Origin of the sequence: Mitsuokella multacida DSM 20544 (assembly GCF_000155955.1) — a bacterium.
Classification (GTDB): Bacteria; Bacillota; Negativicutes; order Selenomonadales; family Selenomonadaceae; genus Mitsuokella; species Mitsuokella multacida.
Map to the genome: position 1 here is coordinate 554 of NZ_GG697143.2, position 55865 is coordinate 56418.

Annotated in this window: 58 protein-coding genes, 4 tRNA genes, 1 rRNA gene and 2 pseudogenes (1 of these 65 cut by a window edge); 52 read left to right on the forward strand and 13 right to left on the reverse strand. The window is 58.4% G+C overall.

Annotated features, from left to right (window positions below; translation table 11 throughout):
* Positions 1-423: 423 nt before the first annotated feature.
* From rrf to MITSMUL_RS10720, 22 genes are all read left to right on the forward strand, one after another.
* Positions 424-540 (forward strand): 5S ribosomal RNA (gene rrf, locus MITSMUL_RS10620).
* Positions 541-545: 5 nt separating this feature from the next.
* Positions 546-621, forward strand: a tRNA-His gene (locus MITSMUL_RS10625).
* Positions 622-630: 9 nt separating this feature from the next.
* Positions 631-706 (forward strand) — tRNA-Trp (locus MITSMUL_RS10630).
* A gap of 5 nt (positions 707-711) precedes the next feature.
* Positions 712-802: transfer RNA gene (locus MITSMUL_RS10635), tRNA-Ser, on the forward strand.
* 164 nt (positions 803-966) lie between these two features.
* A complete protein-coding gene (locus MITSMUL_RS10640) occupies positions 967-2298 on the forward strand; it encodes an NCS2 family permease (protein ID WP_040636400.1) in 1332 nt (443 codons plus the stop codon).
* Positions 2299-2519: 221 nt separating this feature from the next.
* A complete protein-coding gene (rplU, locus tag MITSMUL_RS10645; protein WP_005842586.1) occupies positions 2520-2831 on the forward strand; it encodes a 50S ribosomal protein L21 in 312 nt (103 codons plus the stop codon).
* Positions 2832-2837: 6 nt separating this feature from the next.
* Entirely contained in the window at positions 2838-3149 is a 312-nt protein-coding gene (locus tag MITSMUL_RS10650) for a ribosomal-processing cysteine protease Prp (protein ID WP_005842588.1), read from the forward strand.
* Positions 3150-3163: 14 nt separating this feature from the next.
* Positions 3164-3454 (forward strand): 50S ribosomal protein L27, encoded by a 291-nt coding sequence (rpmA, locus tag MITSMUL_RS10655; protein ID WP_036375921.1) that lies wholly within the window; start codon positions 3164-3166, stop codon positions 3452-3454.
* Positions 3455-3651: 197 nt separating this feature from the next.
* A complete protein-coding gene (gene obgE / locus MITSMUL_RS10660) occupies positions 3652-4932 on the forward strand; it encodes a GTPase ObgE (protein ID WP_040636401.1) in 1281 nt (426 codons plus the stop codon).
* Between the two features lie 37 nt (positions 4933-4969).
* Entirely contained in the window at positions 4970-5272 is a 303-nt protein-coding gene (yhbY, locus tag MITSMUL_RS10665; protein ID WP_040636402.1) for a ribosome assembly RNA-binding protein YhbY, read from the forward strand.
* 16 nt (positions 5273-5288) lie between these two features.
* Positions 5289-6413: a glutamate 5-kinase gene (gene proB / locus MITSMUL_RS10670; RefSeq protein WP_005842596.1), complete on the forward strand. Its 1125-nt coding sequence runs from the start codon at positions 5289-5291 to the stop codon at positions 6411-6413.
* Positions 6414-6426: 13 nt separating this feature from the next.
* Positions 6427-7683 (forward strand): glutamate-5-semialdehyde dehydrogenase, encoded by a 1257-nt coding sequence (locus MITSMUL_RS10675; RefSeq protein ID WP_005842598.1) that lies wholly within the window; start codon positions 6427-6429, stop codon positions 7681-7683.
* The gene (locus tag MITSMUL_RS12790) at positions 7680-7844 is read left to right on the forward strand and encodes a hypothetical protein (RefSeq protein ID WP_005842600.1); all 165 of its coding nucleotides are present in this window, start codon (positions 7680-7682) and stop codon (positions 7842-7844) included. Before MITSMUL_RS10675 ends, MITSMUL_RS12790 begins: the two co-directional genes overlap by 4 nt.
* A gap of 3 nt (positions 7845-7847) precedes the next feature.
* Entirely contained in the window at positions 7848-8462 is a 615-nt protein-coding gene (nadD, locus tag MITSMUL_RS10680) for a nicotinate-nucleotide adenylyltransferase (RefSeq protein ID WP_005842602.1), read from the forward strand.
* Positions 8459-9061, forward strand: coding sequence for a bis(5'-nucleosyl)-tetraphosphatase (symmetrical) YqeK (gene yqeK, locus MITSMUL_RS10685; protein ID WP_005842604.1), 603 nt, complete (start codon positions 8459-8461; stop codon positions 9059-9061). Before nadD ends, yqeK begins: the two co-directional genes overlap by 4 nt.
* Positions 9062-9064: 3 nt before the next feature.
* The gene (locus tag MITSMUL_RS10690; protein WP_005842606.1) at positions 9065-10090 is read left to right on the forward strand and encodes an LCP family protein; all 1026 of its coding nucleotides are present in this window, start codon (positions 9065-9067) and stop codon (positions 10088-10090) included.
* 51 nt (positions 10091-10141) lie between these two features.
* Positions 10142-10486, forward strand: a complete 345-nt coding sequence (gene rsfS, locus MITSMUL_RS10695) for a ribosome silencing factor (protein ID WP_005842608.1) — start codon at positions 10142-10144, stop codon at positions 10484-10486.
* 74 nt (positions 10487-10560) lie between these two features.
* The gene (locus MITSMUL_RS10700; RefSeq protein ID WP_050751702.1) at positions 10561-11511 is read left to right on the forward strand and encodes a CvfB family protein; all 951 of its coding nucleotides are present in this window, start codon (positions 10561-10563) and stop codon (positions 11509-11511) included.
* Between the two features lie 39 nt (positions 11512-11550).
* Positions 11551-12594, forward strand: coding sequence for an ABC transporter substrate-binding protein (locus MITSMUL_RS10705; RefSeq protein WP_005842612.1), 1044 nt, complete (start codon positions 11551-11553; stop codon positions 12592-12594).
* Between the two features lie 116 nt (positions 12595-12710).
* Positions 12711-14078 (forward strand): 30S ribosomal protein S12 methylthiotransferase RimO, encoded by a 1368-nt coding sequence (gene rimO, locus MITSMUL_RS10710; protein WP_005842614.1) that lies wholly within the window; start codon positions 12711-12713, stop codon positions 14076-14078.
* Positions 14075-14593, forward strand: a complete 519-nt coding sequence (locus MITSMUL_RS10715; RefSeq protein WP_005842616.1) for a CinA family protein — start codon at positions 14075-14077, stop codon at positions 14591-14593. Before rimO ends, MITSMUL_RS10715 begins: the two co-directional genes overlap by 4 nt.
* A gap of 4 nt (positions 14594-14597) precedes the next feature.
* A complete protein-coding gene (locus tag MITSMUL_RS10720; RefSeq protein ID WP_005842617.1) occupies positions 14598-15320 on the forward strand; it encodes a hypothetical protein in 723 nt (240 codons plus the stop codon).
* Between the two features lie 138 nt (positions 15321-15458).
* On the opposite strand, the gene MITSMUL_RS10725 is transcribed toward MITSMUL_RS10720, so the two are convergent.
* A tRNA-Gln gene (locus tag MITSMUL_RS10725) sits at positions 15459-15534 on the reverse strand.
* 178 nt (positions 15535-15712) lie between these two features.
* On the opposite strand from MITSMUL_RS10725, the pseudogene MITSMUL_RS10730 reads away from it, so the two are divergent.
* Positions 15713-17572 (forward strand): annotated as a pseudogene (locus MITSMUL_RS10730) (heavy metal translocating P-type ATPase); the annotation flags it as partial.
* Positions 17561-17932 (forward strand): cation transporter, encoded by a 372-nt coding sequence (locus MITSMUL_RS13210; protein WP_336507988.1) that lies wholly within the window; start codon positions 17561-17563, stop codon positions 17930-17932. The pseudogene MITSMUL_RS10730 and the gene MITSMUL_RS13210, both read left to right, overlap by 12 nt.
* Before the next feature lie 49 nt (positions 17933-17981).
* Here MITSMUL_RS13210 and MITSMUL_RS10735 read toward each other — a convergent pair whose 3' ends face one another.
* Positions 17982-19679 carry a DUF4127 family protein gene (locus MITSMUL_RS10735; protein ID WP_040636403.1) on the reverse strand — a complete coding sequence of 566 codons (1698 nt, stop codon included), beginning with the start codon at positions 19677-19679 and terminating at the stop codon, positions 17982-17984.
* Positions 19680-19804: 125 nt separating this feature from the next.
* Here MITSMUL_RS10735 and rsmD point away from each other — a divergent pair, with 125 nt between their 5' ends.
* The 20 genes from rsmD (at position 19805) to MITSMUL_RS10840 (ending at position 37464) form a co-directional block, all read left to right on the forward strand.
* Complete coding sequence (rsmD, locus tag MITSMUL_RS10740) at positions 19805-20377, forward strand: 16S rRNA (guanine(966)-N(2))-methyltransferase RsmD (RefSeq protein ID WP_005842625.1); 573 nt, start codon at positions 19805-19807, stop codon at positions 20375-20377.
* On the forward strand, positions 20374-20844 hold the full coding sequence (gene coaD, locus MITSMUL_RS10745; protein ID WP_005842627.1) for a pantetheine-phosphate adenylyltransferase: 471 nt from the start codon (positions 20374-20376) through the stop codon (positions 20842-20844). Before rsmD ends, coaD begins: the two co-directional genes overlap by 4 nt.
* 64 nt (positions 20845-20908) lie before the next feature.
* Complete coding sequence (locus MITSMUL_RS10750; RefSeq protein WP_005842629.1) at positions 20909-21526, forward strand: ATP synthase subunit B family protein; 618 nt, start codon at positions 20909-20911, stop codon at positions 21524-21526.
* 65 nt (positions 21527-21591) lie between these two features.
* Positions 21592-22344 (forward strand): nickel pincer cofactor biosynthesis protein LarB, encoded by a 753-nt coding sequence (gene larB, locus MITSMUL_RS10755; RefSeq protein ID WP_005842630.1) that lies wholly within the window; start codon positions 21592-21594, stop codon positions 22342-22344.
* 11 nt (positions 22345-22355) lie between these two features.
* Positions 22356-23588, forward strand: coding sequence for a nickel pincer cofactor biosynthesis protein LarC (gene larC / locus MITSMUL_RS10760; RefSeq protein ID WP_040636404.1), 1233 nt, complete (start codon positions 22356-22358; stop codon positions 23586-23588).
* Between the two features lie 206 nt (positions 23589-23794).
* On the forward strand, positions 23795-25963 hold the full coding sequence (locus MITSMUL_RS10770; RefSeq protein WP_040636406.1) for a PTS sugar transporter subunit IIABC: 2169 nt from the start codon (positions 23795-23797) through the stop codon (positions 25961-25963).
* A 106-nt stretch (positions 25964-26069) separates the two neighbouring features.
* Entirely contained in the window at positions 26070-26891 is an 822-nt protein-coding gene (locus MITSMUL_RS10775; RefSeq protein WP_005842635.1) for a PRD domain-containing protein, read from the forward strand.
* Between the two features lie 75 nt (positions 26892-26966).
* The gene (locus MITSMUL_RS10780; protein WP_040636407.1) at positions 26967-27476 is read left to right on the forward strand and encodes a YceD family protein; all 510 of its coding nucleotides are present in this window, start codon (positions 26967-26969) and stop codon (positions 27474-27476) included.
* 23 nt (positions 27477-27499) lie between these two features.
* Entirely contained in the window at positions 27500-27679 is a 180-nt protein-coding gene (gene rpmF, locus MITSMUL_RS10785) for a 50S ribosomal protein L32 (protein ID WP_005842638.1), read from the forward strand.
* Between the two features lie 188 nt (positions 27680-27867).
* Positions 27868-28428: a transcription factor FapR gene (gene fapR, locus MITSMUL_RS10790; RefSeq protein WP_005842640.1), complete on the forward strand. Its 561-nt coding sequence runs from the start codon at positions 27868-27870 to the stop codon at positions 28426-28428.
* Between the two features lie 15 nt (positions 28429-28443).
* The gene (plsX, locus tag MITSMUL_RS10795; protein WP_005842641.1) at positions 28444-29472 is read left to right on the forward strand and encodes a phosphate acyltransferase PlsX; all 1029 of its coding nucleotides are present in this window, start codon (positions 28444-28446) and stop codon (positions 29470-29472) included.
* Positions 29453-30457: a beta-ketoacyl-ACP synthase III gene (locus MITSMUL_RS10800; RefSeq protein WP_005842642.1), complete on the forward strand. Its 1005-nt coding sequence runs from the start codon at positions 29453-29455 to the stop codon at positions 30455-30457. Before plsX ends, MITSMUL_RS10800 begins: the two co-directional genes overlap by 20 nt.
* A gap of 4 nt (positions 30458-30461) precedes the next feature.
* Positions 30462-31409, forward strand: coding sequence for an enoyl-[acyl-carrier-protein] reductase FabK (fabK, locus tag MITSMUL_RS10805; protein ID WP_005842643.1), 948 nt, complete (start codon positions 30462-30464; stop codon positions 31407-31409).
* Between the two features lie 95 nt (positions 31410-31504).
* Positions 31505-32449 carry an ACP S-malonyltransferase gene (fabD, locus tag MITSMUL_RS10810; protein WP_005842644.1) on the forward strand — a complete coding sequence of 315 codons (945 nt, stop codon included), beginning with the start codon at positions 31505-31507 and terminating at the stop codon, positions 32447-32449.
* A gap of 1 nt (position 32450) precedes the next feature.
* The gene (gene fabG / locus MITSMUL_RS10815) at positions 32451-33194 is read left to right on the forward strand and encodes a 3-oxoacyl-[acyl-carrier-protein] reductase (RefSeq protein ID WP_005842645.1); all 744 of its coding nucleotides are present in this window, start codon (positions 32451-32453) and stop codon (positions 33192-33194) included.
* A gap of 41 nt (positions 33195-33235) precedes the next feature.
* Positions 33236-33472: an acyl carrier protein gene (locus MITSMUL_RS10820; RefSeq protein ID WP_005842646.1), complete on the forward strand. Its 237-nt coding sequence runs from the start codon at positions 33236-33238 to the stop codon at positions 33470-33472.
* A gap of 83 nt (positions 33473-33555) precedes the next feature.
* Positions 33556-34500, forward strand: coding sequence for an NAD(P)H-dependent flavin oxidoreductase (locus MITSMUL_RS10825; protein ID WP_036376000.1), 945 nt, complete (start codon positions 33556-33558; stop codon positions 34498-34500).
* A 63-nt stretch (positions 34501-34563) separates the two neighbouring features.
* On the forward strand, positions 34564-35808 hold the full coding sequence (gene fabF, locus MITSMUL_RS10830) for a beta-ketoacyl-ACP synthase II (RefSeq protein ID WP_005842648.1): 1245 nt from the start codon (positions 34564-34566) through the stop codon (positions 35806-35808).
* Positions 35808-36551, forward strand: coding sequence for a ribonuclease III (rnc, locus tag MITSMUL_RS10835; RefSeq protein ID WP_005842649.1), 744 nt, complete (start codon positions 35808-35810; stop codon positions 36549-36551). Before fabF ends, rnc begins: the two co-directional genes overlap by 1 nt.
* Positions 36552-36654: 103 nt before the next feature.
* Positions 36655-37464, forward strand: a complete 810-nt coding sequence (locus MITSMUL_RS10840; protein WP_040636408.1) for an MBL fold metallo-hydrolase — start codon at positions 36655-36657, stop codon at positions 37462-37464.
* A 10-nt stretch (positions 37465-37474) separates the two neighbouring features.
* On the opposite strand, the gene MITSMUL_RS10845 is transcribed toward MITSMUL_RS10840, so the two are convergent.
* A complete protein-coding gene (locus MITSMUL_RS10845; RefSeq protein WP_005842651.1) occupies positions 37475-37933 on the reverse strand; it encodes a MarR family winged helix-turn-helix transcriptional regulator in 459 nt (152 codons plus the stop codon).
* Between the two features lie 242 nt (positions 37934-38175).
* Between MITSMUL_RS10845 and MITSMUL_RS10850 the strand changes: the two genes are divergently transcribed.
* From MITSMUL_RS10850 to MITSMUL_RS10880, 7 genes are all read left to right on the forward strand, one after another.
* A complete protein-coding gene (locus tag MITSMUL_RS10850) occupies positions 38176-39396 on the forward strand; it encodes an efflux RND transporter periplasmic adaptor subunit (RefSeq protein ID WP_005842652.1) in 1221 nt (406 codons plus the stop codon).
* 13 nt (positions 39397-39409) lie between these two features.
* Positions 39410-42601, forward strand: a complete 3192-nt coding sequence (locus MITSMUL_RS10855; protein ID WP_005842653.1) for an efflux RND transporter permease subunit — start codon at positions 39410-39412, stop codon at positions 42599-42601.
* A gap of 171 nt (positions 42602-42772) precedes the next feature.
* Positions 42773-43867: a recombinase RecA gene (gene recA, locus MITSMUL_RS10860; RefSeq protein ID WP_040636409.1), complete on the forward strand. Its 1095-nt coding sequence runs from the start codon at positions 42773-42775 to the stop codon at positions 43865-43867.
* Positions 43864-44457: a regulatory protein RecX gene (locus MITSMUL_RS10865; RefSeq protein ID WP_005842657.1), complete on the forward strand. Its 594-nt coding sequence runs from the start codon at positions 43864-43866 to the stop codon at positions 44455-44457. The genes recA and MITSMUL_RS10865 overlap by 4 nt, the downstream gene beginning before the upstream one ends.
* Before the next feature lie 66 nt (positions 44458-44523).
* Positions 44524-44997, forward strand: a complete 474-nt coding sequence (locus MITSMUL_RS10870) for a DUF805 domain-containing protein (RefSeq protein WP_040636410.1) — start codon at positions 44524-44526, stop codon at positions 44995-44997.
* 118 nt (positions 44998-45115) lie between these two features.
* Complete coding sequence (guaA, locus tag MITSMUL_RS10875; protein WP_005842661.1) at positions 45116-46651, forward strand: glutamine-hydrolyzing GMP synthase; 1536 nt, start codon at positions 45116-45118, stop codon at positions 46649-46651.
* A 112-nt stretch (positions 46652-46763) separates the two neighbouring features.
* Positions 46764-48422 carry an AAA family ATPase gene (locus MITSMUL_RS10880; RefSeq protein WP_005842665.1) on the forward strand — a complete coding sequence of 553 codons (1659 nt, stop codon included), beginning with the start codon at positions 46764-46766 and terminating at the stop codon, positions 48420-48422.
* Between the two features lie 107 nt (positions 48423-48529).
* Here MITSMUL_RS10880 and MITSMUL_RS12425 read toward each other — a convergent pair whose 3' ends face one another.
* The 4 genes from MITSMUL_RS12425 to MITSMUL_RS12220 all read right to left on the reverse strand — a co-directional run bounded on the left by MITSMUL_RS12425 (position 48530) and on the right by MITSMUL_RS12220 (position 51566).
* Positions 48530-48802: an HNH endonuclease gene (locus tag MITSMUL_RS12425; RefSeq protein WP_005842667.1), complete on the reverse strand. Its 273-nt coding sequence runs from the start codon at positions 48800-48802 to the stop codon at positions 48530-48532.
* A gap of 154 nt (positions 48803-48956) precedes the next feature.
* A complete protein-coding gene (locus tag MITSMUL_RS10890) occupies positions 48957-49634 on the reverse strand; it encodes a hypothetical protein (protein WP_005842669.1) in 678 nt (225 codons plus the stop codon).
* Positions 49635-49691: 57 nt separating this feature from the next.
* Positions 49692-50474 carry a hypothetical protein gene (locus tag MITSMUL_RS10895; protein ID WP_040636411.1) on the reverse strand — a complete coding sequence of 261 codons (783 nt, stop codon included), beginning with the start codon at positions 50472-50474 and terminating at the stop codon, positions 49692-49694.
* 33 nt (positions 50475-50507) lie between these two features.
* Positions 50508-51566 (reverse strand): hypothetical protein, encoded by a 1059-nt coding sequence (locus MITSMUL_RS12220; protein WP_005842673.1) that lies wholly within the window; start codon positions 51564-51566, stop codon positions 50508-50510.
* A gap of 75 nt (positions 51567-51641) precedes the next feature.
* Here MITSMUL_RS12220 and MITSMUL_RS13215 point away from each other — a divergent pair.
* A pseudogene (locus MITSMUL_RS13215) lies at positions 51642-51785 on the forward strand (AAA family ATPase); the annotation flags it as partial.
* Between the two features lie 283 nt (positions 51786-52068).
* On the opposite strand, the gene MITSMUL_RS10910 reads toward MITSMUL_RS13215, so the two are convergent.
* From MITSMUL_RS10910 to gyrB, 6 genes are all read right to left on the reverse strand, one after another.
* Positions 52069-52677: a zinc ribbon domain-containing protein gene (locus MITSMUL_RS10910; protein WP_071599954.1), complete on the reverse strand. Its 609-nt coding sequence runs from the start codon at positions 52675-52677 to the stop codon at positions 52069-52071.
* A gap of 70 nt (positions 52678-52747) precedes the next feature.
* The gene (locus MITSMUL_RS12435) at positions 52748-53404 is read right to left on the reverse strand and encodes a DUF4234 domain-containing protein (RefSeq protein WP_005842678.1); all 657 of its coding nucleotides are present in this window, start codon (positions 53402-53404) and stop codon (positions 52748-52750) included.
* A gap of 28 nt (positions 53405-53432) precedes the next feature.
* On the reverse strand, positions 53433-53765 hold the full coding sequence (locus MITSMUL_RS12795; protein WP_147652952.1) for a hypothetical protein: 333 nt from the start codon (positions 53763-53765) through the stop codon (positions 53433-53435).
* Positions 53766-53949: 184 nt separating this feature from the next.
* Complete coding sequence (locus MITSMUL_RS10915) at positions 53950-55158, reverse strand: RNA-guided endonuclease InsQ/TnpB family protein (protein WP_084778622.1); 1209 nt, start codon at positions 55156-55158, stop codon at positions 53950-53952.
* Positions 55097-55387, reverse strand: coding sequence for a recombinase family protein (locus MITSMUL_RS10920; protein ID WP_439428114.1), 291 nt, complete (start codon positions 55385-55387; stop codon positions 55097-55099). The genes MITSMUL_RS10915 and MITSMUL_RS10920 overlap by 62 nt, the downstream gene beginning before the upstream one ends.
* A 280-nt stretch (positions 55388-55667) precedes the next feature.
* Positions 55668-55865: the 3' end of a DNA topoisomerase (ATP-hydrolyzing) subunit B gene (gyrB, locus tag MITSMUL_RS10925; RefSeq protein ID WP_005842686.1), read on the reverse strand. It continues 1869 nt past the right edge of the window; 198 of the gene's 2067 nt are visible here — the last part of the coding sequence; its start codon lies off the right edge, out of view; it ends in the stop codon at positions 55668-55670.

The window sequence follows — 55865 nt, forward strand, 5'->3', positions numbered from 1 at the left end:
ACGAGAGGACCGGAGTGGACGGACCGCCGGTGTACCAGTTGTTTCGCCAGAAGCACAGCTGGGTAGCTGCGTCCGGAAGGGATAAACGCTGAAAGCATCTAAGCGTGAAGCCCGTCCCGAGATGAAGTATCTCATAGCACAAGCTAGTAAGACACCTTGAAGAAGACAAGGTTGATAGGGTAGATGTGGGAGTGCCGCAAGGCATGAAGCTGACTACTACTAATATGTCGAGGGCTTAACTAGCGAGCCAAAGATGAAGGAACGAAGTGACGCGCAGATTTGTGCGAGTCAGTTACTCCGCGCGAAACGCAGTGGAGCAAGTGAGTATCCTTTAAAAAGAAAGTGGCTCGGTTATACTTTGACCACCTAAAATGTAATTCATTCTTCTGTATAGTTTTGAATGTGCAAGCATTCAATAGAATATCCGGTGATGATGCCTGAATGGTTCCACCTGTTCCCATACCGAACACAGTAGTTAAGCATTCAGAGGCCGAAAGTACTTGTCTGGAGACGGACTGGGAGGATAGGAAATTGCCGGTTTCATGGCGGCTTTGGTGAAGCGGTTAACACACTGGATTGTGGCTCCAGCATGCGTGGGTTCGATCCCCACAAGTCGCCCCATTTTTTTATAGGGGTATAGCTCAATTGGTAGAGCAACGGTCTCCAAAACCGTAGGTTGTGAGTTCAAGTCTTACTGCCCCTGCCATTATTGGAGTGGTACTCAAGAGGCTGAAGAGGACGGTTTGCTAAATCGTTAGGCTGGGTAACTGGTGCGGAGGTTCGAATCCTCTCCACTCCGCCACTTCGAAATGAAAGCTCTGACTTTTGTCAGGGCTTTTTTATTGCTTAAAACAAAACAAAAATTGACATGTGTCCTCTTTTTTGATATTCTTGTACGGTATTCCATCACTCTCGTTCTTGTGGTGGATAGATTTTTTTGATGCAGAAATGGGGAGGAATTCATTTATGCAGACACAAGCGAAGCAGGGCTTCCTCGACCGCTTCTTCAAGCTCAGCGAGAAGAACACGACGGTCAAGACGGAACTCCTGGCAGGTCTCACGACATTCATTGCACTCGCTTATATCATCTTTGTCAATCCAAATATCCTGTCGGAGGCAGGCATCCCGAAGGAGGCGGCCATCGCCTCGACCATCTGGATCGCAGCGCTCTCGACGATGGTCATGGGCGTATTCGCCAATTACCCGGTCGCACTCGCACCGGGCATGGGCCTCAATGCGTTCTTTGCCTACTACGTCTGCGGCACGCTCGGCCTTCACTGGACGGTCGCACTCGGTGCCGTCTTCTTCTCGGGCGTCCTGTTCCTGATCCTGACGATCAGCCACATCCGCCAGGCCATCATCAACGCCGTGCCGCAGAACCTGCGCGTCGCCATCGGCGTCGGCATCGGCCTCTTCATCGCCTTCATCGGCCTCAAGGGCACGGGCCTGATCATCCCGGACAAGGCGACGTTCATCGGCCTCGGCCACGTCACGAACCCGACGACGCTGCTCTCGCTCTTCGGCCTCGTGCTCACGGGCGCGCTGATGGCACGCAACATCCAGGGCTCCATCCTCATCGGCATCGTCGCGACGACGGTGCTCTCGATGGTGCTCGGCTACTCGCCGGTCCCGCACACCATCGGTGACGTCATAAGCACGAGCCTGCCACACATGGGCGAGACGTTCGGCCAGCTCGATATTGCCGGTGCCTGGAACTATGGCATCGTCTCCATCATCTTCACCTTCACGGTTGTCGAGCTCTTCGATAACATGGGCACCCTGATCGGCCTGACGTCGAAGGCGAAGCTCATCAAGCCGAACGGCGAGATCGAGAACCTCGACCGCGCCCTGACGACGGACGCTGTCGGCACGATCTGCTCCTCGATCTTCGGTACGTCGACGGTCACGAGCTACATCGAGAGTGCGGCCGGCATCGCGGCCGGCGGCAAGACGGGCCTGACGGCCGTCACGGTCTCCATCTGCTTCCTCATCGCGCTGCTCTTCGCTCCACTCGTCGGCCTCGTGCCGGGCTTTGCGACGGCTCCGCCGCTGATCCTCGTCGGCGCCCTGATGATGAGCGAAGTCGGCAAAATCAACTTCGTCGACTTCTCCGATGGCCTGCCGGCTTTCCTGACGATCATCATGATGCCGCTGACGGGCTCGATCGCCAACGGCTTTGCCTTCGGCTTCGTCAGCTACGTCTTCATGAAGACGGCTGTCGGCAAGTACAAGGAGATCAGCTGGATTATGTGGCTCGTCTCGATCGCGTTTATCATCAATCTCGTCATGCGCTCGTAAGGCATACAGTAAGATCATGCGCTCGTAAGGCATACAGTAAGAAATACAAGAAGATGGCTTCTTAAAAGAGGCCATCTTTTTTCTTGACAAGTATTTGACGCTATGATAATATTTCATATTGTAGACGCTTAGGAGCGTCTTTCCCCAACCGCACGGCGAGGTCAAAGAGAAACGAGCAATCGTACCGAAGCTGGCGAGTAATCTTTCAGGGAGGTGTTTTCATGTACGCAATTATCAAAACGGGCGGCAAGCAGTATAAGGTCGCTGAGGGCGATGTCATCACGGTCGAGAAGCTGGCTGCTGGCGAAGGCGAAGCAGTCGTATTCGATCAGGTCCTGACGGTCGTCAACGATGCTGATGTCAAGATCGGTACGCCGGTCGTCGAAGGTGCCAAGGTAACGGGTAAAGTCGAGGCTCAGGGCAAAGATAAGAAGATCCTTGTTTTCAAATACAAGGCTAAGTCCAACTATCGCAAGCGCCAGGGTCATCGTCAGCCGTTCACGAAGGTTGTCATCGAGAAGATCGAAGCTTAATCGTCCATGATCAAGGTCAAGATCTTTTTCCAGCCAGACGGCAGGATATCCGGCTTTGATGTTTCCGGCCACAGCGGCACGGCGGCAGAAGGCGAGGATATCGTCTGTGCTGGTGTCTCGTCTTTAACGGACACGGCGTTCCTTGGGATAACCGAGTATCTGCATCGCGAGGTCAGCTATGATGCGGCGAGCGGGAAGCTCAGAATGGAACTCAAGGGCAGTCCGGACGAGCAGACAGAATCGATTCTGCAAACGATGCTATTGGGACTCTCGGCAATCGCTGAGGCATACCCCAAGGCTGTACGTATCCTGAAATAGTGGAGGTGAATTCCATGTTTAAGTTTGAACTTCAGCGTTTCGCACATAAGAAGGGCGTCAGCTCCACGCGTAACGGCCGCGACAGTGAATCCAAGCGCCTTGGCGTCAAGGAGCATGCCGGCACGATCGTAACGGCTGGCAGCATCCTCGTCCGTCAGCGCGGCACGCATTTCCATCCGGGCCACAATGTTGGTATCGGCAAGGATGATACGCTGTTCGCAAAGGTTGCCGGCAAGGTCGCTATCGAGCGCAAGGGCCGCTATAACCGTCAGATCAGTGTTTACACGGCTGAAGAGGCTATGTAATGAAAGATACCTGCGCATTCCTCCGGGAAGGCGCAGGTATTGTTATATTGTTACAGAGAAACGGCGTTAAGTTGCGTTGTGATGGATAAAAAGCCGGTGTTGGTATCACAATGCCGGCTTTTTATGCGTCATAAACAGGAATGCAGCAGGCAGCTGTTGAAATAGACAAGAAATCTCAAGAGAAAAAGGAGGCTATCATGCAGTTTATCGACAGGACACGCGTCATCGTCAAGGCGGGCGATGGCGGTCACGGCAAGTCGGCGTTCCGCCGCGAGAAGTTCATCCCGAAGGGAGGCCCGTCGGGCGGTGACGGCGGCCGCGGCGGCGATATCATCTTCGTCGTGGACCAGAACATGAATACCTTGCTCGATTTCCGCTATCACCGCAAGTTCAAGGCGGAGAACGGCGAGAACGGCGACATCAAGAACCAGTACGGCAAGAATGCGCCGGCGTGCTACGTCAAGGTGCCGGCCGGCACGATCGTCAAGGACGAGGAGACGGGCGAGGTCCTCGCGGACCTCACGGAGATCGGCCAGGAGGCCGTCATCTGCAAGGGCGGTCGCGGCGGCCGCGGCAATGCGAAATTCGCGAATGCGGCCAATCGCGCCCCGACGTTCGCGGAGTTCGGCGAGCCTGGCGAGGCGCGCAACCTGATCCTCGAGCTCAAGCTGCTCGCGGACGTCGGCCTCGTCGGCTATCCGTCGGTCGGCAAGTCGAGCCTTGTCGCCAGCGTCAGCGCGGCGCGCCCGGAGATCGCGGAGTACCACTTCACGACGATCACGCCGGTGCTCGGCGTCGTCAAGACGGACTACGAGAAGAGCTTCGTCATGGCGGATATTCCAGGCCTCATCGAGGGCGCAGCCGACGGCGTCGGCCTCGGCCACGACTTCCTGCGCCACGTCGAGCGCACGAAGCTCATCCTGCACATCGTCGATGCCTCGGGCATCGAGGGCCGCGACCCGGTCGATGACTTCTACAAGATCAACGCAGAGCTCAAGAAGTACAGCGAGAAGATCGCGCGCCGTACGCAGATCCTCGTGGCCAACAAGATCGACCTGCCCGAGGCGCAGGAGAACCTGCCACGCCTCAAGGCACTGGCCGAGAAGGAGGGCCTGAAGTTCTTCGCCATCTCGGCGGCGACGCGCGAGGGCGTCAAGGAGCTCATCTCGTACGTCGGCGAATGGCTCGACAACTACGTCGAGGAGCCGGAGCAGGAGGAGGAAGTCAAGGTCTACGACGAGACGGCCGAGGACCCGGACAAGATCACGATCACGCGCAACGATGCGGGTGACTTCATCGTGCACGGCAAGGCCATCGAGAAGCTCGTCATCATGACGAACTTCAACAACGACGAGGCCGTGCGCCGCTTCCAGTACATCTGGCGCATCAAGGGCATCGACGAGAAGCTCAAGGAGCGCGGTATCAAGGAAGGCCAGACCGTCCGCATCGGCGAGATGGAATTCGAGTACCGCGAGTAAGCGAGTAAGATAGATAAAGAGTAACGGAGGAATCGATTTGATCCGCAATTCACTGACAGGAAAACAGAAGAGCTTTCTGCGCTCGATGGGCATGAAGCTCGAGCCGGTCGTCCAGATCGGCAAGGAAGGCGTGACGCCGAGCGTCGTGCAGGCGGCCCGCGAGGCCATCAAGAAGCGCGAGCTCATCAAGGTCCGCGTGCTGCAGAACTGCATGGAGCTGCCGGCTGACGCCATCGCCATGGTCGCAGAGCGTGCCGATGCCAACCTCGTGCAGGTCATCGGCCGCAACGGGCTACTCTTCAAGCGCAATTTCGAGAAGCCGAAGATCGAGCTGCCGTAAGACGGAGGGATGCAATATGGATGCACGTCAAAGGCTCAAAGAGGCCCGGCGCGTCGTCGTCAAAGTCGGCACGAGTACGCTTGCCCATGAGACGGGTATGCTGAACCTCTACCGCATCGACCATCTCCTGCGGGAGCTGGCCGACCTCATGAATGAAGGGCGCGAGATCATTCTCGTCTCTTCGGGCGCCATCGCGGCGGGACTCAGCAAGCTCGGCCTCGCGAAGAAGCCGGACTCCATCCCGGAGAAGCAGGCGGTCGCGGCCATCGGCCAGGGTGTGCTCATGCATATCTACGAGAAGTTCTTCGCCGAGTACGGCAAGACCATCGGCCAGGTGCTCCTGACGAAGGAGAACGCCGTGCGCCACCACCAGTACCGCCATTCGCGCGACGCACTGCTCGCGCTGCTCGCAATGGGGGCCGTGCCGGTCATCAACGAGAACGATGCCGTTGCCGTCGACGAGATCAAGATCGGCGACAACGACAACCTCTCGGCGATGGTCGCGACGCTCGTCGACGCCGATGCCCTGATCATCCTCTCGGATATCGAGGGCCTCTACACGGCGAACCCCGCGACGCATCCAGAGGCCGAGCTCATCCACGAGATCCCAGAGATCACGCCGGAGGTCATCGAGATGGCCGGCGGCGCTGGCTCTTCGCTCGGCACGGGCGGCATGGCGACGAAGCTGCAGGCCGCACAGGTGGCCATGAGCGCCGGCGTCAACATGGTCATCGCCTCGGGCAGCGAGGAAGGCGTCCTGCGGCGCATCCTGCAGGGCGAGGCGGTCGGCACGGTCTTCCCGGCGCGCGAATCGCATCTGCGTGTGCGCAAGAGCTGGCTGGCCTTCGGCAAGCGCCTGCAGGGCGACCTCGTCGTCGATGCGGGCTGCGTCAAGGCGCTCGAGGGCGGCTCGAGCCTGCTCGCCGCGGGCATCAAGGAGCTCGACGGCGATTTCGAGGCGGGCAGCACGGTGCGCGTCCTCGCGGAGGACAACCGCGAGATTGCGCGCGGCATCGTCAACTACAAGTCAGAAGACCTCCGCAAGCTCATCGGGCACCGGACGGAGGAGTTTGAGCATCTCGTCGCGGGCGCTGCCTACGAGGAGGTCATTCATCGGGACAATCTGGTCCTGATGGTCTGAGGGGGAATATGAGATGGATATCCAGGCAGAAATGAAGCAGAAGGCAGAGGCGGCCAAGCGTGCCGCGGCAAGACTCGCCCTGCTCTCCACGGATGTCAAGAACAAGGCACTCTTGGCGATGGCCGACGCGCTCGAGAAGCGCAGCGAGGTCATCCTGCAGGCCAATGAACTCGACCTGGAGGACGCGCGCCAGAAGAAGGTCAAGCGGTCGTACCTCGACCGCCTGCTGCTCGACGAGGGGCGCATCGCCTCGATGGCAGAGGGCCTGCGCCAGACGGCGGCCCTGCCGGACCCCGTCGCGACGGGTGACTACTCGACGGTCCGCCCGAACGGCCTCGAGATCCGTCGCGTGCGCGTGCCGCTCGGCGTCATCGGCATCATCTACGAGGCGCGCCCGAATGTCACGGCCGATGCGGCGGCGCTCTGCCTCAAGGCAGGTAATGCCGTCATCCTGCGCGGTGGCTCCGAGGCCATCCGCTCAAACATCGCCATCAGTTCCCTGCTCGCCAAGGCAGCCTACAAGGCGGGCATCCCGGAGGGCGCCATCCAGTTCGTCGACTTCACGGACCGCGAGGCCGTCGATGCAATGATGCACATGCGCGGCTATCTCGACGTCATCATCCCGCGCGGCGGCGCCGGCCTCATCAAACATGTCACGGAGAATTCATCTGTGCCGGTCATTGAGACGGGCACGGGCGTCTGCCATACCTTTGTCGACGCTTCGGCTGACCAGGATATGGCCATCAAGATCGCGGTCAACGCGAAGGTCAGCCGCTGCTCCGTCTGCAACGCCATGGAGACGCTGCTCGTCCATCAGGCCATCGCAGCGGAGTTCCTGCCGAAGCTCGTGGCGGCGATGACGGAGAAGCACGTTGTGCTGCGCGGCTGCGAGCGCGCGCGGGCCATCTGCCCGGAGATGGAAGAGGCGACGGAGGAGGACTGGTCGACGGAGTACGGCGACCTCATCCTCTCCGTGCGCGTCGTCGATGACCTCACGATGGCCATCGAGCACATCAACCGCTACAACACGGGCCACTCCGAAACCATTGTCACGAAGGACATCCTGAGTGCTCACCGCTTCCAGCGCGAAGTCGATGCAGCGGCCGTCTACGTCAACGCTTCGACGCGCTTCACGGACGGCTTTGAGTTCGGCTTTGGCGCGGAGATCGGCATCAGCACGCAGAAGCTTCACGCGCGCGGCCCGATGGGCCTCATGGCGCTGACGAGCACGAAGTACCTGATCTACGGCGAAGGGCAGATCCGCGAATGAGCCTGCTGATGAAGCTGCAGGGCTATCTTCGCAGCCTGCGCCAATACCTCGCCACGCCGAAGGGCGCATTTGACGCGAGAGATTACCTGAAGGCGGCGGGGCTCATGCTCTTGAGCATGGCGGCTCTCGCATTTGTCGTCAAACTGTTTCTGGGGGAGTGAGTCATGAAGGGCATCGGTATCATGGGCGGCACATTCGACCCAATCCACATGGGTCATCTGCTCACGGCAGAGTACGTGCGCGATGCGTACGGCCTCGAGAAGGTCCTCTTCATCCCGGCCGCGAATTCACCGTTCAAGCTGGAGAAGAAGGTCGAGTCTGCTGAGGACCGGCTGGCGATGACGCGGCTCGCGGTGGCGGACAACCCGCACTTCGAGGCGTCGGACATCGAGATGCGCCGCGAGGGTGTCTCCTATACATCGGACACAATTGCTTTGCTTCGTGCGCACTTCGGGCCCGACGTGCCGCTCTACTTCATCACGGGCGCGGACGCCATCAACGATCTGCCGGCCTGGCATCATCCGCGGGAGCTCCTAGAGCTCTGCCACTTCATCGCGGCAACAAGGCAGGGGACGGCACTCGACCTGCCGAAGCTGCGCGCGTTCTTTGGCGCGCTCTGCGACGCGCATATCCACGAGCTGGCGACGCCGGAGCTCGAGATCTCCTCGACTGAGATCCGCGCGCGCATCCGGCAGGGCCGCTCCATCCGCTACATGGTGCCGGAATCCGTAGAGACATACATCAGAAAAGAAGGGCTTTATCGATGCGTTATGGAATGACGTTGGAACAGATGAAACAAGAACTCGAGAAGCGACTCAAGCCGAGCCGCTTCCGCCACTCGCTCGGCGTGGCCGAGACGGCTGTGAAGCTCGCGAAGCGCTTTGGCGCCGACGAGGAGCAGGCGCGCGTCGCCGGCCTCCTGCACGACTGCGCGCGTGAGTTCCGCAACGAGGACATGGTCAAGGAGGCCGAGAAGCGCGGCATCGCGATCGGCGAGGTCGAGCGCTCGATGCCTCTCTTACTCCATGCCGATATCGGCGCCGTGCGCGTGCGCGAGCTCTACGGCGTGGAGGATCCTGCCATCTCGCAGGCCATCGCGCGCCATACGGTCGGCGGCCCTGAGATGACGGTGCTCGACAAGATCATCTGGTACGCCGACATGATTGAGCCGGGCCGCGACTTCCCCGGCGTCGACGAGCTGCGCGAGCTAGGGAGGACGGCCTCGCTCGACGCGATGCTGCTCGCGGGACTCAGTCACTCCATCGTCTTTGTCGTCGAGAAGGGGCATCTCATTCACCCGGCGACGGTGCTGGCGCGCAACGAGATCCTGCTGAACCAGATGAAGGCGAGACAGGCAGAAGCAAAAAAGGAAGATTGACCGATGGGGAAAAGGCAAGAGGACAATGTAACATGGCGTCACATTGAACAGAAGAAGCGTGAGCTCGCAAGGCTGCGCCGGCGCCGCTTCCTGCGGCGCATGCTCGCGCTGATCATCTGCACGGTCCTGCTGCTCTTAGCGGCGGGCGGCGTCTATGCGCTCGTGCGCGGTACGGAGTATCTCGTGCAGGAATACCAGACGATGTATGCTGGCTACACGGAGCGCCGCGCTTCGTGGCAGGGCGCAATCAACCCGAGCTTCGACGGCTACACGAACGTGCTCGTGCTAGGACTCGACGATGGCGCCGACCCGACGAACACCGAGGGCGCGAAGGCGGACACGATACTCGTCCTGAGCATGGAGAACGGCAGCGGCAAGCTGCGCTGCATCACGATCCCGAGCGATACCTGGGTCAACCCGCCGGGCAATGCGCACTTCATGCGCATCCGCTCGGTCTACACCGAGGGTGGCGCACCGCTGATGGTCCGTGAGGTCAACCAGTTGCTCGGCATTCCGATCCATCAGTATGTCGTGCTCGACCTCAAGGCGTTCTCTGAGCTCATCGATGCCCTCGGCGGCATCGACATCTACGTCGAGAGCGATATGGACTACGAGGACCCGGAAGCGGGGCTCAACATCCACCTCAAGCAGGGCTACCAGCATCTCGATGGCAATCAGGCGCAGCAGTACCTGCGCTACCGCAGCCCGGAGCTCGGCGATGTCGGCCGTGAGCAGCGCCAGCAGCGCTTCGTCAAGGCGCTCTACCAGCAGGTCATGCGCCTCGAGACGGTGCCGAAGCTGCCGCTCATCGCTGAGACGCTGCACAAGAACGTCAAGACGAGTGCAGAGGTCTTCGACTCGGCGCACCTCGCCAATGTCGTGCGCCGTCTCTCGAGCGACCCGCCGCAGGGCGTCATCCTGCCCGGTGCGCCGTCTCTCGGCGACGACACGGTCTGGATGCCCGACCAGGACGGCATCCGCCATGCGATGCAGGAACTCTTCCCTGACGCCAGCACGGCAGGCAACTGATCATGTGAACGTAAAGATTTTGATAGAGACTAGAGGTACAGGAGGTACAATATGACGGAACAGGAAATGTGCAAGGCCATCTGCAAGGCGGCCAGCGACAAGAAGGCCCGTGACATCGTGATGATGGACATGCAGGGTCTCATGATCTCGCCGGACTACTTTGTCATCTGCTCGGCTAATACGGCCACGCAGGTCCGCGCGATTGCCGACAACATCGAGGAAGAGCTCGCCAAAGACGGCGTGGCCTTCAATCACAAAGAAGGCTACCGCGAGGGCGACTGGGTCCTCCTCGATTTCGGCGATGTCGTCGTCCACATCTTCCGCCAGGAGATGCGCGAGTACTACGCGCTCGAGCAGCTCTGGGGCGATGCGAAGCTCACGACCTATGAAGACTGAGCCGATTGAAGTGATTGAGATTAAAGCGATTGAACAGACTGAGAAAGTGAGCCACGGTAAGAAGGATGGAAGTTATGAACGATAAGACGGAAATGACCCAGGAGGCTGCGCGCCCCAAGCGGAAGTTCGGCCCGAGCACGGTCGCCCGCCTGCAGGTCGCGCGCGTCAGTGAGATGGGCGCCTTCCTCGACGCCCAGACGGGGAATACCTCGGATGACATCCTGCTGCACAAGACGCAGCAGACGCATCCTGTCGCCGTCGGCGATTTTGTCGATGTCTTCCTCTATCTGGACCCGAAGCGCCGCCTGACGGCCAGCATGCGCGTGCCGAAGATGAAGGAAGGCCAGATTGCCCGACTGCGCGTCATCAACGTGAGCCGGGATGGCGCCTTTGTCGACGTCGGCGCGGAGCGCGGCATCTTCATGCCGTACGCCGGCATGCGCGGCCGTCCGCAGGTTGGCGAGGTCGTCTGGGCGAAGCTCTACACCGACAAGTCCGGCCGACTGGCCGTGACGATGGAGGTCGAGGACGAGATGCGCCGCGCCTCGAAGCCGGCGACGCACGTCAAGGTCGGCCAGATGGTCACCGGTGCCATCTACAACTACACGGATGCCGGCGCCTTCCTGTTCTCGAATGAGCGCTACATCGTCTTCATCGCCAACAAGGAGATGAAGGACAACGAGCGCCCGCGCGTCGGCGAGGTCGTGACGGCCCGCGTCACCTTCGTCCGCCCGGACGGGCGGCTCAACGCCTCGCTGCGCGAGGCCAAGGAGAAGGCGCTCGTCACGGATTCGAACCGCATCCTCGCGCTGCTTGCGAGCCGCAAGGGCCGCATGCCCTACAGCGACGAGACGTCGCCGGAGGTTATCCGCGACAAGTTCCAGATCAGCAAGGCGGCCTTCAAGCGGGCCCTCGGCCACCTCATGAAGGAAGGCCGCGTCGCGGAGAAGGACGGCTGGACGTACCTGCTCGACGGCAAGGGCGAGGCAGCAGATGTGTCCGGGGACAGCGATGAGAAGCTCTGAGTATTGGAGTCGTGTGATATGTGATAAGGGAGGCGTTTCATGAGACGGTATACGACACTCCTTCTGACCGCATTCCTGCTGCTGGCCATCGTCATCGCGGGTTCGGCCTACCTTGCGGACTCCGGCCATATCGACCGCCGGACGCGCGTGCAGGAACTGACGGTCCTGACGACGCTGCCGGCGGAAGAGGCCGACATCCTCTCGCAGGCGTACGAGGACAGCTCGGGCGTCCACGTGACGTTCGTGCCGCTCTCCTCGGCAGAGGTGCTCGACCGCATGAAGGCGCAAGCGGACTCGCCGAAGAAGGCGGATGCCGCGATGGTGCTGGCCGACTGGCAGACGCTCGGCCAGGCATCGCGCAGCGGCTTCCTGACGCCCTACGTGTCGGAGCGCGGCGACATGGTCGCGAATTCCTTCCGCCAAGATGACGGCTACTGGATGGGCGTCTGGTACGACCCCATCGTCTTCTGCGTCAACCGGGATTACCTCAGGACGCTGCACGCCGACATCCCCGACACCTGGCAGGCGCTTGCGGAGCAGGATGCCCGCATCGGCATCACGGACTTCATGGCGGCCGACGCCTCCTCGAACCTGCTCTACGCGATGACGGCAGAGTTCGGCGAAGAGGAGACGATGGCGATGCTCGGCAAGATTCACCCGCATGTCGTGCAGTACGCCCGCTATCTCTCGAACCCTGTGCGCCAGGCCGGCATGGGGGAGGTCGATATCTCGATTGCCGTCGAGAGCGAGACCATGCGCTACATCCACGACGGCTACCCGCTGCAGGTCATCTACCCGACGGACGGCACGACGGCCTGGATCACGGGCACGGGTATCCTCGCCTCGAGCGGGGACAAGGAGAAGGTGCTCGCGCAGCATTTCGCGGACTGGCTGCTCTCCGATGAGGCACAGATCGCTCTGCAGAGCCACAATTACTTCTTCGTGCCGACCAATCCGGGGACGATGGCCTATAAGACCTTCCCCGGCAAGAATCTCACGCTGTTCACGCAGGTTCCGCAGTTCTCGAGCGAGCAGAAGCACAATCTGCTCGACACGTGGGCGCGCGAGATCCGCTTCCAATGACAGGGACAAGGAAATGAAAGCGAGGATGCTTTATCGGCATCCTCCTTTGTGCGATTTTATGTGATTTGTACGATTGCATCTACCGATAGATCTATCCATACTAGGGAGGTATTTCAGTGAAAGCTGGTTTCATCAGTCTTGGCTGTTCCAAGAATCTCGTTGACACAGAGGTCATGCTCGGCATCCTCAAGCAGCACGGCATCGAGCTCACGGCCAATCCGGCCGAGGCCGACATCCTGATCGTCAACACCTGCGCCTTCATCCAGTCGGCCAAGGAGGAGTCGATCACGACCATCCTCAACATGGCCGAGTACAAGGAGAGCGGCCGCTGCCGCAGCCTGATCGTCGCGGGCTGCCTCGGACAGCGCTACAAGCAGGAGCTCTTAGACGAGATACCGGAGGCGGATGCCATCATCGGCACGGGCGCTTGGGGCCGCATCATGGAGGCCGTCGAGGAGACGCTCAAGGGGCACCGCGTCGTCATCGCTGGCAAGGACGAGGCGCTTTACGACGAGAACACGCCGCGCATCACGACGACGCCGTCGTACACGGCTTATGTCAAGATTGCAGAGGGCTGCAACAACCGCTGCGCCTTCTGCGCCATCCCGTACATCCGCGGCGACTACCGCAGCCGCCGCATCGAGGACATCTGCGACGAGGTGCGCCACCTGACGGAGAACGGCGTGCGCGAAGTCGTCCTGATCGCCCAGGACTCGACGGAGTACGGCCGCGACCTCTACGGTGCGCCGAAGCTTTCTGAGCTCTTGCGCGAGATCGTCAAGGTGCCGAAGCTCCAGTGGGTCCGCACGCTCTACAGCTACCCGAAGTACTTCAGCGACGAGCTCATCGAGACAATCGCGAGCGAGCCGAAGATCTGCAAGTACGTCGACCTGCCGCTGCAGCATGCGCACGACGCCGTGCTGCGCAGCATGCGCCGCCCTGACACGCAGGAGGAGATGCGCGCGCTGATCAAGAAGCTGCGCGAGCGCATCCCCGGCGTGACGATCCGCTCGACGTTCATCGTCGGCTTCCCGGGCGAGACGGATGCCCAGTACCACACGCTGCGCAACTTCATCGAGGAGATGCGCCTCGACAAGGTCGGCGTCTTCACGTATTCGCGCGAGGAGGGCACGCCGGCCTACGACATGCCGAACCAGGTGCCGGAGGAGATCATGCAGGAGCGCTACCACGACCTCATGAGCCTGCAGTGCAAGATCTCGGAGCAGATCAATCAGTCGCTCGAGGGCAAGGAGCTCGATGTCCTCGTCGAGGGGCGTGACGAGGAGCAGCCGAACATCTCGGTCGGCCGTTCCTACCGCGAGGCGCCGGAGGTCGACGGCCAGGTCTACGTCGAGAACGACACGGACAGCAAGCCGGGCGACATCGTGCGCGTGCGCGTCCTGCAGGGCTTCACCTACGACATCGTCGGCGAGCGCATCAACAATGGCGATGCCAGCGAAGCAGGGAAGAAGGCAGCGGAATGAGCAAGAAACTTCTTGAAGAACAGGTCGGACAGCAGCTCCTCGCGCAGGGCCTCACGATTGCCTGTGCGGAGTCGTGTACGGGCGGCCTGCTGACGAGCCGCTTGACGGACATCGCGGGCAGCTCGGCCTACGTCATGGGCTCCGTCGTCTCCTACACGAACCGCATCAAGGAAACGCTCGTCGGCGTGCAGCATGAGACCCTGCTCGCTCACGGCGCTGTCTCAGAGGAGACGGCGCGCGAGATGGCCGAGGGCATCCGCCGCGCCATCGAGACGGACATCGGCGTCGGCATCACGGGCATCGCCGGTCCGGGCGGCGGTACGAAGGAGAAGCCGGTCGGCCTCGTTTTCATCGCCGTTTCAGGTCCGCGGGGTACGATGGTCAAGGAAAATCACTTCAGCGGCACGCGCACGGAGGTAAAGCGTCAGACGACCGACACAGCACTCGCCATGGCATCCGCCTACCTCACGCAGCTGAATCACCCAGAGCAGAACGCTCATCCAGAAAGGAAGTAATCGTATGCGATTTTATTCTTATGCAGCAGCGGCAGCGCTTGGCGCCGCCATCCTCATGACGCCGGCCATGCCGGCCTTCGCCGCTGAGCAGGCACCGGCAGCCGCCACGCAGGCGGCCCCTGTGCAGGTCACGCTGCCCTACACCTACACGAGCCAGCAGTACGGCTACACGATCCAGTGTCCGCAGAAGCCCGTCGGTGTCATCCCCGCCAGCGCGCTCTACGAGGACAAGAAGGGTGAGGTCCTGATCTTCGACAACGACGGCTACAACATCAAGTACGCCTGGGTCGTGCTCACCGATGCCTTTGACAACAAGAATGTGCCGGACCTCAACAAGCTCAAGGAGTCGGAAGCTGAGAAGCTGCTCTCGGGCATCATGGGCAGCAATGGCTACGAGGGCATCATGCTCGTCAATCTCAACGCGAAGAACAAGGCCATCTATGCGGTGACGGCCAAAGAAGTCGAGATTGATGAGGACGGCGACGGCAAGGTCGACGGCGTGGCGAAGGCCGACACGCAGATGGCTGTCGCCTTCTTCCGCACGGAGAAGGGCAACCGCTACGGCGTCGAGCTCATCGATAATCCAGACCTGCGCGCAAGCTCGCTCGCTGCCTTCCAGAAGGGCATCACGACCTTGAAGGATGTGGACAGCAAGCAGCTCGCGAACAGTAAGGACAAGAAGGCAAATACAAAGTCCAGCAAGAAGGACAAGAAGAGCAAGAAATAAGTTCAGAGCCCATATACAGGCAAAGAGGCTGGCGCACGAGCAGATGCAGCGTGCGCCAGCCTCTTTTATCTTGGGCCATAACAATAGAGGATTGTCATGCAAAAAAGCCAGCCCCTTCGGACTGGCTCAGTATTCATATGGCAGGGGTAGCTGGACTCGAACCAACGCATGCGGGATTCAGAGACCCGTGCCTTACCAACTTGGCGATACCCCTGTGTCTTTCGACATTTATATATTATACGGATGAGAGGCCCTCTTGTCAACAGGAAAATAAAAAATTTTACGCGCATTTTCACGTGAAGTGCTTGCCTTATCCGGCCAATCTGCTATAATAAAATCAACGAATGAATTGTTGTTCATATGTTTGAGTCAAGGAGATTGGAGTGGAGAAGATGAACTCTAGACAGAAACGAAACCTCATCCGCATCGTGGTGGCGGCGGTGCTCATGGTCGCGCTGGCCTATGTGCCACTCTCGGGCATGGCACGCTTCCTCGCGTACCTCGTGCCGTACCTCATCGTCGGCTATGACATCCTGCTCAAGGCGGGCAAGGGCATCTGGCGCCGCCAGCCGCTCGACGAGTGCCTGCTCATGGCCGTGGCGACGATCGGCGCGATGGCGCTCGCGGTCTACGAGGACGGCGACTACACGGAGGGCATCGCCGTCATGCTCTTCTATCAGGTCGGCGAGTGGTTCCAGTCGTATGCCGTCGGCCGCAGCCGCCGCAACATCTCGGAGCTCATGGACATCCGCCCCGACTACGCCAATCTCGTGCAGTCGGACGGTTTGCAGCGCGTCAGCCCCGACTCGGTGGCCATCGGCTCGACCATCCTCGTCAAGCCGGGCGAGAAGGTGCCGCTCGACGGCGTCGTGGTCGAAGGCCAGTCGAGCCTCAACACGGTCGCATTGACGGGTGAGAGCTTGCCGCGCCGCGTCAAGGCGGGCGATGAGGTCATCAGCGGCTGCATCAATGAGGACGGCGTACTGACCATCCGCACGACGAAGCGCTTCGCGGAGTCGACTGTCTCGCGCATCCTGCAGCTCGTCGAGGAGGCGAGCTCGCGCAAGTCGAAGTCGGAGCACTTTATCGCGAAGTTCGCGCGCGTCTACACGCCAATCGTCGTCGGCGCCGCTGCCGTGCTGGCCGTCGTGCCGCCAATCGTCAATCTGCTCGGCGGCATGGGCGCCGACTGGGGCACCTGGGTCTACAGGGCCCTCGTCTTCCTCGTCATCAGCTGCCCGTGCGCGCTCGTCATCAGCATCCCGCTCTCGTTCTTCGCCGGCATCGGCGGGGCGAGCCGCGCTGGCGTGCTCATCAAGGGGTCCAACTACCTCGAGACGCTCGCCGCAGTCGATACGGTCGTCTTCGACAAGACGGGCACGTTGACGAAGGGCGTGTTCGAGGTCACGGCCATCCATCCGGAGACGATTGAGCCGGAGGAACTCCTGCACCTCGCCGCACATGTCGAGCGCTACTCGACGCACCCGATTGCCGTCTCGCTGCGCACGGCGTATGCGCATGAGGCCGACGGCTGCCGCGTCGAAGCAGTCGAGGAGGTCGCCGGCCACGGCGTGCGCGCCAAGGTCAATGGCCATACGATCTGCGTCGGCAACGAGAAGATGATGGAGGCCGTCGGCGCGGCCTGGCATCCCTGCGAGAAGGAGGGCACGATCATCCATGTGGCCATCGACGGCGTCTATGCGGGCCACATCGTCATCTCGGACGTCATCAAGGCGAACTCGGCAAGGGCCATCGAAGCGCTCCACAAGAACGGCATCAAGCGCACGGTCATGCTGACGGGCGACGCCAAGAAAGTCGCTGAGCATGTCGCCGCTGCACTCTCGCTCGACGAGGCTTACGGCGAGCTGCTGCCGCAGGACAAGGTCGCCAAGGTCGAGGCCCTGCTGCAGCAGGGCAGGGGCGGCAAGCTGGCCTTCGTCGGCGACGGCATCAACGATGCGCCCGTGCTCTCGCGCGCCGACGTCGGCATAGCGATGGGCGCGATGGGGTCCGATGCGGCCATCGAGGCGGCTGATGTCGTGCTGATGGACGACGATCCTCTGAAGATCGCCGTGGCACAGCGCATCGCGCGCAAGACGATGCGCATCGTCTACGAGAACATCGTCTTCTCGATCGGCGTCAAGGCCGTCGTGCTCGTCCTCGGTGCCATCGGCCTGGCCAACATGTGGGCGGCCATCTTCGCCGATGTCGGCGTCATGGTGCTGGCCGTGCTCAACGCCATGCGGGCCCTCTTTGCGAGCGGCAAGGTAGCGGAGCTCCCGGCCGCGGCAGGTGCGCATGAAGAAGTCCTGCCGTCGGGCGCAGAGGTCGAGACCATCCCCGTTCCCGGACCTCATGCAGAGCGCAAGCCTGCCCCAGCGGCAGAGACGCTGCCGCAGCGTTCCTACCGCATCGAGGTGGACTGTGCCAACTGCGCGAACCTCATGGAGCAGGCGGCCAATAAGGTCGACGGCGTCAAGCATGCCGCCATCAACTTCATGATGCAGGAGATGAAGGTCGAGTTTGAGCGCGATGCCGACCAGCAGAGCGTCATGGAGCGCGTGCGCAAAGCCTGCAAGCAGGTCGAGGATGACTGCGAGGTCTACATCTGAACTACTAGGTTGCACAACAAAAAGAGCGAGACACGGTCTCGCTCTTTTTTTATGAGATGCGGCTGAAGAACGGCGTCGTCTCGAGGTAGATCTCGAAGGTGCGCGGCCACGGGAAACTCATGTCGGCCTGCATGTCGTGGAGCTGCAGATAGATGGTGCCGGAAGGCGCATCGACAGGGAATGGCGCGCGGAAGGCGGCGGTGTTCTTGTAGACGAGCAGGTGGCGCGTCATCGAGGTGCGCAGCATGAGATTGGCCCAGCGGTAGTTGCGGTCGAGGTCGAGGTCGGCCGTGTTGACGTAGCCCGCCTTCTTGAGCGAGCCGTTGATGGTATCGATGTCTTCCTTGAGGTAGAAGTAATCCTCGAGGATGCGGTTCTCGAGGAAGCGGACCTGTGCGGCGGCGAGGCCGATGGCCTGCCCGTCGTCGGTGACAGTGGAGAGGGAGGAGCGGTAGAGGCAGGCCTGGGCGATTGCCGTGCCGAGCGCGTTACTCGTCGTGTTCCAGCCGGCGTAGGCGAGCAGGCGGTTGACGGGGAAGCCGGCCTCGATGAGCTGCGGCAGGACGGTCTCTGCGCTGTCGAAGTGCTTGCTGAGGTCGACGAGCGCCGTCGGCTGCCCCTTGGCGATGTTTTCCTCGAGCAGGCTCACGCAGGCGCCGCGGCTCCAAAGCGTGTCCTTGTCGGAGTCATTCGTCGAGACGAGCAGCGTGAAGTCGGCCTCCTCTGGCGAGGCAGCAGGCGTGCCGCCCGCAAGGCGTATCTTTTCCTCGGTGCAGATGCCGGTCGGCACGGCCATGTAGGGCATGACGCGGTCGTGCGCGCCGGGGTCGTTGTACTGGACAAAGATCTTCGGCGCGTAGCCTGTCGTCTCGTTGTGCCAGGCGGCGAGCAGCGACAGGGCAATCTCGTCGGCGCCGTGTGTCAGGAAGACTTGGCGATCGGTCAGGCCGAGGTCCTGGATGTAGCCCAGCAGATTGTACTTCTCGATGTTCGGGATGCCGTATTCCTCGCCGTCGTCCTGCCCGAGCACGAGGCGCGTGATGGTCCCGTCATGCGTGAGGTCGATGAGCCGCTCATTGAGGGCGGCGTTCTCCTCGAAGTGCGCGAGGTAGCGCGCGAGGCTCGCGGGCGGAATCTTCGCCTTGAGCGCAGCGAGCTTTTCCTCGTCGACGGGCAGGCCCGCCGCCTGGCGGCCGACGAGGCGCGAGTAGGCCATGATGTCGCGCCGCTCGTCGTAGCCGTCAATCGTGTCCTGCGGCGTCAGGCGCGGCAGGATGCTGAAGGCGTAGATGGGCACGGCGGGATTCGCCGCGTGGAGCTCGTGGAAGAAGGCGAAGAGTTCCTCGACTTCCGCGGGCGTTGCCTGCTTCTCACGGGCCGTCAGCAGGCCGCCGTAGAGCAGCTGGTCGACGGAGAGGAAAATGGCCTCAGTCTGGCCCTTGGCCATTTCTTCTAGCAGCCAGCGGCGCATGCCCTTCGTGTCGCCGGGCTGCGAGTAGTAGTCCTGCAGCTCGTGCGGCGGCGTCACGACTTCCGTGCCGCCGATGCGCCCCGCATCGATGACGAACTGGCGGCAGGGCGGGCGGCCGTCGAGCGGCACGAGGATGACATGGTGCTCCGTCGTTTCCTGCGGCGAGATGGGCGTGCCAGCAGGGTGGTGCAGTGCCCGCAGATTCCAGAGCCCGAGCGCGAGGAGCGGCACGAGCACGAGGATCAAGAGCGCGCTCCGCTTTCGATATCGTTCCAAAGAGATGCCCTCACTTTCATTCCAAACTTTTGGTACGCGCTAATTATACCATTAAAGGTTCACGAAAACGAGAAAATATGTTAGAATGAATCTGTTTATAGGCTTTTGTGTTTGGAGTGGAACGTATGCGAATCATAACGGGCTCGGCGCGGGGCTGCCGCCTCAAGACGCCGAAGGGGCAGGCGACGCGCCCGACGTCGGACCGGATCAAGGAGTCCCTGTTCAACATCCTTGGCTCGAAGGTGTACGGGCGCAAGGTCCTCGACATCTTCGCGGGCACGGGGAACCTCGGACTCGAGGCCCTGTCGCGCGGCGCTGCCTCGGCCTGCTTCGTCGACCAGGCGACGGCAGCGCTGATCCGCGAGAACGCCGTACACACGCGCCTGCAGGACCGCGCCACTGTCCATGGCGGCGATGTCTTCGCGCAGCTCGCGCGCTTTGAGCAGGGCGGGGCGTCCTTCAATCTGATCTTCTGCGATCCGCCGTACCACAAGGGTCTCTTTGAGCGGGCACTGACTTTCTTTGACGAGAGCGCGGTGCTCGCCCATGACGGCATCCTCGTCGTCGAGCACGGCGCGGATGAGAATACCATGCCAGAGCTCGCAAAGCTCAGCTGTGTGCTGAACCGCCGCTACGGTCACACGACGCAGCTGAGCTTCTTCCAGCGCAAGGCGTATCTTGAGGAGGAGGATATATGAGGCGTGCCGTCTGTTCCGGCAGTTTCGACCCCGTCACGAATGGCCACATCGACATCTTCGAGCGGGCCAGCACGATGTTTGACGAGATCATCATCTGCGTGTTCCACAACGTGAATAAGCAGGCGTTCTTTCCGGTCGAAGAGCGCGTGCGCTTCCTGCGCGAGGCGACTGCCCGCATCGGGAATGTCAAGGTCGATTCGTTCTCGGGGCTCATCACGGACTACATGAAGGCGCATGAGGCACATGTCATCGTGCGCGGCGTCCGTTCCATCAAGGACCTCGAGTACGAGCAGAACGAGGCCTACATGATTCGCCATCTGGAACCTGACATCGACACGGTCTTCCTCTTGACGCGGCCGGAGTATTCTTTCGTGAGCTCCTCGGGCATACGGGAGCTCATCCGTTTCCACGGTGATGTACACGGCCTGGTTCCACCCTGCGTGGAGCAGGCAATCCATAGATTATAGATTCCATCATGCAAGCAATTCAAGGTGTTCAGGAGTTCAGGAAAAGAAAGGGAGTAAGCGGAATATGGGAGTACGCGAGACTTTAGATAATATCGAGAACATGGTGGCCACGGCCAAGACCTTCCCGTTCACGGGCCACATCCTCATCAACGACAACGACCTCGTCCACTACGTGGAGGAGCTTCGCAACGACCTGCCGAAGGAGCTCGAGAAGGCAGATGCCATCATGAAGCAGCGCGAGGGCATCATCAAGGATGCGCAGCGTGAGGCTGAGCACATCCGCAAGGAGGCGCAGGACCAGGCTGCCCTGATGGTGGAGCACAGCGAGATCGTCATGCAGTCGAAGCAGCGCGGCAAGGAGATCCTGCAGCAGACGCAGCAGCAGTCGAAGGAGATGATTGACGCGGCCAAGGCACAGGCGCAGGAGCTAAAGGACAATGTCGACCTCTATGCGAACCAGGTCTTCGAGCAGCTCATCGCACATGTCTCGCGCACATTCGAGGGCGTCCAACAGGCGCAGGACGGTGTGAAGCAGGCTGCTACAGGCGTCCAGCAGGTCACGCAGGGCCTGCAGCAGGCCCTGCAAGTCCTGCAGACCGCCAAGGCCGGCCTCAACCAGCCGAAGCCGCCGGCACCGGCCAAAGAAGAGAAAGCGGAAGAACACCTGCCGGCTGAGCAATGAACCGGATTATGTGGCCTATGATGCGAGCATCATAGGCTTTTTGTTTCAATGAGGAAGTGTAGAGTATGACGGACGAAGAGATCTGTTCGGTGCTCCGGCGCTACAAGCAGGGGAGCATCTCGGAGCGGGAGGCAGCGGCCTTCCTGGAGAAGTCCTCCGTCGAGGAGATGGGCTTCGCGGAGGTCGACCATGCGCGCGAACGGCGTCAGGGCTTTCCAGAGGTTATCTACGGCGAGGGCAAGACGGGCGAGCAGGTGCTCGCCATCATGGAGGCGTTGGCCGAGAAGAGTGCGGGCAGCGTCATGGCGACGCGCGTCAGCGCGGAGAAGGCCGCCTTTGTGCAGGAAAAGCTGCCGGAGGCAAGATACGATGAAGTATCACGCATCCTATACATCGAGCGGCCCGTGGTGCGGGATCCAGAGCGCATGATCCTGATCCTGTCGGCCGGCACGAGCGACATCCCCGTCGCGGAGGAGGCCCGGCTCACGGCGCATCTCTGCGGCAATACAGTCAAGGTGCACTACGACTGCGGCGTGGCCGGCATCCACCGGCTCTTTGCCCATAAGGCGGACATCGAAGCGGCGAGGGTCATCATCGTCGTCGCCGGCATGGAGGGCGCGCTCGCGAGCGTCGTCGGCGGCCTGACGGACAAGCCTGTCATCGCCGTGCCGACGAGTGTCGGCTACGGGGCGGCGTTCCACGGCGTCACGGCCCTCTTGGCGATGCTCAGCAGCTGCGCGTCGGGCGTCAGCGTCGTCAACATCGACAACGGCTTCGGTGCCGGCGTGCTTGCGAGCAAGATCAACCACCTGCGCTGAGGAGGATGAATATGAAAGCGATTTATCTCGATTGTTTCTCGGGCATCAGCGGCAACATGCTGCTCGGTGCCTTCCTGGCGGCGGGCGTGCCGGAGGCACATCTGCGCGCCGAGCTCGCGAAGCTTCCCATCGAGGGCAGTTATGCGATGAAGGTGGAGCCCGTCGTGAAGAACGGCATTGCGGCCTGTTATGTCGATGTCCAGCTGCCCCATCATGGGCACCATGATGGAGAGCACGGGCACCATGAACACCGCACGATGGCAGACATCCGCGCGCTGATTGAGGCGTCGTCTCTGACGGAGGCGGTCAAAGCGCGAAGCCTCGCCATCTTCGAGGTGCTGGCCGAGGCGGAGGGCAAGGTGCACGCGCGCCCTGCCGACATGGTGACGTTCCACGAGGTCGGCGCAGTCGACTCCATCCTCGACATCGTCGGCGCGGCCATCTGCCTCGACTACCTCGGCATCGAGCGCGTCTTTGCCTCAAAGGTCAATACGGGCTCGGGCTTCGTGCAGTGCGCGCATGGCCTCATGCCGGTGCCGGCTCCTGCCGTGGCTGAACTCTTGCTCGACTGGCCGAACTATCATGTCGGTGCTGAGAAGGAGCTCACGACGCCGACGGGCGCGGCCTTCCTGCGCAGCCAGGCCTCTTTCTCGGAGAGTCTGCCAGAGGGCTTCCGGGCGGATGGCGTTTCCTATGGCGCCGGCACCTGGGACCTCGCAATCCCCAATGTGCTGCGGCTCTACATCGGAGAGGTGGCAGAAAAAGAGGCGGAGCAGGGCTCGGATTTTCTCGTGCTCGAGACGAACATCGACGACATGAGCCCGCAGATCTACGGCTACCTCTATGAGCGGCTCTTCGCGGCCGGCGCACTCGATGTCTGGACAACGCCAATTGTCATGAAGAAGACACGGCCGGCGCAGATGCTCTCATTGCTCTGCCGCACGAGATCGAAGGATGTATGTGCTTCTGTCATCCTGCGCGAGACGACGAGCATCGGCCTGCGCGTCCTTGAGGTGGCGGAGCGCATCGAGGCGGAGCGCGAGACGGTGCGCGTCGCGACGCCGTACGGTGAAGTCGCCTGCAAGCTCGCCTTCTGGCACGGCGTGCTCGTCAACAGCAAGCCGGAGTACGAGGATTGCTGCCTCTTGGCGCGACGGGCCGGCGTGCCGTTGAAGCAGGTGGAGGAGGCCGCCCGTCAGGCTTTGGCTGCTTCCTGCGCGACATTGCGAAGAATCAAGAAATAAAATGCGAAAACAGGCTTTACAACGCGATGAAGATAGCGTATAATAAGGCCTGTTGAAACAAGATATGTTGTAACAAGGTTCGCGTGTTACTGGTCATGCAGGCATCAGCGAAGAGCAGCAGATCCCGTTTAGAGGAAGGGGACCTGTATAGCTGCTTTTTGCTGATGCCTTTTTGCGTGCCTGCACGCGGGGGAAAGGACGGTCTCATGAAAGACGAAATCTTCAGCGTATTGCAGCGCGTCGGCCGCAGCTTCATGCTGCCAGTCGCCGTGCTGCCGATCGCCGGTATCCTGCTCGGCATCGGCGCATCGTTCACCAATCCGACGACCATCAAGACGTATGGTCTCGAAGCCATCTTCGGTGATGGCACGCTCCTCGGCGGCCTGCTGACCATCATGGCCAGCGCGGGCAGCACGATCTTCGGCAACCTGCCGATCATCTTCGCTGTCGGCGTCGCCATCGGCATGGCCAAGGCAGAGCGCGAGGTCGCAGCGCTCGCCGCCATGATCTCCTTCTTCGTCATGCACAGCGCCTGCAACGCCATGCTCAAGCTCAACGGCCAGATCCTGCCGGACGGCACGATCGCGCCGGGCGTGCTCGAGGGCACGATCGCGAGCTCGTGCGGCATCATGTCGTACCAGATGGGCGTCTTCGGCGGCATCATCGTCGGCATCGGCGTCGCGTACCTCCACAACAAGTTCCACAAGATCGTCCTGCCGAATGCGCTGTCGTTCTTCGGCGGCTCGCGCTTCGTGCCGATCATCTCGACGGTCGTCTACCTCTTCGTCGGCATCGCCCTCTACTTCATCTGGCCGCTGGCGCAGCAGGGCATCTTCGCACTCGGCAGCCTCGTCACGGGCACGGGCTACATCGGTACGCTGATCTTCGGTATCATCAAGCGCGCGCTGATCCCGTTCGGCCTGCACCACGTCTTCTACCTGCCGTTCTGGCAGACGGGCGTCGGCGGCTCGATGATGATCGACGGCCAGCTCGTTCAGGGCGGCCAGAACATCTTCTTCGCTCAGCTCGCTTCGCCGAACGTCACGCACTTCAGCGCAGATGCGACGCGCTACTTCTCCGGTGAGTTCATCTTCATGATCTTCGGCCTGCCGGGCGCAGCCCTCGCCATGTACCGCTGCGCAAAGCCGTCGAAGAAGACGGCCGCCAAAGGTCTCTTGCTCTCCGCTGCCCTGACCTCGATGCTCACGGGTATCACGGAGCCGATCGAGTTCTCCTTCCTCTTCGTCGCACCGGCACTCTTCGGCGTGCAGGTCATCCTCGCTGGCGCAGCCTACATGATTGCGCATATGCTCAACATCGCGGTCGGCCTGACATTCTCGGGCGGCCTGCTCGACCTCTTCATCTTTGGCATCCTGCAGGGTGAGGCGAAGACGAATTGGATGTACATCATCCCGGTCGGCATCATCTACTTCTTCCTCTACTACTTCATCTTCACTTGGATGATCAAGAAATTCGACTTCAAGACGCCGGGCCGCGAGGACGACGACGAGGAGACGAAGCTCTACACGAAGGCAGACTACCAGGCCAAGAAGGGCGCTGGCGCAAACGGCGGTTCGCAGCAGAGCGTCGAGGATGCCAAGAGCTCGATGATCGCACGCGGCCTCGGCAGCAAGAAGAACATCACGTCGGTCGACTGCTGCGCGACGCGCCTGCGCTGCTCGGTAGCAGATTCCTCGCTCGTCAACGAGAAGATCCTCAAGGCAACGGGCGCTGTCGGCGTCATCGTCAAGGGCACGGGCGTCCAGGTCATCTACGGACCGCAGGTCGCCGTCATCAAGGCAAACCTCGAGACGTATCTCGAGACGGCTCCGGATGTCGAGCCAGAGCTCGATGCCCCGGCAGAAGCACCGAAGGCAGAAGAGGCGCCGAAGGCTGAAGAGAAGCCGTCTGCTGCACCGCAGGCCGCAACGCATGCCCTCTGCACGCCGGTTGCCGGCGATGTCCATCCAATTGCAGAAGCGCCGGACGAGGCGTTCGCGAGCAAGATGATGGGCGACGGCTACTTCGTCTATCCGACGGAAGAGACGGTCTACGCACCAGCTGACGGCGAAGTCGTCTTCGTCTTCGACACGAAGCACGCCATCGGCATGAAGGCCGCTGACGGCACGGAGTACCTGCTGCACATCGGCGTTGACACGGTCAACCTCGGCGGCAAGGGCTTCGAGGTATTCGTCGAGAACGGCCAGAAGGTCAAGAAGGGCGACAAGCTCATGCACTTCGACGACGCCTTCATCAAGGCAAATGCCAAGTCGGATGCCTGCCTCGTCATCTTCACGGGTCTGCAGGAAGGCCAGTCCATCCAGATGGAAAAGACGGGTGCAGTCAAGGCACTCGACGAAGTGGCGAAATTCTAAGCAAATCCAGTCATTATAACCTATGACATGAAAAATCTCCTTGTATGGCTATAGCACATAACCTCTGTATCGGTTATAATGATAGCATCATATAAGGAGGTTTTTTATGTTTCGTGTCATAAAGCCTTTGAACAACAACGGGCTCCTGGCGCTGACGGAAGAGGGCCGGGAGGTCATCCTGCTCGGCAAGGGCATCGGCTTCGGAAAGAAGAGCGGTGAGCGCATCGAGAGCCTGACGTGTCTGCCACAGGCCAAGGTCTACCATCTCGTCACGGATGATGAAAACAGCGCGCTGCAGCGCGTCAACGGCCTCGACCCGCACGCAGTCGAGCTCGCGGCGCGCGTGCTCGACGAGGCGCGCAAGTCGTTCCCCGCCATGACCGACGACATCCTGCTGCCGATGGCGGACCACATCGCGATGGCGCTCGAGCGCTGCCGCCGCGGCATCCGCCTGCCCAATCCGCTGCAGCACGACATCATGGTGATGTTTCCCGACGAGTACCGCATCGCGGAGCAGGGCCTCCACGCAATCGAGCGCGAAGAGGGCCTGAGCCTGCCGCCTGAAGAGGCGGGCTACCTCTCGCTGCACATCCATGCGGGCATCAGCGAGCAGAATGCCGGGGACAGCCTGACGAACATCCGGCTGGCCGCCGACTGCATCGCGAAGATCGAAACAGAGCTCGGCATCTCGCTGCGGCGCACGGAACTTAAGTACACGCGGCTCATCAGCCATGTCTGCTACATGATCTTGCGCATCCGCGCGCAGGAGGAAGTGCCGCTGCAGATGGATGAGTACGTGCGTAAGATGTACCCGCGTGCCTACCAGCTCGCCGAGAAGCTCTGCAAGGCGCTCGAGGAAAAACTCTGCCTGCCCATCTCTTCCGCAGAGGTCACGCTGCTCGCCATCCACATCCAGCGCGTGCTCTAGGGAAGGCGAACTTGCCACTAGATACTTGACAAAGGAATGGGCACATCGCTATAATGTATGGAGGTTGATGCTGATATGAAAATAAACATTGCTGAATCGAATGCGGACATCATGCAGGAGATTCCGTTTGCGTTCACGACGACTGCCGAAGCCATCGGCGCCGTTGCGGACGATTATGCCTTTGTGGGACCTCTGAAGGTTGAAGGGCATATCGTCCACACGGGCAGCTGCTGGCGCGCGGAAGGCGTCATCCGCTGTACGAAATCCTATGTATGCGACCGCTGCCTGGCACCGTGCCAAGAAGAGCAGGAACATCCCTTCTCGGAAGAATTCCGCCGCACGGGTGAGATGGCTGATGATGAAGAGGCCAATCGCTTTGATGGCGACTTCATCGACATCACGGAGCTCGTCCGTGATACCGTCCTGGCGGCTCAGCCGCTCAGCAAGCTCTGCAAGCCTGATTGCAAAGGACTCTGCCCCGTCTGTGGAGCAGACCTCAATCAGGGAGACTGTGGCTGCGACCGGTTTGTACCGGATCCGCGCATGGCCGCCTTGCAGGAATTATTGGCGAAAAATAAGAAATGAAACCGTAAGGAGGTGTATCCGAGATGGCAGTACCAAAGCGCAAAACTTCGAAGGCACGCCGCGATCAGCGCCGTGCAAACTGGAAGCTCGAGGCTCCTGGCTTCGTAGCTTGCCCGCAGTGCCACGAACCGAAGATGCCTCATCATGTATGCCCAGAATGCGGCTACTATGATGGCAAAGAGGTTGTCAAGGCAGCTGAATAAGAACAATACGATAAGCAGGACGAACGTCCTGCTTATTCTTTTTTTGCCCGTATTTGCTCATACCTGCCTTTATCATCGAAGAGATTTGCGCGGTGCGAGACTTGCTTTTTTAGGACAAACACCGTATAATAAATCCTGATATAAGGTTGTAATATCAGGTACTAAAATCTTGGAGAGGAGATGAAGGCATGGCAAGGGTCAAGAAGAAGGAGCGTCAGCAGCTCCTCCTGCAGCAGGTCAAGGAGAAACCGTTCCTGACCGACGAGGAGCTCGCCCAGAAGCTCAACGTCAGCGTGCAAACGATCCGTCTCGACCGTTTGGAGCTCGGCATACCGGAGCTGCGCGGCCGCATCCGCAAGATGGCGGAGAGTGCGCAGAACAAGGTCAAGTCCATCGAGAGCGGTGATGTCGTCGGCGAACTCATCGACCTCGAACTCGGCCATTCCGGCATCTCGCTGCTTCGCATCACGGATGATATGGTCTTCGCGAAGACGAAGATCGCCAAGGGCTACTACATGTTCTCGCAGGCCAATTCGCTGGCGCTCGCGATCATCGATGCGCCGATGGCCGTCACCGGCGTGGCGAACGTCAAGTACAAGGTGCCGGTGCATGTCGGTGAGAAGCTCATTGCCAAGGCAGAGATCGTCAAGGTACGCGGCAATAAATATTTTGTCTGGGTCAAGACACGCAATGATACTCAGGAGGTATTCCGTGCGAAATTCATCATGGTTTCGTGGGGAGAGGAGTGAGGGGGAATTTCCGGCATGAAGATTGCAGTTGATGCCATGGGCGGTGATTACGCACCGCTCGAGATCGTTTTCGGTGCGGTGCGCGCCGCCAAGAAATACCATTGTGAGATTGTCCTCGTCGGCGATGAGGCGAAGATCCGTGAGGTCCTGTCGAAGGAGCCGGGCTGGGAAAAGCTCGGCATTTCCATTCATCACGCCTCGCAGGTCATCGAGATGGGCGAGCATCCGGCAGATGCGGTGCGCACGAAGAAGGATGCGTCCATCGTCGTGGCAACACGCCTCGTCAAGGACGGCGTCTGCGACGCCGTGCTGTCGGCTGGCAGTACGGGCGCAGCCGTGACGGCAGCGCAGCTCATCTTGCGCCGCATCAAGGGCATCGGCCGTCCGACTATCGCGACGCCGATGCCGACGCCGAAGGGCGTCACACTGCTCTTGGACTCCGGGGCCAATGTGGACTCGAAGCCGGAGCATCTCGTCCAGAGCGGCATCATGGGCTCGATCTACGCGGAATACGTCTTCAAGATCAAGAACCCGCGTGTCGGTCTCTTGAACATCGGCGAGGAGGAGACGAAGGGCAATGAGCAGGCCAAGGCGACTTACGCACTGCTCAAGAACATGCACACGATCAACTTCTGTGGCAATGCGGAGGGACGCGATGTGCCCAAGGGCAACTTCGATGTCGTAATTTGTGATGGATTTGTTGGCAATGTTGTGCTAAAATTTGCAGAGGGACTGGCAAAGACAATCCTGAAGCTCATCAAGGAGGCCATCAAGGGCGGCGGTATTCTCGCCAAGCTAGGTGCGTTCCTCCTGATGCCGACGCTCAAGAAGCTCGGCAAGCGCCTCGACGTCACGGAGTACGGCGGTGCGCCGCTCTTAGGTGTCAATGGCTGCTGCATCATCAGCCATGGCTCGTCGAACGCCAAGTCCATCTGCAGTGCAATCGGTGTGGCGAATGATTATGTCCGGGGGGATGTCCTCGCTCACATCCAGGATACACTTGCAAAGGAGGATATACTGACGCATGACGGAGAAAAGAAATAGCGCTGGTATCATAGGGACAGGCTGGTACGTGCCGGAGAAGGTCATCACGAATGAAGACCTCGAGCAGATGGTCGACACGAGTGACGAGTGGATTGTCGAGCGCACGGGCATCCATGAGCGCCGCGTGGCGCGCAAGGACCAGCCGACATCGGACCTCGCAGAGCGCGCGGCCCGCATGGCCATCGAGAATGCCGGCGTGAAAGCCGAGGAGCTCGACCTCATCATCGTCGCGACGATGACGCCGGACCGCACGATCCCGTCGACGGCCTGCATCCTGCAGGACCGCCTCGGCGCAACGAAGGCAGGTGCCTTTGACCTTTCCGCTGCCTGCTCGGGCTTTGCCTACGCAGCAGCGACGGCCTGCCAGTTCATCGAGACGGGCGTCTACCGCCACATCCTCGTGGTCGGCGCGGAGACGCTCTCGAAGGTCCTGGACTGGACGGACCGCAACACCTGCATCCTGTTCGGTGATGGTGCCGGTGCCGCCGTCTTCGGCCCGGTCGAAGAAGGCTACGGCCTCTTGAGCTTCGACCTCGGCAGCGACGGTGCGGGCGGCGACCTGCTCGACATCCCTGCCGGCGGCAGCCTCAAGCCTCTGACGGCCGAGTCGCTGCTGATGCACGAGAACTGCATCCACATGGATGGCCGGGCCGTCTTCCGCTTCGCAGTCAAGATCCTCGGCGAGACGGTCGAGAAGTCGCTTGCGCGCGCGGGCATCGAGAAGTCGGAAATCGACTGGCTCGTGCCGCATCAGGCCAACACGCGCATCATTGATGCGGCGGCGAAGCGCCTGGAACTCCCGGCGGAGAAGGTCATCGTCGATATCGGGAAATATGGCAACATGTCAGCGGCGTCCATTCCGGTTGCCCTGGCGGAGGCGGTGCAGGCGCACCGCTTCAAGAAAGGTGATCTCATTGCCCTGGCCGGTTTTGGTGCCGGACTTACCTGGGCATCCTGCATCATGAAATGGGCTAAGGAGGACTAATCTGATGTTTGAAAATAATGCAATCTGTAAGTTACTCAACATAAAGTATCCAATCTTCCAGGGTGGCATGGCCTGGATCGGCACGGCTGAGCTCGCCTCGGCTGTCTCGAACGCCGGCGGTCTCGGCATCATCGGTGCCGGCCACATGCCGCCAGAGATCCTGCGTGCAGAGATCCAGAAGTGCAAGAGCTGGACGGACAAGCCGTTCGGCGTCAATGTCATGCTCATGAGCCCGTATGTCAAGGAAGTCATGCAGGTCGTCGTCGAGGAGAAAGTACAGGTCGTCACGACGGGTGCTGGCAACCCGGGCGAGTACGTGCCGGCGCTCAAGGAGATCGGCGCGAAGGTCATCCCGGTCGTCGCTTCGGTCGCGCTCGCGAAGCGCCTCGTGCGCTGCGGCGTCGATGCTCTGATCGCAGAGGGCACGGAGTCGGGTGGCCACATCGGTGAGATCACGACGATGGCCCTCGTGCCGCAGATCGTCGACGCTGTCGATGTGCCGGTCATCGGTGCAGGCGGCATCGCGGATTCGCGCGGCATGGCAGCAGCCTTCGCGCTCGGCGCACAGGCCGTCCAGATGGGCTCTCGCTTCGTCGTGAGCGAGGAGTGTATCGCTCATCCGAACTACAAGAAGATGGTCCTTAAGGCGAAAGACCGTTCGACGGTCGTCACGGGTCGCACGCTCGGCCATCCGGCACGCGTGCTCCACAACAAGCTTACGCGCAAGTACCAGGAACTCGAGGCAGCCGGTGCTCCAGCAGAAGAGCTCGAGAAGCTCGGCGTCGGCTCCCTGCACCGCGCTACGCATGAGGGCGATGTCGACAACGGCTCCGTCATGATCGGCGAGATCTCCGGCATGCTCAACGACATCAAGCCGGTCAAGACGATCATCGAGGACATCATCAATGGTCTGCCGGGCGTCATCGAGACAATCGAGAACGACTGCAAATAAGCAAGCAGTTATCATACCATAATATATAAGAATCGAACACGCAATAATATAACATGATTACTTACAAGAGAAGATAGAGCAGGGGGTAGTGAAACGTGAACAAACTCGCATTCGTATTTCCGGGTCAGGGCGCTCAGGCTGTCGGGATGGGCAAGGACCTTTTCGAACAGTATGATGTCGCCAAAAGACTCTTCGCTGAAGCTGACGAGGCGTTAGGATACTCCATCAAGGACATGTGCTTCGAGGGCCCGGCAGACGATCTCAAGCTCACGGCCAACACGCAGCCCGCCATCCTGACGGTCAGCGTTATCGTCAATGAGATCCTCAAGGAGCACGGCGTGCAGCCGGATGTCGCTGGCGGCCATAGCCTCGGCGAGTATTCGGCCCTTGTCGCAGCAGGCGTCCTCTCCTTTAAGGATGCCGTCGCACTCGTCCACAAGCGCGGTCAGTACATGCAGGAGGCCGTCCCCGTAGGCGAGGGCGGCATGGCAGCCATCATCGGCCTCGATGACGAGGCGATTGCTGCAGCCTGCGAGAAGGCAACGAAAGAGGCGGGCGAGGTCCAGCCGGTCAACTTCAACTGCCCGGGGCAGACGGTCATCGCCGGCACGACGCATGGCGTGGAGAAGGCCGTAGAGGAGCTCAAGGCAGCTGGGGCCAAGAAGGCCGTCGTGCTGCCGGTCTCCGCACCGTTCCATTCGACGCTCATGAAGCCGGCCGCTGAGAAGCTCGCCGCAGAGCTCGATAAGGTCGCCATCCACGATGCAGCGTTCCCCGTTGTCTCGAATTTCACGGGTGAGCTGGAGACGAAGGCGGAGGAAATCAAGGCGAACCTCGTCGCACAGGCTGACCATCCGGTCCGCTGGATCGCCTGTGTCAAGACGATGCAGGCCTTTGGCGCCGACACGTTCGTCGAGGCTGGACCGGGCAAGACGCTCTGCGGTTTCAACCGCCGCATCGACCGTTCCATCAAGAGTCTCAATGTCGAAAACCTTGAAAGTTTGCAAAAAACGCTTGACTATTTGAAGGAGGTTCGTTAATATGCTTTTAGATGGAAAGGTCGCACTCGTGACGGGTGCGTCGCGCGGTATCGGTCGTGCCATCGCCATCCGGCTCGCTTCGGAGGGCGCTAAAGTCGCCATCAACTTCGCAGGCAACCAGAAGGCTGCTGAGGAAGTCAAGGGCGAGATCGAGAAGAACGGCGGCGAGGCAATCCTCGTCAAGGCCAATGTGGCAGACAGCGCAGCAGTGGACGAAATGTTCGCGAAGGTCATCGAAGCGTTCGGCACGGTTGACATCCTCGTCAACAACGCCGGCATCACGCGCGACGGACTGCTCATCCGCATGAAGGATGAGGATTTCGATGCCGTCATCGATACGAACCTCAAGGGCGTTTTCTACTGCACGAAGGCAGCGGCGAAGATCATGATGAAGAAGCGCAGCGGCCGCATCGTCAACATGAGCTCGGTCGTCGGCCTCATGGGCAATGCCGGCCAGACAAACTACGCGGCAGCGAAGGCTGGCGTGCTCGGCTTCTCGAAGTCGGCCGCCAAGGAACTCGCGGCGCGCGGCGTCACGGTCAACATGGTCGCCCCGGGCTTCATTGATACGGATATGACGGCAGTCCTCTCGGACAAAGTCAAGGACGCGATGGTCCAGGAGATCCCGATGCGCAAGATGGGACGTCCAGAAGACGTCGCCAATGCCGTACTTTTCCTCGTATCGGATTGTTCATCCTATATCACTGGTCAGGTCGTCAATGTAGACGGCGGCATGGTTATGTGATATAACTATATTAGGATACTAATTTAAGGAGGTGAAACTTCATGTCGACTTTTGAAAAAGTTAGAGATATCGTTGTTGAGCAGCTGGGCGTTGAGCCGGACGAGGTCGCAATCGATTCTACCTTCATCGATGATTTGGGCGCTGATTCCCTGGATATCGTTGAGCTGATCATGGCTTTCGAAGAGGAATTCAACATTGAGATTCCGGACGAGGCTGCTGAGAAGATCAAGACTGTTCAGGATGTAGTTACCTACATTGACCAGCACAAGGACAAATAAGATTGAGCGTCTTACCTTTTGAGAATCCCGTGAAGTTGCTTCGCGGGATTTTCTTAAGAGGTAAAATGATTGGAGGAGTAACATTGAAACTTCCAGAGCTTAAGATTGGCAACAAGATTGCACGTTTACCGATCCAGCAGGGTGGTATGGCAATCCGCTTGTCAACGGCCCGTCTGGCCGCAGCCGTTGCGAACGAGGGCGGTATCGGCCTCATCGCTGCATCTGGCATGAGCCACGACGAACTGCGTTATGAGATCAGGCTCGCACGTTCGCTCACATCTGGTATCATCGGCATCAACATCATGGTTGCTGCCCGTGATTTTGCAGGCATTGTCAAAACGGCCATCGATGAGGGCATCGATCTCGTTGTAGCAGGTGCAGGCTTTTCACGCGATATGTTTGGCCTTGGCAAGGAGTCCGGGACACCAATTGTCCCGATTGTTTCTTCTGTAAAATTAGCTAAAATCTCGGAGCGTCTTGGTGCAGCAGCTATCGTGCTGGAGGGCAAGGAGGCTGGCGGTCATCTCGGGACGAACACGTCGGTACGTGATCTCATCTCGGATGTCAGCGCAGCGGTCAAGATCCCGGTCATCGCGGCCGGTGGCGTCCTTCATGGCCAGGACATCGTTGATCTGATAAAGATGGGCGCAGCAGGCGTCCAGATGGGCTCTCGCTTTGCTGCCTCGGAGGAATCCAACGCAGCGCCGGCCCTCAAAGAATACTATCTGAAATCGAAGCCGGAAGACATCGTCGTCATCCACAGCCCGGTCGGCCTGCCAGGCCGCGCCGTGCGCACGCCGTTCTCGGCAAGGGTCCTCGAGGGTCCTGTGCCGCCGAAGACGTGCGATGCATGCCTCAAGGCCTGCAAGCATAATTTCTGCATCATCCGCGCGCTGATCCGCGCGCAGCAGGGCGATGTGGAGACGGGCCTCGTCTTCACGGGTGAATACATGCCGCGCATCGACAAGATCCTGTCGGTGCACGAGATTTTCGAGCAGCTCAAGAGAGAAGCAGAAGCTGCAGATTGATCCTGGGCGCCGCTTGGCGCTATGGGGTATAGCAAGATCAAGAATTAGAGGGGAGTCATTGTTTTGAGTAAACGCGTAGTAATTACGGGCCTGGGGGCCATCACCCCAATCGGTATCGGTAAGGACGCATTCTGGGAAGGCCTCATGGAAGGCAAGAACGGCATCGGCAAGATTACCCGTTTTGATGCGTCGGAGTACGGTGCACAGATCGCGGGTGAGGTCAAGGGCTTTGAGCCGACGGACTACATCGACAAGAAGGAGTCCAAGCGCATGGACCGCTATGCACAGTTCGCTGTCGCAGCGGCAAAGCTGGCAATCGAGGATGCTGGTCTCAATCTCGAGAAGGAAGACCGCGACCGCATCGGCACGTACATCGGCGCGGGCATCGGCGGCATCGAGACGATGCACGCTCAGTACAAGAAGCTCTTTGACAAGGGACCGAGCCGCATCAGCCCGTTCTTCATCCCGATGATGATTGCGAACCTTGCTGCCGGCCAGGTCGCCATCACCTATAAGCTCCACGGTCCGTCCTCGTGCGTCGTCACGGCTTGCGCAACGGGCACGAACTGCATCGGCGATGCTTTCCGTGTCATCCAGGAAGGCAAGGCCGATGTCATGGTCGCCGGCGGCACGGAAGCAGCCATCAGCCAGGCGGCTGTCGCAGGCTTCGCTGCGATGAAGGCGCTCTGCATGGATCATAACGATGATCCGGAACACGCATCGCGCCCGTTCGACAAGAACCGCAGCGGTTTCGTCATGGGCGAGGGCGCTGGCCTCGTCATCCTCGAGAGCCTCGAGCATGCCAAGGCGCGCGGCGCGCACATCTACGCAGAGCTCGCCGGCTACGGCGCGAACTCCGACGCCTACCACATGACGAGCCCCGCTCCGGGCGGCGAGTATCAGGCGAAGTGCATGCAGCTGGCCATCGACGATGCCGGCCTGCAGGCCGCTGACGTCGACTACGTCAACGCGCACGGCACGTCGACGCACCTCAACGATGAGGGCGAGTCGCTGGCCATCAAGGCCGTCTGGGGCGAGCATGCGAAGGACGTCTCCGTCTCGTCCATCAAGTCGATGACGGGCCATCTGCTCGGCGCTGCCGGCGGTATTGAGGCAGTTGCCACGGCACTGACGGTCGAGCGCGACATGATGCCGCCGACGATCAACTACGAGACGCCGGACGAGGGCCTCGACCTCGACTACGTACCGAACAAGGCGCGTGCGAAGAAGGTCCGCGCGGCCATCTCGAACAACTTCGGCTTTGGCGGTCACAATGCGTGCATCGTCATGAAGAAGTACACGGAGTAATGCCTATGGGAAACGTTCGGACGGAAGGAGAAGCGCGCCGTCAGCAGCTGCTGGTGCTCTCAGAGCGCCTCGGCGTGACGTTCCACGATATCGCTCTTCTCGACCAGGCCCTGACGCATACCTCGTATGCCAATGAGTCGAAGCGGAACACGGCCCATAACGAACGTCTCGAATTCTTGGGAGATGCTGTGCTGGAGCTTGCCTCCAGCACATATCTTTATGAGCACTTCCCGGAGATGCCGGAAGGCGAGCTCACGAAGACGCGCGCGAGCATTGTCTGCTCGACGACACTCGCCAAGCTCGCGACCGGCCTGCATCTCGGCGATTACCTGCTCTTGGGACGCGGCGAGGAGATGGGCGGCGGCCGCACGCGCCAGACGAACCTCGAGGACGTCTTCGAGGCCGTCATCGGCGCGGTCTACCTCGACCAGGGATGGGAGGCGGCGCAGGCCTATGTCGTGCGCCAGCTCCGCGGCGAGTTCGAGAACGCCGAGCACGGCGCCATCCTCAAGGACTACAAGACCATCCTGCAGGAGATCGTCTTCCGCAAGGAAGGTCAGAGCATCGCCTATGAGCTTGTCTCCGAGTCCGGCCCCGACCACGCCAAGGAATTCACCTTCCGCGTGCGCGTGACGGGCAAGGTCATGGGCGAAGGCACGGGACACAGCAAGAAAGAGGCGGAGCAGCACGCTGCTCGCCGCGCTCTCGAGAAGATTGCCCCGCACACGCAGAAAAAGCGCTGAGTGCGCGCTTGCGTCAATCAAAAAAGCAAAAAACAAGGTGCTGACATTATCAGCACCTTTGTTTTATAATGGAACTAGATTGATTTTGATGGGAGGCCATATCATGAGAAAACTTACGATGCTCGGCACGGGCAATGCCATGGTGACGAAATGCTACAACACGTGCTTCTACGTGACGCTGGACGACGGTGCGCTGTTCCTGACGGATGCGGGCGGCGGCAACGGCATCCTGCGCCAGCTGGAGCTCACGGGCTTCGACTACCAGAAGTGCCATCATATGTTCGTCACACACGGCCACACGGACCACGTGCTCGGCGTCATCTGGGTCATGCGCAAGGTCGCAGACCTCATGAACAAGGGCAAGTACGAGGGCGAGTTCCACATCTACTGCCACGACGTCGTGCGCGAGATGCTGCTGACGATGACGAAGATGACCCTCAAGAAGAAGGACTTCGCGCGCGTGGGCACGAGCATCTTCCTGCACGAGCTCAAGGACGGCTCCGTCGTCAATTTCGAGGGCGTCCAGCTCACGGCCTTCGACATCCTCTCGACGAAGGCAAAGCAGTTCGGCTACGAGCTGCGCTTTGCTGACGGCCTGCGCTTCACCTGCCTCGGCGATGAGCCCTACAACGAGCACGATGAAGCCTACGCCAAGGGCGCGGACTGGCTGCTCGCCGAAGCCTTCTGCAAGTACGGCGACCGCGATACATTCAAGCCGTACGAGAAGAACCACTCGACGGTCAAGGAGGCCAGCGAGCTCGCCGAGAAGCTCGGCGTCAAGAACCTCGTGCTCTACCACACGGAGGACAAGAGCATCGCGACCCGCAAGCAGGCGTATACGGCCGAGGCGAAGGAATACTACCACGGCAACGCCTTCGTGCCGGATGACCTCGACGTGATCGAGCTCGGCTGAGGCAGGCGGTTCAGCGGGGCGTTGAGGCCATCTTCTCGATGTAGTGGTTGAGGTTCATGATGGAGTGGTGGAGCTCTGTGCGCTCCTCTTCGCTGAGCCCGCGGAGGCTACTGAGGAACTTCTGGCGCACGATCTCATTCTGGTCGTCGAGGATCTTGTCGCCCGCGCTCGTCATCGAGATGAGCGTGCGGCGTCGGTCCTCGCTATCCTGCCGCTTCGTGATGAGACCCGCCTGCTGCAGCTTGTCGCAGATGTTTGTCATCTGCTGCTTCGAGATCTGCAGGCGATGCCCAACTTCAGAAAGCGTCGCCTGCTTCTCGAGGCGCAGCGTCATGAGCGTCGCGAACTGGTTGAGCGGCACGGGTGTCGTCAGGTTGCGGTAGAAGTTGCGGTGGATGAGCACAAGTGTCTCAATGAAAGCCGAAGAGATCTCGGCAGAGGACTCTGGGAATGACAATGACATCGTCATGGTAAAACTCCTTCTGATCTTGCGATAATCGCGTCAAAAAAGAAACGGATGAAAAAATTAGAATTAAAATTGAATGAGACCGTTCAAATATAAGGTGGTTTTTCTTGACTTTTCTATAGATATACTATACTATAAGATGCGTTAATAGTAAACATTTATTTACTAATCGCAGAGTAAGACCCAGTAAATAGGGGAAAGTAGGGAAGGTATCGTCAGATATCACCAAAAAGGAGGTTATCTCTTTGTTTTTTGCGAAGAACAAGAAACCGCTGGCGCTCATGCTGACCTTGGCACTCTCGGCCACGGTGCTCCTCTCAGGCTGCGGCGCGAAGCAGCAGCAACAGGCAGCGGGAGCGACCCAGGTCAAGGCCATGAAGGTCCTGCAGCAGGACGCGCCGGTCAGCAGCGAGTACGCTGGTCAGGTTGTCGGCCGAGATGAGGTCAAGGTCCAGTCGAAGGTCTCCGGCAAGATTGTCGAGAAGTACTTCCACGGCGGCGACCATGTCGAAGCCGGCCAGCCGCTCTACCGACTCGACTCGCGCCAGTATGAGTCGGCCGTTCTGCAGGCACAGGCAAACCTCGCGCAGTCGCAGGCAACGCTCTCGAATGCGCAGACCGATCTCTACCGCGACCAGTCGCTACTCGCAGCTGACGCCATCTCGGAGCAGACGGTGACGACGCAGCAGGCCAATGTCAATGCCTACTCGGCCGCGACTGCTGCCAATGAGGCACTCGTGCAGAAGGCACAGCAGGACCTCGACGATACGGTCGTCTACGCGCCGATGTCGGGCCAGGTCTCCGTCGATGATGTCGCCGTCGGCACGTTTGCCACGGCCGGCAACACGAACCTCGTGACCATCGGTACGATCGACCCGGTCTTCGTGCAGTTCAGCATCTCGGAAGCCGAGTACCTGAAGTTCCGCAACATCCAGTCCATGCAGAGTGGCTCGGGCGATGCGCTTGACGTCACGGTCAAGCTCTCCGATGGCTCGACGTACCCGATGGACGGACGCATCGTACAGGCCGACCGCGCACTCGCTCAGAACACAGGCACGCTGACGGTCAAGGCACTCTTCCCGAACCCGAACGGCCTGCTGCTGCCGGGCATGTTCGCGCGCGTCAAGCTCACGGGCGAGACGATCCCGAATGCCATCCTCGTGCCGCAGCGCGCCGTCCAGCAGTTGCTCGACAAGACGTTTGTCATGGTTGTCGGCGCTGATGGCAAATCGGAGTCGCGCAGCATTGAGCTCGGTCAGCAGATCGGCAGCTACTACATCGTCAAGAGCGGCCTCTCTGCGAACGACACGGTCGTCGTCGAGGGCCTCTCGAGCCTGACGGAGGGCAAGGATCTTGCCGTCACGATGGTGACTCCGGAAGAGATGGGCTTCTCGTTCGATGAGGATACGACGCCGTTTGACACGATGACTTCTTCGGAAGCAAACAGCGGCGACAGCAACAGCTAAAGGGGGCGGCGTCTTGTCTAAATTCTTTATCCACCGCCCGATATTCGCCATTGTCATCTCGCTGATTATCGTCATCGCCGGCTCCATTGCGGCAACGCAGCTGCCAATCGCGCAGTATCCGCAGATCTCGCCGCCGACGGTCAGCGTCAGCACGTCGTACACGGGCGCGAGTGCGGCCGTCGTCAACCAGACGGTTGCGCAGATCGTCGAGGACCAGGTCAACGGCACGCAGGGCATGGATTACATGTCCTCAACCTCCGATGATACGGGCCGCTACAGCCTGTCGGTCACGTTCGAGGTCGGCACGGATGGCGACATGGACTCGGTCAAGGTGCAGAACAACGTTGCTTCGGCGACGAGCCAGCTGCCGTCTGAGGTCCAGCAGGTCGGTGTCACGACCAAGAAATCGACGAATGATATGGCGTACATGATGTCATTCTATTCGCCGGACGGCACGTATGACCGTGCCTTCATGAAGAACTACGCGACGATCTACCTGCTCGATAAGCTCAAGCGCATCAACGGCGTCGGCGATGTCCAGGTATTCGGCTCCGACTACGCGATGCGCGTCTGGCTCAATCCAGACAAGCTCGCAGAGCTGGGCCTTACGGTCGCCGACGTCTCGGCTGCCATCAAGGAGCAGAACGTCCAGGCCCCGGCCGGTACGGTCGGCGCCATGCCGGTCAACAACGGCCAGGAAAAGCAGATGTCCGGCAAGATCGAAGGCCGCCTGACGACGCCGGAGGAATTCGGCAACGTCATCATCAAGTCGAACGGTGACGGCCAGTTCGTCCGCCTCAAGGATGTTGCGAAGATCGAGACGGGCTCCCAGTCGGAAGCCATCATCTCGAAGTTCAACGGCTATCCGGCTGTCGGCTTCGGTATCAAGCTCACGAGTGATGCCAACGCCATGAAGACCATCAGTGAAGTCCGCAAGGTCTTTGATGAAGCGAAGGAGACGCTGCCGCCGGGCATGCAGATGTCGACCATCTTTGACTCCACGAGCTACATCAGCGCGTCCATCGAGGAGGTCCTCATGACGTTCCTCGAGGCACTGCTGCTCGTCGTCTTTGTCATCTTCATCTTCCTGCAGAACTGGCGCGCGACGATCATCCCGTTGCTCGCGGTGCCGGTCTCCCTGATTGGTACGCTCGGCGCGTTCATCGTGCTCGACTTCACGATCAACACATTGACACTCTTTGCGATGGTCCTTGCCATCGGCCTCGTCGTCGACGATGCCATCGTCGTCATCGAGAACGTCGAGAAGCACATGGAAGAGGGCCTGACGCCTATCGATGCGACGGAGCGCGCCATGGATGAAGTCCAGGGACCAGTCGTCGCCATCGCCATCGTCCTCTCGGCCGTCTTCGTGCCGGTTGCCTTCCTCGGTGGCATGACGGGTGTCCTCTACCGGCAGTTCGCTCTGACGATTGCCGTCTCGGTCTGCCTCTCGGCCTTCGTGGCCCTGACGCTGACGCCAGCACTCTGTGCGATGATGCTCAAGAAGCACACGGAGAAGGACGACGAGGGCGTGCTCGGCCGCTTCTTCGTCAAGTTCAACGAATGGTTCGAGCGCATGAAGCGCGGCTACGTCGGCATCGTGGCGAAGTTCATCCGCCACTCGCGCCTGGCAATCATCTTCCTGCTGATCGTCTCGGGCTGTGCCGGCATCATCTACAAGAATCTGCCTTCGACCTTCGTCCCGAATGAGGACCAGGGCTACATGTTCGCAGCCGTCGAGATGCCGGATGGCACCTCGGCCAACCGCACGCAGGCCGTTATCGACAAGCTCAACGTCGCCATGATGGAGAACGTCAAGGGCCTGCAGAGCACGATGGCCATCACGGGCTTCTCGCCGCTTTCGGGTGGCTCCTCATCTAGTGCCGGCATGATCGTCGTCGGCATGAAGGACTGGTCACAGCGTGAGGATGCGGCCTCGTCGGTCGATGCGGCCGTGCGCACGGCCTTTGGCATCGGCGCCAAGGTTGCGCCGGAGGCGACAGTCATTGCCATGAACCCGCCGGCTCTGCCGGGCCTCGGCATGACGGGCGGCTGGACGCTCCAGCTGCAGGATATGACGGGCCACAGTGAGACAGAACTCAACGACGTCACCAAGAAGATCGTCGCAGAGGCCAACCAGCGCCCGGAACTCGCCGGCGTGCGCTCGACGTATTCTGTCGGCTCGCCAGTCGTCCAGTATGAGGTCGACCGCGAGAAGGTCAAGAACCTCGGCATCCAGCTCTCGGATGTCTTCACGGCCATGCAGGTCAACTACGGCGGCTATCAGGTCAACGACTTCAACCGCTTCGGTCGCAGCTATAAGGTCATGCTGCAGGCCGACAACGACTATCGCAGCTCGACCGACCAGATGAAGTTCATCTTCGTCAAGTCGAGCAAGGGCACGATGGTCCCACTCGACACGCTGCTGCGCCCAAAACTCACGTCGGGCCCGTCGAGCATCTCTCGCTTCAATGGCACGCGCTCCATCCAGATCACGGGCCAGACGGGCAATGGCTATTCCTCTGGACAGGCCATGAATGCCATCAAGGAAGTCGTCCAGGCGAACGCTGGCACGGGCTTCAACATCGAGTGGTCCGGTCAGAGCCGTGAGGAGGCCAAGGCTTCGAACTCGACGATGCAGGTCCTCGTGCTCTCACTCGTCTTCGTCTTCCTCTGCCTTGCCGCTCTCTACGAGAGCTGGAGCGTCCCGTTCGCCGTCCTCCTGACGGTGCCGACGGGCATCTTTGGCGCCCTCGTCTCCGAGTACGGCCTCTCCATCATCGAGGCGATGTTCGGCCACCAGAACGCCGGCCTCCAGGACAGCGTCTACATGCAGATCGGTATCATCGCGATCATCGGTCTCGCGGCCAAGAACGCCATCCTGATCGTCGAGTTCGCGAAGGTCCGTGTCGACCGCGGCATGGAGCCAGTCAAGGCAGCCATCGAAGCTGCTGGCCTGCGCCTGCGCCCAATCCTCATGACGTCGTTCGCCTTCATCATCGGCTGTATCCCGCTGGCCATCGCTACGGGCGCCGGTGCTGCAGCGCGTAACGGCATGGGCGTTGCCGTCGTCGGCGGCATGCTCTTCGCGACGGCCATGGGTATCTTCCTGATTCCTGTGTTCTTCGTGGCCATGGAGTGGATTGCCGCCAAGCTCGGCCTGCTCAAGCAGGAGCGCAAGAAATCCTCGGCTGATTACATGTAATACCGTGCTCCATCGAGCTATCGATGGGCCATTCATAGAAGGGACACCTTCCTTGTCAGGAAGGTGTCTCTTTTGCTATAATGGGAATATACTGACCCCTATGCTCTGGAATCGAATGAGTCAACATAGATGCGTCAATCACTATGGTTTGTCATGAAAGGAGAGAACTACATGGCAGCAGATAAGAAAGAAGCAGCAAGCAAACAGGAAGCGCTCGAGAACGCGCTGAAGAAGATCGAGAAGGACTTCGGCAAGGGCTCGATCATGCGCCTCGGCGATGCCAAGGCACACATGGACATCGAGGTCATCCCGACGGGCATCCTGCCGCTCGACATCGCCCTCGGCGTCGGCGGCATCCCGCGCGGCCGCATCATCGAGGTCTACGGCCCAGAGTCTTCCGGTAAGACGACGGTCACCCTGCACATGATCGCTGAGGCACAGAAGAACGGCGGCATCGCCGCCTTCATCGATGCCGAGCATGCGCTCGACCCGGTCTATGCCGCGAAGCTCGGCGTCAACATCGATGATCTGCTGATCTCCCAGCCGGATACGGGCGAGCAGGCACTCGACATCGTTGACGCGCTCGTACGCAGCGGTGCCATCGACATCATCGTCGTCGACTCCGTCGCCGCACTCGTGCCGAAGGCCGAGATCGAGGGCGACATGGGCGACAGCCACGTCGGACTGCAGGCCCGCCTCATGAGCCAGGCCATGCGCAAGCTCACGGGCATCATCGCGAAGTCCCGCACGGCTGCCATCTTCATCAATCAGATCCGCGAGAAGGTCGGTGTCATGTTCGGCAACCCGGAGACGACGACGGGCGGTCGCGCGCTGAAGTTCTACTCGTCCGTCCGCCTCGATGTCCGCAAGATCGACACGATCAAGCAGGGCCAGGATGTCATCGGCAACCGCACGCGCATCAAGGTCGTCAAGAACAAGGTCGCGCCGCCGTTCCGCACGGCAGAGTTCGACATCATGTACGGCGAGGGCGTCTCGCGCCTCTCGAGCATCATCGACATGGGCGTCGACCTCGACATCGTCGACAAGAGCGGTGCCTGGTTCTCGTACAATGGCACGCGCCTCGGACAGGGCAAGGAAAACGCCAAGCAGTCCCTGCGCGACCAGCCGGCCATCTGCGAGGAGATCGAGGCCAAGATCCGCGCCAAGCTGCTCGAGAACCCCGAGGCGGGCGATTCGCTCAAGCAGGCTGAGGCCGAGGCAGAGCGCGAGCAGGGCGAGGGCGCCCCGGCGGATGACGAAGCATGATTTACCGCAGCTACCACGCGAGCTCGTCATCTGACGAAGAGCAGCCACGCCCGCGCCGCCGCACGCGCAGAGGGCGCACGAGAAGGGCAGAGGCAAGCGATGGGGAAGCCGTCGAGAAGCCGAAGAAGCCGGAGAAGACGGCGCTCGTAGCCGCTGTTGACATCCTCGCGCGCCAGGAGTACAGCGAGGCAAAGCTCTCGGAGAAGCTCGCGCGCAAGGGCTACGGTGAGGAGGAGATCGCGGGCGCCATCGCGCGCCTCAAGGAGCGCCACTACCTCAACGATGCCGATGCGTGTGCGCGCCAGTTTGCCTTCCTCTACAATGAGAGCCGCAATTCCGTGCGCCAGATCTGCCTCAAGCTCCGCCAGCGTGGCTTCACCAAGGAAGACATCGACGCCTGTCGGCCACGAGACATCTATGAGCGCGAGAAACAGGCCGCCCTGCGCGTGCTCGCCCTCAAGTACCCGCGCGACGCCGAGCGCCAGAAGATGATGGCCAATCTCTACCAAAAGGGATTTGAAGCAGGAACCGCGAGGGATGCTGTCGAAACATATAAGAGTCAGGGACTTTCCGAGGACGGAGAGCTCTGACATAAACATGCTTCCAGCACCGTACCGCTTTCTGCCGTGCGGATACCACAAGAAATGAGGGATTCCATGGGACGCCTTAACGTTCGCTTTGATGCGCAGAGTCTGCGCGAGATGTTCTTCAACTGCCAGGGCAGGCTGAACCGCAAGCCGTTCATCCTGCGCCTGTTCGGTGTCATCTTCTTCTGCACCTTTGTCGCCATACTGCTCTACACGCTGTTCTACAGCGGCTTCGGCAGCAAGACGGTCGCCGACGGGGCGGCCATCGTGATTTCCATCGTCGAGGTCATCGCCATCTACACACTCGTCGTGCGTCGGCTCCACGACCTCGGCATGGGACAGCCGCTGGCCATCGTCTACCTCGTCATCGCCATCCTGCAGCCGTTCTTCTTCCGCCTGATCGCGGACCTGCCCGAGGACAGCATGGAAGCACAGGTCGTGCAGGCGCTCAACCTCTTCACGATGCTCCTGATCGTCTGCCTCATGCTGATCCGCGGCAAGCACGGCCCGAACCAGTACGGCGAAGATCCGCTGGAGAACTGAATAACTGATACGTTACGCCGCAAGTTGCGGCGTTTCTTTTTTGCTGCGCCTATGCTATAATTTAAAGAAAGTAGGTTTCTATTTGGGAGGAAAAATTTTGAGCAAGCCTGTAAATGAAATGATTCTCGTACTGGACTTCGGTGGCCAGTACAATCAGCTCATCGCGCGCCGCGTGCGCGAGAACCATGTCTACTGCGAAGTCCATCCGCAGTCGCTTTCGCTGGAGAAGATCCGCGAGATGGCGCCGAAGGGCATCATCCTGACGGGCGGCCCGAACAGCGTCTACACGGAAGATGCCGTGACCTGCAGCCCCGAGATCTTCAACCTCGGCATCCCGGTGCTCGGCATCTGCTACGGCTCGCAGCTCATGGCACATCTGCTCGGCGGCAAGGTCGAGACGGCGCCGACGAGCGAGTACGGCAAGACGGAAGTCACGCTCAATGAAGCGGGCAAGAGCTCGAAGCTCTTTGAAGGCGTGCGCGAGAAGAGCATCTGCTGGATGAGCCATACGGACTACATCGCCAAGGCGCCAGAAGGCTTCACGGTCACGGCCTTCACGCCAGTCTGCCCGGTCGCCGCGATGGAGAACGCCGAGCGCCGCCTCTACGCAACGCAGTTCCACCCGGAAGTCATGCACACGGAGCAGGGCAAGGAAATGCTCCACAACTTCGTCTACAGCGTCTGCGAGTGCAAGGGCGACTGGAAGATGGACTCCTTCGTCAAGACGACGATCGCAGAGCTCAAGGCCAAGATCGGCACGGGCAAGGCACTTTGTGCGCTGTCGGGCGGCGTCGATTCGTCCGTCGCAGCCGTGCTGCTCTCCAAGGCCATCGGCAAGCAGCTGACCTGCGTCTTTGTCGACCATGGCCTGCTGCGCAAGGACGAGGGCGACCAGGTCGAGGCCGTCTTCGGACCGGAAGGACCGTATGACCTCAACTTCATCCGCGTCAACGCCAAGGACCGCTTCTACGAGAAGCTCAAGGGCGTGACAGAGCCGGAGAAGAAGCGCAAGATCATCGGCGAGGAATTCATCCGCGTCTTCGAGGAAGAGGCCAAGAAGATCGGTGCCGTCGACTACCTCGTCCAGGGCACGATCTACCCGGACGTCATCGAGAGCGGCCTCGGCAAGTCGGCCGTCATCAAGAGCCACCACAACGTCGGCGGCCTGCCGGACTTCGTCGACTTCAAGGAAATCGTCGAGCCGCTGCGCCTGCTCTTCAAGGATGAAGTGCGCGCCGCTGGCCGCGAGCTCGGCCTGCCGGAGTACCTCGTGAGCCGCCAGCCGTTCCCGGGCCCTGGTCTCGGCATCCGCATCATCGGTGAGGTCACGGCTGAGAAGGTCAAGATCGTCCAGGAAGCAGACGCCATCTACCGCGAGGAAGTCGCCAAGGCCGGCGTCGAAGGTCTCGGCCAGTACTTCGCCGCGCTGACGAACATGCGCAGCGTCGGCGTCATGGGCGACGGCCGCACCTACGACTACGCCATCGCCCTGCGCGCCGTCATGACGAGTGACTTCATGACCGCCGAGAGCGCTCAGCTGCCGTGGGAAGTCCTGCAGAAGACCACGAGCCGCATCGTCAACGAAGTCAAAGGCGTCAACCGCGTGCTCTACGACTGCACCGGCAAACCGCCCGCAACGATCGAATTCGAATAAGAGCCATACTGGCATACAGAAGGCCTGCTCGTGTTGAGCAGGCCTTTCTTTTGTCCGGAATATCTCGTATACTATGGAGTAGAGAACGGATTTTACGGAAGGGGGAGCGGTCATGCAGGGATTGCCAATCGGCATCGACGATTTTGCCAAAGTTCGCAAAGGGGAATACTATTTTGTCGACAAGAGCCTAGCGATACGCGACTTCCTCGACAATCACGGGGAAGTCCTGCTGCTGACACGGCCGCGCCGCTTCGGCAAGACACTCTTCCTCTCCATGTTCTATTACTTCTTTGCAGCCGAGCAGGGGCAAGCGCATCGCGCGCTCTTTCGCGGCCTGGCCATTGAGAGCGCCGGCGAGCGATACATGGCAGAGCAGGGGCGGCGCCCTGTCCTCTTCCTGACCTTGAAGGACGTCAAGCACAGGTCTTGGCCGGATATGCTGGCCAAATTCCGTTTCCTGCTCAGCGACCTCTACGACCAATACGCCTACCTGATGGACGGCACGGACTTCTCGCGGGCTGAGCGCCGCTATTTCCAGCGCATCCATGACGCAGAAGCCTCGCCTGTCGAGATGGAGGAGGCCCTGCGCCGCCTCATGGACATGATGAAGCGCTACCATCATCAGCCTGTGGTCCTCTTGCTGGATGAGTATGACATTCCCGTCCAGCAGGCGTGGGAGCACGGCTTCTATGAGGACTGCATGGCTTTCATGCGGAATTTCCTCAGTGCCGCGCTGAAGACGAATCCATCTCTTGATTTTGCCGTATTGACGGGCGTCCTGCGGATCGCGAAAGAGAGCATCTTCAGCGGCCTCAACAACCTCGAGGTCAGCAGCGTCATCAACGGGACGTATGCCGATTGGATCGGCTTCACGCCAGAAGAAGTGCGCGCCCTGGCTCATGAACAGCAGCAAGAGGCGGTCCTGCCCGTCCTTCACGACTGGTACGACGGCTACCGCTTTGGCGAGCAGGAAATCTACAATCCATGGTCGGTGCTCTGCTTCTTCAAAGAGCAGGGCCAGCCACAGCCCTACTGGGCGCATACCTCGGGGAACGTCCTGCTCGGCGAATTGCTCAAGCAGACCGATACCGTCCAAGAGGACAATCTGCTGCGCCTCATCCAAGGACAGACGGTGACAGCAGTCCTGACCGAGAACGCGATTTACCCAGAGCTTGCCGACAACCCAGACGCACTCTACACCATCCTGCTGCTGACAGGCTACCTCAAGATTGTCTCTCGCCGCCTCGTCATCGACACGTGGATTTACGTGCTGGCCATCCCCAATAGAGAAGTCCGCAGCATCTACCGCAATGAGATCTTGAGCCGACTGAGCCCGGGACGGACGACGTCGTATCTGATGACGACCATGGAAAATCTCATGGCGGGGAATGCCCAAGCATTTGCCCGAGGTTTACAGGACATCCTGATGAAAGTAGCCAGCGTATACGATACGGCAAATCGAGAAGCCTTCTACCACGGCTTATTGCTCGGCATGACCACCCTGCTCGTCCCAGAGTACGAAGTCAAGTCGAACCGAGAAAGCGGCTTGGGACGATACGACCTGGCCATCTATCCAACTCGCAGGGGGCAGTGCGGCGTCATCCTCGAATTCAAAGCAGCCGACACACCGGACGAACTGACAAAAAAAGCGCAGGAAGCACGTCGTCAGATTGACGAAAAAGGTTATGAAGCTGACTTTCAGGCAAGAGGCATCGAGAAAGTCCTGAAGTATGGCATCGCCTTTTGCGGCAAACAGGTTGTCTTGGTGTAGAAATAGCATAGTGGCATAGAAAAGACCTGCTTGTTTTAAGCAGGTCTTTTCTATGCATGATAAAATTAAAATTCGCAGTTGCTAATTCAAGGATGCTCGCCAAGAAGTCACCACAAATCATCCCAAGATTCTTTTGCTCTCCTGGCATTGTTTTTTATATAATCTTGTGCGGTATGATCTAGACTATCGCGTTTTGATCTGTTGCAGTGCTTACATAAGCATTGTAAATTGTCTAAGCCATCTCCACCACCATAACTTTGCGGTAAAATATGGTCAATATCTGCATCTCCTTTTCTGAGCTTTCTTCCACATCTGACGCAAGTATACCAACCATTATTTGATGGACGCGAATTAAAATATTTATCCCGATAATTTGTCATTGTATGTCTCCTCCTATGTATATATAACTCAAACTTCGCAGTTGCTAATCTGCTGATTTATTCTTAGCGTCAATCTGCAAAATAAAAATAGCATAAGCTCATTCCACATTGTACAATAACATCATCACTTCGGTGAAGCCGCTTCTTCCAAGATTCAGCAATTCGAAGTCTGAGTATCTTTTTTCCACATATGTAAGAAGAATTCTAGTCCCTCAGGGGTAGTCAGCCCCAGGGGATTATTCTCTGGATTCATCTCCTCGTCACCATAAGATTTTGCTAAATTTTGTAAATGACCACCACCGACAACATAGACGGCAGCTTTGCACCAGTCACGCACCATAGGTTCGTTGAACTCTAACATTTCCGCTAAATCCGTGATGTACTCGAGCTGGTCATTGTAGATGCGTTCGTCGAGAGCTGCCATCATGAACATCCAGAACATAGTATCAAGACTGCCCATGTCTTCGTCGTTAATTGTATGTTTGATTTCGTTGTTAATTGTACCGAAAAGAGAAGAGGTGAACTGCGCGTATTCGTTAAATATGGCGTCTGTCGATCTTGAAAAAGGTGATTCACACGTGCAGTAACCAGATCCCTTAACATTATTGGTATCAGAAATAGCAAGTGCAGTACGATTTATGATAGTTTTACCGTCATCCTGGATATTGCTATTGATAAAAATTGTACTCTGTAAAGCCTTGATGTATATATTATCTGTATACGCTTCTATCCAGTTAGGACAAAATGGCACACAAGGCACATAATATAAATCTATTTTCCCATCGCTATCATCTTTACAAGGCCACAGATAAGATTGTAACCCTACAGCCATAGATTTTATTTTTCAATCTTAAAATTCGATTGTTTTACCATGATAATTTCCTCTCTCTCAAATGCGAATCTTCATATCAGATAATTCTTCTTTTGCGGCAAGGAACAATGGGCTGATTGTCATGATTTTCACATTTTTTAACTCTTCGCTGGCAGCGCGCAATAATGCATTCGTAGTATGACTGTAATCACGGCGTGAATTGGCACCTTCTGTAGGTTCATTGGCAACTTCGGGAATTTCAGATGCTTCCATTGGTGCTGTTGGCGCTGTTATGTTTGCATGTTCTGAAGCTCTTTCAACGATGGATGAATATGCTTCGTCATAATAGATTTCGCCAAAGAACTTGATGCCGAGGCTGTCGAAATCGACGACCTTCTTGCTGCGGATTGTGGCCGTGATATGGTTGCCAATACCGATGTAGGTCTTGTTCTTGGCTCGCAGGGGAATGGTGTAGGTGCCCGGACAGAGATAGATTTCATCGATTCCCTCATCGAGCAGGTCGGCAAGGTCTTCTTGATCGAACGCGACCTGATTGACTTTTGCGAGCAGTTCTTCATCTTCTGTAAATTGACGAAGGTGCTCCAAGCGCTCGGTGTCCTGTTTGACACCAAACACCAAGGCAAGTTGCTCTTTCAGGTCAGCATCGTCTTCATCTGCATCCAAAGCCTCGACTTCATCTGCCAGCTCGTCTTCATAGCGATCACGTAGCCAGGTGACAAGACTGCCATCGCGATAATACTGCAAGATGGTATCTTCGTCGTAGTTTTCCAGCAGCCCGTCGACATCGCGTACTTCGATATCATCCTTCATGATCAGGGCAAATTTCTTTTTTTTCGCCATTGTAGTCTCCTTTTTCGACAGAATACGTTGCACTCAATCACCGAAAATCAAATCCAGAACGCCGCCGACGACGACACCGACAGCCAATACGGGAGCCGCAGCGACGGCAGCGGCCCCGGCGGCTGCTACTGCACCGGCTGCAACTGTACCGGCAGCCGCAGAGGTAGCGAGTGCCGCGCCGGCACTTACAGCTGAAGTAGTTACACCTCCGATGGCACCAGCAGCTGCTCCTGCAGCACCGACAGCAGCTCCAACGCCGGGGACAGTCATAGCAGCGGCACCTACGGCACTAGCCGTCTCGATGGCAGCAGCACCGACAGCAGTTTCCGCCACTACACTGCCAACCGCTCCAGAAACGTAGCCAACAGCTGCTGCGCCTGCCGTATCGACAGCAACATCAACCGTTGCTTCGCCAACTGTTTTGTTGCCACGTGCCAATTCTACAAGATTGGAACCGATACTCAGGCCAGCGCCGCAGACAGCGCCACCCTTTGCCGCCGAGATTCCAGCACTGTGCGCTCTGGCTGCCGTCTGGACCCCTGTATAGATTTTGGGCGTGATGACAGCGCTCTTAGCCCCAGTGATTTTCGTCTCCATCTGCATGGCATCCGCCCAGAATTTTGCATTCTCGTTGCTGAAGTGTCCACGCACGACCTTGACACCGGCCTGTGCCCCTTCCTTCTTGATGAGGGCAAAATTAGGGTTGTCTTTGTCGATTACGATGGTCTGTCCGCGATAACGCGCATAATCAATCTGGCCAGGCCGATATCCAGCCTTCACTTGCTTGAACGCTGTTTTGCCGTTTTTCAGTGTATGTTGTAAATCCGCGATGCCGTTGTTATTCAGGACGACGGTCATGCGGCCCTGTGCCGATGCCTCGGCGGCTTCCTGGATTTCGGCAACAAAGCCCTTAAAGCCTTTTACGCCACCACGCATGGTGTTGAGCTGGCTGAGACTTTTTCCCGCTTTGATAGAAGCATGGATGCCGCGCGCTGCTCGACTGATTTCGACGGTCTTCATCCTAACACCACAGGTACCGGCTAATATGAGTTTTGCAGGTCTTTTTTCGAGACTCATAAAATATTCCTCCATTCGCGCAGACTCCAGGTTATAGGTTCTACATCTGAATCTATCTTTTAATTTTTATTGTAATGTGCTACCGGATCTGGCAAGACCTATCTGGCCAATGCTCTCGACACCAATGCTTGCTACGACGACTTTAAGGTCAAGTACATGCGACTGCCCGACATGTTTGCCGCTTACCGAGAGGCCAATCTCGAAGACAAGCGGAAGGAGTTCCTGCGGAAGTGAGAGCGCACATCCGTGCTCATTCTGGACGAATTTCTGCTCTACAATGCGACAGAGGGAGAACAGCAGCTTCTGCTTGAGGTCATGGAACGTCGTGTCGAACGGACTACCACCATCATCTGCCTGCAGTATGACCCAGAAGGATGGATTGAGCGTCTTGGTGAATCAGCTGTGTCCATTCACAGTGGGTGGCTCTCACGAGCGGATTGAAGATTTATCTTGAATCTATCAAGTGGCTCTCTCGAGGAGATTGGGTGGTTCTCAAATGCCGGTATATTCAAGATTGTTACAAAATATCTGATAGAAAGTCAATGACGTCACCGACAGTATCGCTAGCTGCATCTGCAACATCACTTGCCGTATCGGCAATGTTGCCGGCAGCGTCCGATAGTGTGTCGTGATTATCACGGATGAGATGATCTGCTAACTGAGCGCCTACATTGGATGACAATATGGAACTGCTAGTTGAAGATGCAGCTTCAGCTGTTGCTACGCCAGCGCTTCCGTTCATTGCACCAGCGGCTATAGTGCCGATTCCTGTGCCAACAACACCGACAGCAGCAGTTTTTAGATAAGGATTCATACTGACAGTCTGCGCCGTTGCCATGGACAGATTCTTAGATAAATTTGCAATATCTGCATATTTATCAGCTAGAGCCTTCAATTGTTGCAAAAGAGCTTGGTCTTGGCATTTGGCAGCTTTGTCCAAATGGGCATAGACAGCTTGCAAGTCTGGCAAGTTTACTGCAGCCATCATGTTTTGGGCTGTTGTCAGCTCTTTCTGAGCATCTATGGAATTAGATGACTGACTTGCAAGTACAGGTGCTTTGTGTCCACATCTGGTGCAAAAATTTTCTTCTGGACTGAGTTCTTTGCCACAGTTTGTACAAAACATGGATCATATCTCCTTCCTGCTATAATTGCATCAATGAGGCATTATCGATGATAAGCCCTTCACGTACAAATTAGAAGCTAGATTTGTATGATGAAAGAATTTCATTGAGATTTTTGTTATAAATATCATATCGGATCAAGTAATTGAATTTTGATTGAATCAGACTTAATCCTATTGAAAACATAAGTGGTGCTGTCCCTAGTATGGCGAATAGAGTGCCATATTTATTACCTTCCGTACTTATACCTCGGCGAGTTTTTGCCAAGTGGATAATTTCTCCCATTTTATAAGCCCAATACCAATAATAAAATCCTAAACTGATAACCATGTAGAGCAGTATCTTTTTATTCGGTGGGAATAATCGCTTCCCTGCCAGTATAGAGGATTCATCTGTTAATTTACACATCCAACGCAGAGCATAAATATCTCCAGTACAAATTGAAAGTGGAATTCTCCAAGATATATTTCTTTGTTTTAGGTCAGTAAAAATAACTGGTTTAGATACGTTTTCGATTCTATCATTTTTTATAGAATTATTCGATTCTATTTGGTTGTTTGACTGGTCTATACTATGCTGTGTTGATAAAGGCGTGGTAGAAGAAGTTTTTTGTGAGGAATCTGATGAACTTTCTTTAATTTCACTCAATAAAAATCCACAGGATGGACATGACTCAACATTAGCTTCTAATTTACTGCCACATTTAGGACAGAATTTATTTTCTGACATATAAGACATCTCCTTTTTAGTCAAGCGGTCAATATTTTTCAATGTTCAAAATTCTGCCAGCATGAATCATCCATTTGAACATCCATGTTCCGAATACTACTGCAAGGATGCCAAAGGGAAAACTTGTACGCATTTTAATGAATTCTCCAGGGTGGAGTTGAAAACTGAATGGATTACTTTTTAGATGCATCCAGTTAGTCTTTACCTTTAGTTCATGTATTCCTGGCGGGAGTTGAAATCTGATTTTACCACCATTTTTGACTTCTCCAATAGCTTTATCGTCAAAAAAAATTATCATTTCACAGAAAGCGCCAACCAATCGACTAGGGCGATAGACTTCTATTACTGCTACTAAAAACATAAACAAAAATGTGCATGTCTTAGAAAAATTCCTTATTCATCGTGTATGCTTTTGCCCAGGCAAGCCTGAAACTACTCACAAGTTCTTGTACACTCCAAAGGCGTTGGCCGTGTTCCTTGCCTCGCAAGGCAACGGCCTGTTCCCGACTAGCCATCGGTACATTTATCGAGATGTGAAACGTGAATCAGGCGATGCGATAATTTTTCGTATCGCGTAGATTCAGCGCTGCATTGAAATCGCGGTCTTTCTTGTAGCCGCATGCAGGACAGACGTAAGTGCGGTCTTTGAGTTTCAGGCCGCTATGCACATGTCCGCAGGCGTGGCAGGTCTTGGAACTCGGGTAAAAGCGGTCCGCGATGCGAACCTCAATCCCGATGATCTCTGCCTTGCGCCGTAGTTTCTCACGGAAGGAATAAAAGCGCTGCTGCGCCACGGCCTTCGAGAGATGACGGTTCTTCATCATGCCGGTCACGTTGAGGTATTCCACCGTGATGAAGCGTGGTTTTTGCTCGACCAGTGCGTGGATGACCTGATTCTCGTGATTGCGGCGGAGATTCACCAGCCGCTTGTGCAGTTTCTGTACCGATAATTTCTTTTTCTCTATGTTTGCAGAGGCAGTAGCAGTACTACCACCTTTCCTCTTTCGCATCTCGTACTTGCGGCTGAGACGCCTCTGCTCTCTTCTCAGCCGCTTCTCGAGCCGTCTGGCTCGGGAAGACGTATTGATATTCTCAAAAATCCTGCCGTCGCTGACGATGGCAAGCGATTTGACACCAAGGTCTACACCAATGCCATCCGACTGCGGATGGTACGATGCCTCTAGGTCATTATTATAGCGGCTCGTTTCCTCAATCTCGGCCGTGACCGAGACGTAGTAGCGGCCCGCTTCATAGGAGACGTGCCCGTTCTTGATGGTCACGCTCTGCGGTAGGTAGCCAAATTCTTTCAGGCGCACCTTGCCGATGGTCGGGATCTGGATTTTGTGTCGCCAGATCGTCCAGTCACCCTTGTTGTTCTTCGGGAAGTAGAGCTTTACATTCTGCTGATTCTTCCGCTTGAAGCGCGGGAAGTGCGCCTGTCCTTTGAAGAAACGCCTGAACGCCTGCTCCGCATTGATGAGGATTTTCTTGCGCGCCTTGGAGCCGCACTGGTCAATCCAGGGAAATTTCTTCTTCAGCACATGGTTGACGTACTTGTCGAAGTCATTGGCGGTGACAAAACGGCGCTGCTTCTCATCGAGGACGCCGCGCTGATACAGGCGGTACAGCCAGATGTTGCGGGCGATGTACTGGTTAGCGAGAAAGCGGCAGATGCCGAGAGAACGGCGAACTTTATCCTTCTGCCGTTCGGTGAGACGGAGCTCTGTCTTGAATGCCTTCAGCAAGTTCCTCATCTCCTTCAATCTGCTTCTTGTACTTACGTAACCCATAAAGCCGACAAGAAAATACATGAAGTATACTGACGATATCCTGCACCAGCTCTTCCTGCGGGGACAGCTTCTCGTTCTTCACGACCACGATCTCCACGTTGAACTTCTTGCAGAACCGCTCAAACCAATCGAACCCGAATCGGACAAAACGATCGCGGTGCGACACGAGGATCATCCTGACCTGATTTTCCATGACAGCATCTAGGAGCTCCCTAAGATTTTTCCCATGCCCCTGCATATAGGGCAGTGGTTCTTCTGTAGATTTCTACAGCGTATACGAAAAACCCTGCCCTATATGCCGCCGAAAATGGCGGTAATAGGGCAGGGTCTTGCTTGCTAGCGCCGGCCGCACCGGGATTGCTCCGTCCTGACGATGGTGGCCGTTCAGCTACTCCCCCTGTTGGAAGTATCGTATATCGTGTATGTCCAATATAGCACAATCCTGTGCATCTGGCAAGAGAAAAGTCAAAAAATCAAATATCGAGGTTGCGCACGAGCTTGGCGTTCTCTTCGATGAACTGGCGGCGCGGCTCGACCTTGTCGCCCATGAGGATGGTGAAGAGCTCGTCGGCTTCTTCGGCGTCTTCCATCTCGACGCGCAGCATCGTGCGGCCCTCCGGGTCCATCGTCGTCTCCCAGAGCTGCTCTGGGTTCATCTCGCCGAGGCCTTT

Bases quoted from the DNA above. Each gene is read 5' to 3' on its own strand.
- MITSMUL_RS10640 (WP_040636400.1), top strand. From the start codon at position 967: ATGCAGACACAAGCGAAGCAGGGCTTCCTCGACCGCTTCTTCAAGCTC.
- rplU (WP_005842586.1), top strand. From the start codon at position 2,520: ATGTACGCAATTATCAAAACGGGCGGCAAGCAGTATAAGGTCGCTGAG.
- MITSMUL_RS10650 (WP_005842588.1), top strand. From the start codon at position 2,838: ATGATCAAGGTCAAGATCTTTTTCCAGCCAGACGGCAGGATATCCGGC.
- rpmA (WP_036375921.1), top strand. From the start codon at position 3,164: ATGTTTAAGTTTGAACTTCAGCGTTTCGCACATAAGAAGGGCGTCAGC.
- obgE (WP_040636401.1), top strand. From the start codon at position 3,652: ATGCAGTTTATCGACAGGACACGCGTCATCGTCAAGGCGGGCGATGGC.
- proB (WP_005842596.1), top strand. From the start codon at position 5,289: ATGGATGCACGTCAAAGGCTCAAAGAGGCCCGGCGCGTCGTCGTCAAA.
- MITSMUL_RS10675 (WP_005842598.1), top strand. From the start codon at position 6,427: ATGGATATCCAGGCAGAAATGAAGCAGAAGGCAGAGGCGGCCAAGCGT.
- MITSMUL_RS12790 (WP_005842600.1), top strand. From the start codon at position 7,680: ATGAGCCTGCTGATGAAGCTGCAGGGCTATCTTCGCAGCCTGCGCCAA.
- nadD (WP_005842602.1), top strand. From the start codon at position 7,848: ATGAAGGGCATCGGTATCATGGGCGGCACATTCGACCCAATCCACATG.
- yqeK (WP_005842604.1), top strand. From the start codon at position 8,459: ATGACGTTGGAACAGATGAAACAAGAACTCGAGAAGCGACTCAAGCCG.
- MITSMUL_RS10690 (WP_005842606.1), top strand. From the start codon at position 9,065: ATGGGGAAAAGGCAAGAGGACAATGTAACATGGCGTCACATTGAACAG.
- rsfS (WP_005842608.1), top strand. From the start codon at position 10,142: ATGACGGAACAGGAAATGTGCAAGGCCATCTGCAAGGCGGCCAGCGAC.
- MITSMUL_RS10700 (WP_050751702.1), top strand. From the start codon at position 10,561: ATGAACGATAAGACGGAAATGACCCAGGAGGCTGCGCGCCCCAAGCGG.
- MITSMUL_RS10705 (WP_005842612.1), top strand. From the start codon at position 11,551: ATGAGACGGTATACGACACTCCTTCTGACCGCATTCCTGCTGCTGGCC.
- MITSMUL_RS10715 (WP_005842616.1), top strand. From the start codon at position 14,075: ATGAGCAAGAAACTTCTTGAAGAACAGGTCGGACAGCAGCTCCTCGCG.
- MITSMUL_RS10720 (WP_005842617.1), top strand. From the start codon at position 14,598: ATGCGATTTTATTCTTATGCAGCAGCGGCAGCGCTTGGCGCCGCCATC.
- MITSMUL_RS13210 (WP_336507988.1), top strand. From the start codon at position 17,561: ATGCGGGCCCTCTTTGCGAGCGGCAAGGTAGCGGAGCTCCCGGCCGCG.
- rsmD (WP_005842625.1), top strand. From the start codon at position 19,805: ATGCGAATCATAACGGGCTCGGCGCGGGGCTGCCGCCTCAAGACGCCG.
- coaD (WP_005842627.1), top strand. From the start codon at position 20,374: ATGAGGCGTGCCGTCTGTTCCGGCAGTTTCGACCCCGTCACGAATGGC.
- MITSMUL_RS10750 (WP_005842629.1), top strand. From the start codon at position 20,909: ATGGGAGTACGCGAGACTTTAGATAATATCGAGAACATGGTGGCCACG.
- larB (WP_005842630.1), top strand. From the start codon at position 21,592: ATGACGGACGAAGAGATCTGTTCGGTGCTCCGGCGCTACAAGCAGGGG.
- larC (WP_040636404.1), top strand. From the start codon at position 22,356: ATGAAAGCGATTTATCTCGATTGTTTCTCGGGCATCAGCGGCAACATG.
- MITSMUL_RS10770 (WP_040636406.1), top strand. From the start codon at position 23,795: ATGAAAGACGAAATCTTCAGCGTATTGCAGCGCGTCGGCCGCAGCTTC.
- MITSMUL_RS10775 (WP_005842635.1), top strand. From the start codon at position 26,070: ATGTTTCGTGTCATAAAGCCTTTGAACAACAACGGGCTCCTGGCGCTG.
- MITSMUL_RS10780 (WP_040636407.1), top strand. From the start codon at position 26,967: ATGAAAATAAACATTGCTGAATCGAATGCGGACATCATGCAGGAGATT.
- rpmF (WP_005842638.1), top strand. From the start codon at position 27,500: ATGGCAGTACCAAAGCGCAAAACTTCGAAGGCACGCCGCGATCAGCGC.
- fapR (WP_005842640.1), top strand. From the start codon at position 27,868: ATGGCAAGGGTCAAGAAGAAGGAGCGTCAGCAGCTCCTCCTGCAGCAG.
- plsX (WP_005842641.1), top strand. From the start codon at position 28,444: ATGAAGATTGCAGTTGATGCCATGGGCGGTGATTACGCACCGCTCGAG.
- MITSMUL_RS10800 (WP_005842642.1), top strand. From the start codon at position 29,453: ATGACGGAGAAAAGAAATAGCGCTGGTATCATAGGGACAGGCTGGTAC.
- fabK (WP_005842643.1), top strand. From the start codon at position 30,462: ATGTTTGAAAATAATGCAATCTGTAAGTTACTCAACATAAAGTATCCA.
- fabG (WP_005842645.1), top strand. From the start codon at position 32,451: ATGCTTTTAGATGGAAAGGTCGCACTCGTGACGGGTGCGTCGCGCGGT.
- MITSMUL_RS10820 (WP_005842646.1), top strand. From the start codon at position 33,236: ATGTCGACTTTTGAAAAAGTTAGAGATATCGTTGTTGAGCAGCTGGGC.
- rnc (WP_005842649.1), top strand. From the start codon at position 35,808: ATGCCTATGGGAAACGTTCGGACGGAAGGAGAAGCGCGCCGTCAGCAG.
- MITSMUL_RS10840 (WP_040636408.1), top strand. From the start codon at position 36,655: ATGAGAAAACTTACGATGCTCGGCACGGGCAATGCCATGGTGACGAAA.
- MITSMUL_RS10845 (WP_005842651.1), bottom strand. From the start codon at position 37,933: ATGACGATGTCATTGTCATTCCCAGAGTCCTCTGCCGAGATCTCTTCG.
- recA (WP_040636409.1), top strand. From the start codon at position 42,773: ATGGCAGCAGATAAGAAAGAAGCAGCAAGCAAACAGGAAGCGCTCGAG.
- MITSMUL_RS10865 (WP_005842657.1), top strand. From the start codon at position 43,864: ATGATTTACCGCAGCTACCACGCGAGCTCGTCATCTGACGAAGAGCAG.
- MITSMUL_RS10870 (WP_040636410.1), top strand. From the start codon at position 44,524: ATGGGACGCCTTAACGTTCGCTTTGATGCGCAGAGTCTGCGCGAGATG.
- guaA (WP_005842661.1), top strand. From the start codon at position 45,116: ATGATTCTCGTACTGGACTTCGGTGGCCAGTACAATCAGCTCATCGCG.
- MITSMUL_RS10880 (WP_005842665.1), top strand. From the start codon at position 46,764: ATGCAGGGATTGCCAATCGGCATCGACGATTTTGCCAAAGTTCGCAAA.
- MITSMUL_RS12425 (WP_005842667.1), bottom strand. From the start codon at position 48,802: ATGACAAATTATCGGGATAAATATTTTAATTCGCGTCCATCAAATAAT.
- MITSMUL_RS10890 (WP_005842669.1), bottom strand. From the start codon at position 49,634: ATGGCTGTAGGGTTACAATCTTATCTGTGGCCTTGTAAAGATGATAGC.
- MITSMUL_RS10895 (WP_040636411.1), bottom strand. From the start codon at position 50,474: ATGGCGAAAAAAAAGAAATTTGCCCTGATCATGAAGGATGATATCGAA.
- MITSMUL_RS12220 (WP_005842673.1), bottom strand. From the start codon at position 51,566: ATGGAGGAATATTTTATGAGTCTCGAAAAAAGACCTGCAAAACTCATA.
- MITSMUL_RS10910 (WP_071599954.1), bottom strand. From the start codon at position 52,677: ATGTTTTGTACAAACTGTGGCAAAGAACTCAGTCCAGAAGAAAATTTT.
- MITSMUL_RS12435 (WP_005842678.1), bottom strand. From the start codon at position 53,404: ATGTCAGAAAATAAATTCTGTCCTAAATGTGGCAGTAAATTAGAAGCT.
- MITSMUL_RS12795 (WP_147652952.1), bottom strand. From the start codon at position 53,765: ATGTTTTTAGTAGCAGTAATAGAAGTCTATCGCCCTAGTCGATTGGTT.
- MITSMUL_RS10915 (WP_084778622.1), bottom strand. From the start codon at position 55,158: ATGAGGAACTTGCTGAAGGCATTCAAGACAGAGCTCCGTCTCACCGAA.
- MITSMUL_RS10920 (WP_439428114.1), bottom strand. From the start codon at position 55,387: ATGGAAAATCAGGTCAGGATGATCCTCGTGTCGCACCGCGATCGTTTT.